This is a genomic window from Cupriavidus sp. FW305-F7 (genome assembly GCF_058782875.1).
Genome location: NZ_JBYSYC010000011.1, coordinates 1 through 54343 on the forward strand (window position 1 = coordinate 1; position 54343 = coordinate 54343).

The window sequence follows — 54343 nt, forward strand, 5'->3', positions numbered from 1 at the left end:
TCGATGCTGCTGTACTGGTATCACTACAGCCACAACGGCCGCCGTATCGAGGTGGAAACCGACGATGACTCCATCGGCGGCCATTTCCTGCACCTGCTGCACGGCGAGAAGCCGTCGGCACTGTGGGAGCGCGCCATGAACACCTCGCTGAACCTGTACGCCGAGCACGAGTTCAACGCCTCGACCTTCGCCGCCCGCGTGATCGCCGGCACGGGTTCGGACATGTATTCGTCGATCAGCGGCGCCATCGGCGCGCTGCGCGGCCCCAAGCACGGCGGCGCCAACGAGGTCGCGTTCGAGATCCAGAAGCGCTACGACAACCCGGATGAGGCCCAGGCCGACATCACCCGCCGCGTCGAGAACAAGGAAGTCGTGATCGGCTTCGGCCACCCGGTGTACACCACCGGCGACCCGCGCAACCAGGTGATCAAGGAAGTGGCGAAGAAGCTGTCGAAGGATGCCGGCTCGATGAAGATGTTCGACATCGCCGAGCGCCTGGAAACGGTGATGTGGGACATCAAGAAGATGTTCCCGAACCTGGACTGGTTCAGCGCGGTGAGCTACCACATGATGGGCGTGCCGACAGCGATGTTCACGCCGCTGTTTGTGATCGCGCGTACCTCGGGCTGGGCCGCGCACATTATCGAGCAGCGCATCGACAACAAGATCATCCGCCCGAGTGCCAACTACACTGGCCCGGAAAACCTGAAGTTTGTGCCGATTGGCAAGCGCAAGTGAAGCCGGGCCAACTAGCCCCCTTCGATAATGTAACCAAAGACCAGAGCACTACGCCGCCCTGGGCAAATCGTAGAGAATAGCGGCGGAATTTGTCCCGGCGCCGCCCGATTTGACGGCGGCGAATGAAACATAAACCGATTTCAGTATCCGAAAGGCACTCACAAAATGAAACATCTTGTCCTTGCCGCCTGCATCGGCGCATTCAGCCTGACCACCGCGACCGCCGTGATGGCACAGGAACCTGCCAAGAAGACCACCACCAAGAAGGCTTCGAGCAAGAAGAAGGCAGCTGCCGGGACCGCCGCGGCGGCCGGCGCTGCTGCCGCGGTCACGCCGAACGGCGAAAAATGGCAGTGTGAACTGGGCAACAACCTGTATATCGCCGGCGACATGCTGCGCGACGAGGTCCTGACCGTGCACTGGCAAGGCCGCGACTACAAGCTGCCGCGCCAGCCCACGGTGACCGGCGCCGACCGCTACTACGACGCCCGCACCGGCCTGGACCTGGTGGTGATCCCGAGCAAGGCCATGCTGTTCAACAAGAACCTGGGCCAGCGCCTGGCCGACGACTGCCAGAGCGCCGCCATGCAGGCCGGCGCCGCAGCCCCGACCCAGGCCGGCGGCCTGCGCGCCCCGGCCACCACCCCGCTGCTGGTCACGCCCCCGGGCGGCCCGACGCAGGTGCCGGAAGGCGTCCAGCAATCCGCAGCGCCCAAGCAGTAAGTCCGTACCGGGGCGCTGGCGGCCGCTGAATTCCGGCCGCCAGCGCCCTTTTTTGCCTTGCCGGGCGGTCAATCCCGGGCGGGCATGCTGTGGGGCCGGTGTCGTTGCGGCCAGCGGGATGCCGAGCCGGGTGGCGCCAAAGCCGCGCGGCGGTTAGAGTATGCAGTTGCAGTGCGCTGCCGGCCTCGGACCGCGGTCAAATGCCGCGGCAGCGCACCGGGGTCTTGATTCAGGTCCGAGCCAAATGCCATCGCATCATCCTTCGATCGGAGTACGGCAATGCCCCACAACCTCAAGAACACGCTAAAAGAATTCAAGATCGGCTCTTCCGGCAAGGGCCAGTATTACTCCCTGCCCCAGTTGGGCGAGGAGCTGGACGTGGCAATCGGGCGCCTGCCGGTGTCGATCCGCGTGGTGCTGGAATCGGTGCTGCGCAACTGCGACGGCAAGAAGGTCACCGAAGAGCACGTCAGGCAACTGGCCAGCTGGAAGCCGAACGCCGAGCGCGTCGACGAGATTCCCTTCGTGGTGGCCCGCGTGGTCTTGCAGGACTTTACCGGCGTGCCGCTGCTGGCCGACCTGGCCGCGATGCGCAACGTCGCCGAGAAGATGGGCAAGAACCCCAAGAAGATCGAGCCGCTGGTGCCGGTGGACCTGGTGGTCGACCACTCGGTGCAGGTCGACCATTTCCGCGAAAAGAAGGCGCTGGACCTGAACATGCAGCTGGAATTCCAACGCAACAACGAGCGCTACCAGTTCATGAAGTGGGGCATGCAGGCGTTCGATACCTTCGGCGTGGTGCAGCCGGGCTTCGGCATCGTGCATCAGGTCAACCTGGAATACCTGGCCCGTGGCGTGCACAAGAAAGACGGCGTCTACTACCCGGACACTCTGGTCGGCACTGACTCGCACACCACTATGATCAACGGCATCGGCGTGGTGGGCTGGGGCGTCGGCGGCATCGAGGCCGAGGCCGGCATGCTGGGCCAGCCGGTCTATTTCCTGACGCCGGACGTGGTTGGCGTGGAACTGAAGGGCCGCCTGCGCGAAGGCGTCACCGCCACCGACCTGGTGCTGACCATCACCGAGATGCTGCGCAAGGAAAAGGTCGTTGGCAAGTTCGTCGAGTTCTTCGGCGAAGGCACCGCTAGCCTGGCCCTGCCCGACCGCGCCACCATCGGCAACATGGCGCCGGAATACGGCGCCACCATGGGCTTCTTCCCGGTGGACGAGAAGACCATCGACTACTTCAAGGGCACCGGCCGCACCGAAGAGGAAATCGCCGCGTTCGAGGGCTATTTCCGCGCACAGAAGATGTTCGGCATTCCCAAGGCCGGCGAGATCGACTACAGCAAGGTGGTGACGCTGGACCTGGGCACGGTGGCGCCGTCGCTGGCGGGCCCGAAGCGCCCGCAGGACCGCATCGAGATCGGCAACGTCAAGAGCACCTTCGCCTCGCTGTTCAGCAAGCCGGTGGCCGAGAACGGCTTCAACAAGGAGGCGGCCGACCTAGACCGCGCCTACACCACCACCGACGGCCTCGAGGTGAAGAACGGCGACGTGCTGATCGCCGCGATCACGTCCTGCACCAACACCTCCAACCCGAGCGTGCTGCTGGGCGCCGGCCTGCTGGCCAAGAAGGCGGTGGAAGCCGGCCTGACAGTGGCGCCGCACATCAAGACCTCGCTGGCCCCGGGCAGCCGCGTGGTGACGGAATACCTGACGGCCGCCGGCCTGCTTCCCTACCTGGAAAAGCTGGGCTTCGGCGTGACCGCCTATGGCTGCACCACCTGCATCGGCAACGCCGGCGACCTGACGCCCGAGCTGAACGAGGCCATCACCAAGAACGACCTCGTGGCCGCTGCCGTGCTGTCGGGCAACCGCAATTTCGAAGCCCGCATCCACCCGAACATCCGCGCCAACTTCCTGGCCTCGCCGCCGCTGGTGGTGGCCTACGCCATCGCCGGCAATGTCACGCGCGACCTGATGACCGAGCCCGTGGGCAAGGGCAAGAAGGGCCGCGACATCTACCTGGGCGATATCTGGCCGACCTCGGAAGAAATCCACGCACTGATGAAGTACGCGATGGATGCCAAGACCTTCAAGGGCAACTACGAACAGGTCAAGAAGCCGAGCAAGCTGTGGGCCGGCATCAAGGGCACCAAGGGCCAGGTGTACGACTGGCCCAAGTCGACGTACATCGCCGAGCCGCCCTTCTTCCAGGACTTCAGCATGCAGCCCGCCGCCACCAGCGCCAGCGTGCGCGGGGCGCGTGCGCTGGGCATCTTCGGGGATTCGGTGACGACCGACCACATCTCTCCGGCCGGTTCGATCAAGGACACCTCGCCCGCGGGCAAATACCTGCTGTCGCACGGCGTGCTGAAGGCCGACTTCAACAGCTACGGTTCGCGCCGCGGCAACCATGAAGTCATGATGCGCGGCACCTTCGCCAACGTGCGCATCAAGAACCTGATGATCCCGCCCAAGGCCGACGGCTCGCGCGTGGAAGGCGGCATCACGCTGCACCAGCCCACTGGCGACGAAATGTCGATCTACGATGCCGCCATGAAGTACGTTGCCGAGGGCACGCCCACGGTGGTGTTTGGCGGCGAAGAGTACGGCACTGGCTCGTCGCGCGACTGGGCCGCCAAGGGCACGCAGCTGCTGGGCGTGAAGGCCGTGGTGGCACGCAGCTTCGAGCGCATCCACCGCTCCAACCTGGTCGGCATGGGCGTGCTGCCGCTGCAGTTCAAGGGCAATGACAGTGCGCAGACGCTGGGCATCACCGGCAACGAGACCTTCGACATTGAAGGGATCGAGGGCGACCTGAAGCCGCAGCAGGACGTGGTGCTGGTGATCCGTCGAGCCAATGGCGACGAGCAGCGCGTGCCGGTGCTGCTGCGCATCGATACGCCGATCGAGGTCGACTACTACAACCACGGCGGCATCCTGCCGTTCGTGTTGCGCCAGCTGCTGGCCGCCTGAGATCCACCTGAGGCGCCCGCAGCCTGCCAAGGCTGACGCCGCCTGCCTGGCCCCGTTGCGAGGCCCAGGCAGGCGGCGTTTTTCATTGGTGTCCTGCGCCCCTTGCATCACCCCGAACGAAGTCGGGCGAGTGTAAGTTCCACGCAAGCCAGTACTGCCACACTGTGTTCCACAAGAACAGCGGTCGCACGACCGGAAGCCGGGTCCGCCCGGCATCATCCAGAATCAGGAGACACCATGGTTAAGATCCTTATCGCATTCGTCGTGGTTGCCGGCGCGGCCCTCTACCTGCTGACCAAGGGCGGCAGCGACGTTTCCATGTCCGGCGAGTCGCACAGCGTCGAGAGCCACGCGCCCGCGGCCCCTGGCGCCGCTCCGGCCCAGAAATAAGCCGCACGCCCGGGCGCGTCCGCACAGGCTGCACGCATATAGCGGCCTGCGTGTCAACGCAACGAGTAGAATACCGTTTTACGCATAAACGGACGGTTTCTTTCTATGGCAGGTTTTCGCCCCAAGGCTTCCCCACGACTCTCCCCTGACGCCGAGCGTCTGGTGGCCGATGCGCTCGCCCTCGACGCTTCGGGCAGCCGCATGGAGGACGCGTACTGGGAACGGCGGCTCTCGCAGCGCCTGGGCCGCCTGCTGAAGAACGGGAGCCAGACCGCGCTCGACGCGGCGCTGGAACACCTGTTCAAGCACAATGCAGACGCCTCCGACGTACTGGCCGAGCAGGCCGAGACGCTCGCCGAATCCGCCACCATCGAGGTCGACGGCCAGCGCTATGACGCGCTGCTGATTGCCGCCCCGATCCTGGCGCACACGCGCTACGCGATTCCCTCCGGCTCGCTCAAGCCGGAGCTGGCGCAGACGCTGGCGGTGCACCTGCAGGCACATGTGCTGGCCACCGGCACCAAGGTCTCGCTGTCGCCCTACCTCTACAGCATCGACCAGCTGCCACGCACGCACAGCGACACCTTTGCGCTCACGCACAAGCTGGCCGCGGCCGCCCTGGCCGGCACGGTACCCAAGGTCGACCTGCGCGACCTGCCCGAGACCGCGCCGATCCTGGCCGATCCGCGCTACCTGCTGGCCGTGGTGGTGGCCCCGCACGAGCAGGCGCTGTTCCGCTGGCAGGAAGACGCCAAGGATCACCACGCCGAGCGCTCGACCTGCCTCGACCAATGGCGCACCCAGGTGCAGCCGTCGGTGGCGCTGCTGCTGCCGGGCTGCGAGTTCGAGCTGCTGCTGCCTGACGCCTTCTTCCTGTCCTGCCGCGAGTCCGACAAGAGCATCCGCCCGCTGACCGTGCGCGCCGCGGTCAACTACCTGTGCGGCACCCTCGACATCTCCGCCGGCCAGCTGGCCGCCGTGGTGGCTGCCTTCGGCGAGGAAGTGGTCGAGGAATACCGCGTGGGCTTCACCATGCGCGGCGAGAAGGATGTGATCTACGGCATTGTGTGGCCGGTCTACGGCCGCGAAGCCGGCGAGGTCGATGCCGACGAAAAGGGCAACCCGCTCGAGCAGATCTGCGAGGAACTGCGCAACGCCGGCGTGGAAGACATCTTCCGCCACGCCGCGCTGTTCGATCCGGAATACTGCGAGGACTGCGGCACGCCGCTGTACGCGGACCGCAACGGCGAGATCGTGCACGCCGAACTGCCCGAGGACGCGCCGACGCAGCAGCCGCTGTTCCACTGACGCATCCGGCTGCGCCAGGCAAAAAGACGGCCCGCATGCGCGGGCCGTTTCTCATTGGCGAGCCGCTCAGGCGGGCTTGCGCTCGCTGACGCAGCGCCACAAGCCATGGCCCGATGCGCCGTACTTGCGCTCGAACGGCGTCATCGGCTGCGCCGGCGCCCACGCCTCTACCTGCGCCGGGCGCCCGACCAGCGCCAGCGCCTGGACAAACTCATCGATATAGATGCGCCAGTTGCTGCGGCACTCCAAGTAGTCGCCGCAGGCAGCCAGCGCCGGGAACACCGCATGGCCCTGCCAGCGCCGCCCCAGGTGGCCGATCTTGGGCCACGGGTTCGGGTACAGCACGTAGTGGCGCGCCACCGGCACGGCCTCGGCCTGCAGCAGGCGCCAGGCATCGACCAGGTCGGCCCGCGCCCAGCAGAAGTTGGCGGGCATCGGCGCCTCGCCCCACCAGTCCTTGCCGGCGGCCAGGCGCTTCTCGGACTGGTCGATGCCGATCACGAAGTGGTCCGGGAACGCCGTCGCCAGCCGCAGCGTGCTTTCGCCCACGCCGCAGCCCGCATCCAGGATCAGCGGCGCGCCGCCGGCCTGCTGCCAGCTTTGCAGCGCCGCGCCGAGCTCGCGCCGGCTGGCTTCGCCGATGGGCTTGCGGAACGGCTCGGCCAGGTGGCGCGCGACGCGCGCGGCCAGGTGTTCGTGGACATCGGACTGGGCCGAGACAATGGTGCGGGAATTGGCAAACATGGGCGCCATTCTAACGGCGCCGCCCCGCATCGGCTTGGCAGCCCGCGCCAAAGGCTGCAACCAAGCCACTTTAGCGGCACAATGCGGGACAAACCCGCCTGAGAACCCGGCCGCGCCCGCGCGGACCCGTACGAGGAGCCAGCCAGATGACACCGACCCACGCCCTGCCGCCGCAACGTCCGCCCCGCCGCCCTGCCCGCCGCGCCGTGCTCCATGCCGCCACCGCGCTGGTGCTGGCCAGCGCCGCCTTCACGCTGCTGCCGGCGGGAGCCGCCCACGCCGAAGACCTGCGCATCGGCCTGGCGGCCGACGTGACCTCGATGGACCCGCACTGGAACAATTCCGGCCCCAACAACGCCATCGCGCTGCATGTGTTCGAGTCGCTGGTGTTCATGGACAAGAATGCGCGCTACATCCCCGGCCTGGCGCTGTCGTGGAAGCCGGTCAACGCCATCACCTGGGAGATCAAGCTGCGCCCCAACGTGAAGTGGCACGACGGCTCGCCCTTTACCAGCGAGGACGTCAAGGCCTCGCTGGAGCGCCCGGAGAAGCTGGTCAACAGCCCGGGCTCGTTCACCAGCTACACCAAGCCGATCGCGCGCATCGACACGCCCGACCCGCTGACGGTGCGCCTGACCATGAGCGTGCCCAATTACGCCAACCTGGCCAACGACCTGAACAGCGTGCCGATCATGCCGAAGAAGGTCGCCGCCACGCTGACGCAGGCGGACTTTGATTCGGGCAAAGTCATGATCGGCACCGGCCCGTTCAAGTTCGTGCGCTTTGCGCGCGGGCAGGAAATCGTGATGGAGCGCAACCCCAACTACTGGGGCCCCAAGCCCGAGTGGGACCGCGCCATCTTCCGCATCATCACTGACAACGGCGCGCGTTCGTCCGCGCTGCTGGCTGGCGATGTCGACGTGATCGAGAGCGTACCGTCGGCCGACGTCGCCAAGCTAAAGCAGAACCCGAAGTTCAAGATCGAGCAGCAGGTGTCGTGGCGCACCATCTTCTGGCAAATGGAGCAGTCGCGCGACAACCCGCCCTTTGTCACCGACAAGGCCGGCAAGCCGCTGGGCAAGAACCCGTTCAAGGATGCGCGCGTGCGCGCCGCAATCAGCAAGTCGCTGAACCGCGACGCCATCGTCAGCCGCATCATGGAAGGGCTGGCGGTGCCGGCCTCGTCGATCGTCTCGCCTCAGATCTTCGGGCATCCCGGCACCAAGCCTGAAGCCTATGACCCGGAAGGCGCGAAAAAGCTGCTGGCCGCCGCAGGCTACCCCGATGGCTTCGGCCTGACGCTGCACGCCACCAACAACCGTTACCTGAACGACGCCGCGGTGGCGCAGGCCACCGCCAGCATGCTGACGCGCATCGGCATCCAGACCAAGGTGGAGACGTTGCCGGTGGCGGCCTACTTCACGCGCGCACGCCAGGGCGAGTTCGCCTTCCAGATGCTGGGCTGGGGTTCGGCCGCGGCTGACGTGGCACTGCGCTCGATTACCGGCACGCCCAACCCCAAGACCGGCTATGGCACCTGGAACTGGGGCAAGTACAGCAACCCCCAACTGGACCAGCTGATCGAGAAGTCGCTGACCACCGTCAGCAGCGACAAGGCCCGCGAAGAGAATGCCCGCATCGCGGCCAAATTTGCGCTGGCCGACCACGCGATCATTCCGTCGCACAGCCAGCTGGCGATGTGGGCGATGAAGAAGGGACTGAAGTACGAGGCGCGCACCGACGAGTGGTCGCTGGCGCAGTTCTTCCACAAGGAGTGAGTGCGGCGCTGCCTGCAGCCGCTCTCCCGCGCAGCGGGAGAGCGGCAGTTCCTCAGATCTTCAACTGCTCTTCCTGCCGCACATTCGCCGCGCGCAGTTTCTGCACCCAGTCGCGCGCCGGCAGGCCGGTGGTCTTTTCCACCACCTCGGCACGCCCCTCCAGCGCTTCCCACGACACATCAATATCCGGCCCGTTGAAGGCCATCGCGATGATGTTGCCGTCATGCACTTCCGGGAACACCAGCACGCGGTTGTCAAAGGCATCGCAGATGCGTTCGATATTCTTCGGAAAGCTGTCGTGGTCGCCGAACAGGTTGATGGTCATCACCCCGGGTGCCTTCAGCGTGCGGCGGCAGGCTCGGTAGAACGCGGTGGTGTCCAGCACCGGGCCGCGCGCGGTGGCGTCGTACAGGTCCACCTGCAGCACGTCGATGGCGCTGGCGTGGGTGCCGTCCATGACGTAGTCCCAGGCATCCTGCTCGCGCACGGTCAGGCGCGCATCGTCCTCGCGCAGGCCGAACATGCTGCGCCCGGCGATGATCACCGCGGGGTTCAGCTCCACCGCAGTCACGCGCGCTTGGCTGAACTGGCGGTGGCAGAACTTGGTCAGCGCCGCGGCTCCCAAGCCAAGCTGGACCACGTGGAATTCTTCAACGGAAGGCGACAGGAACAGCAGCCAGGCCATCATCTGCTGCGCGTATTCCAGCTCGATCGCATCGGGCTTGCGCAGGCGCATCGCGCCCTGCACCCACTCGGTGCCGAAGTGCAGGTAGCGCACCCCTTCCATTTCCGAGAAGGTCACCGGCGCGAAGCGCGGCGTCATGCGCTTTTCTTCGCGTGCCGGCGCCTCGCCACGGCTGCGGGTGCCACGTGCCGGACGGCGCGAGGCCACGGCTTCAATCGATTTGCGTTTCAGTAGGGTCATGTTGTCGAGAAAGGCGTTCAGCACCCGTTCCAGCATGGATGGGGACAAACGCGGATTACTTGCCCAGCGCCGACTGTGCGCGCTGCAGCCATTCGCGGTTGTGTTCGCGGGCGTGGCGCGGCCAGTGGCGGGCGTCGTGGACGATATCGGCATAGAGTTGCTGCGCGCGTTCGCGGTCGGCGGCGTCGGGCTGCGCCGCCAGCCAGTCGGCAAAGAGGCAGCGCGGCGCGGCATCGCTGGCGCTGGTCAGCGCCTGCTCGAACGCGGCCCGCGTGCCGGATGCACCGGTGGCCGCCAGCGCGCGCGCAAACAGCAGGGCCGGATCGGGCTGCTGGCGCGACTGCGGATTGGCGGCGAACAGCTTCTCCAGCGTTGCCAGCGCGCCGGCGGCATCGTTGGTGGCGAACTGCGCCTGTGCCAGTCCCTGCAGTAGCGCCGGATCGGTCGCAAACGGTCCGTTGGCCGCTGCCTGGTAGTGCTGCAGGGCTTCCGACGGCTGCCCGGCCGCCAGCAGCGCGGCGCCCAGGCGCATGCGGTGCGCCACCGTCGGGGCGCGGTCAAAGTCTGAGCGGGCCTCGCGCACCGCGCGGTTCGGATCGACCAGTTGCGTGATGGCACGCGTGGCCGCACGCGCGCCGCGCGACTGGCGCAGCGCGGGCAGGTAGATCGCGAAGAAATACACCACGCTGCCCAGCCCCGGGAACAGGAACAGGATCAGCAGCCAGTACATGTTCTGGTGCGTGCGCACCGCGTGCACCGCAAAGAACAGTGCGACGATGATATGGATGCTGATGCCGAAGATACGCATAGGGAATTCACCTTTGAATCAATGGCCGGCACGCCGGCCGCCGGCATTGTGACAGAAAGGCAGGGCGCCGGGTTTCAGCCGCCCGCCGCAATGCCGGCGCCGGCCGACTGCAGCCCCGCCACCGCCTGCGGCGTCAGCACGGCCTCGCCATTGACCGCACGCGCCACCAGCGCATCGGCCGCCTCGATGGCAATGCCCTGTGCGCTGTACCAGGCATCGTCGTAATAGGTGTTGCCGTAGCGCTCGCCGCTGTCGCACAGCAGGCTGACGATGGCGCCGCCCTCACCCGCCGCGTGCATCTGCTGGGCCAGGTACAGCACGCCGACGAAATTGGTGCCGGTGGACCCGCCCACGCGGCGCCCGAAGCGCCCGGCCAGGTAGCGCATGGCCGCGAACGAGAGCGCATCCGGCACCTTCAGCATGGCGTCGATGCAGGTCGGGATAAACGAATGCTCCACGCGCGGCCGGCCGATGCCTTCGATGCGCGAGCCCTCCGCCAGGGACAGCTCCGGCTGCGGCTTGCCCTCCAGGCAGCTGCGGAAGTAGTCGAAGAACACCGAGTTCTCCGGGTCCGCGCACAACACGCGGGTCTGGTGGCGGCGATAGGCCACATAGCGCCCCAGCGTGGCGATGGTGCCGCCGGTGCCGCCGCTCGATACCAGCCAGGCCGGCACCGCATGCTCTTCCTGCGCCATCTGCTTGAAGATCGACTCGGCGATATTGTTGTTGGCGCGCCAGTCGGTGGCGCGCTCGGCGTAGGTGAACTGGTCCATGAAATGCCCGCCCGTCTCCTGCGCGATGTGGCGCGAGGCGGCGTAGATCTCGGACGGGCTGTCCACTAGGTGGCAGTGCCCGCCGTAGAACTCGATCGCCTCGATCTTGGCGCGCGAGGTGCCCGCCGGGATCACCGCCACGAACGGCAGCCCGAGCAGCCGCGCAAAGTAAGCCTCGGAGATTGCCGTCGAGCCGCTGGATGCCTCCACCACCGTGCTGCCCTCATGCAGCCAGCCGTTGCACAGCGCGTACAGGAACAGCGACCGCGCCAGCCGGTGCTTGAGGCTGCCGGTCGGATGACTGGACTCGTCCTTGAAATAGACGCGGATGTCAGGGTAGCCCGGCAGTTCCAGCGGGATCAGGTGGGTGTCGGCGGAACGGTTGAAATCCGCATCGATCTTGCGGATGGCCTCATGGGTCCAGTCGGAAAGTGGCATGGCAGTGTTCCGGGCAGGCCGGGCATCGGGACAGACCGTCAGGATGCCAGAAGCGCACGCCACAAATCCAGTTTCCGGGATGGGCAGGCGGCCTGGCACAACCCGCAAAGGGCGGTTTCTCCACAACCGCGGGACCAGGCATGGCATTTCCTGTCCGGATGCAGCCACCGGCGCGGGTGCTGGGATATGATAATAGGACTAACATCATATGTGACTGCAACAGATGTCCCCGATGTCCGCGATACCCGGGAGCACCCGCCACCTTGCCCGCCCCAGCCAGCCGACCGGTCCCGCTCCCCGGGTCCTGCATTGCGCAAGGCTGCCGTGATCGAGGCCACCCTCAACATCGCCGCCGGCAAGGGTTTCCAGGGGCGTGGCTCGGCGCGCGTGAGCCTGGTGGCCGGCCGCTATGCCAACCGCATCGTGCTGGTCACGGACTCCGGCTCGGCCGATGCGCATGACGTGATGGCCGTCATGCGCCTGCGCACGCCGCCAGGCACCGTGCTGCGCATCCAGGCCGACGACCCGGACGAAGTCGCCGCGGTCTGGGCCATCGCACGAATATTCGGACCAGGGAACGGCCAGCCATGAGCGAACGCAAACCGGACGCCGGCACTGGCATCGCCGCGGATAGCGGCCGCACGTCCTTTGACTCCTATATGCGGTTCCTGGCCGAAGCCCCGCGTGACGGCACGCCCGTGGTGCTGGAGACCGAGACCGCCCTGTCGCTGCACTTCGACGTGCTGGCCACGCAGAGCTTCATGTCGCGGCGCGATCCCGACCGGCTGGTGCTGGGCTATACGCGCACCATGATGGGATTCCTGCTGCTGCATCCGTCGCCGGCACGGATTTCGGTGATCGGGCTCGGCGGAGGCTCGCTGGTCAAGTATTGCTACCGGCACCTGCCTGCCACGCGGGTGGTTGCTGTCGAGATCGACCCAGCGGTGATCGCACTGCGCGAGCGCTTCCGCATTCCGCCCGACGATGTCCGCCTGCAGGTGGTCTGCGCCGATGGCGCCGAGTACGTCAGGGGCCGGGAAGCGCGCCCCGAGGTCATCCTCGTCGACGGCTTCCTGGCTGACGGCATGCCGCTGCAGCTTGGCTCTGCCGGCTTCTACGCGGCCTGCCACGCGAGGCTGGCCGACGACGGCGTGCTGGTCGCCAACTTCCTGGCAAGCGACCGTGGCATGCCGCACTACCTGGACGCGGTGCGCGCCGTGTTCGGGGTCTCGATGTCGGTCGCGCGCGCCGAGGACAGCTGCAACTACACGTTGTTTGCCTGGAAAGGCCAGCCCCGGCTGCCGTCGCTGCAGACGCTCCTGGCACGCGCACGGGTGCTGGAAGCCGTGCATGCGCTGAAGCTGACACCGACTGCCCGCCGCATGAAGCGCGGCGAGGCAGTTGCCGCCGACCCCGACGCCTGGCACGCCCTTGCCCGGCCGCCCCGGCACGCCCTGTAGCGGCAACGCAGGTCCTCCGCCTCCCTTTCCAATCCGCCAGACGCCGCCCCATCGCCATGCCGATCCTGTACCTGCGCAAACTGACTGGGAAGCGGCGCAGCCCCCACGCCAACCGGCACCTGGCCGGCTACCCTGCTTTGTCGCAGGCGCCATCAATGCCGGCGGCTTCCTGGCCGTGCAGCAATACACCTCGCATATGTCCGGCGTGGTCTCAGCCATGGCCGACAACCTGGCGCTGGGCAGCTTCGCGCTGGTGCTGGACGGGGTCGGGGCGCTGCTGTCGTTTCTCGGCGGCGCTGCGTGCTCGGCGGTGCTGGTCAACTGGGGGCGGCGCGAGCGGCTGCACAGTGAATACGCGCTGCCGCTGGCGCTGGAAGCGGGACTGCTGCTGTGCTTAGGCCTGATCGGCGGCAACCCTGGGGCAGCACCAGTGGCTGTTCGTGCCAGCCACGGTGATGCTGCTGTGCTTCATCATGGGGCTGCAGAATGCCATGATCACCAAGCCCTCGAACGCCGAGATCCGCACCACCCACCTCACTGGCATGGTTACCGATATCGGCATCGAGCTGGGTAAGCTGTGCTACTGGAACGCAGCCGCGCCGGCACGCACGCCATCAAGCACACAAGCGCGCCCCCTGCCCCGCGTGCTCGCCGACCGGTGCAGCGCCTGCTGGTGGTGCTGGTCACGCTGTTCTTTGCCGGCGGCGTCGCCGGCGCGCTGGGGTTCAAGCACCTGGGTTTCAGCGCCACGCTGCCGCTGGCCGTGCTGCTGGCGCTGATCGCAGTGCCGCTGACCGACGACCTGCGCAGCCGCTGGCGCACAGGCTCACTGCCGCGCCTGGCGGCGCGGACGCGGCAACGCGTGCAGGCGGGCGCGCTACACCGGCGGCGCTAGGCGCCGTCTAGCGGTACACCAGCACCGGAATCTTGCTGTGCGTCAGCACCTTCAGGGTTTCGCTGCCGATCAGCATGCCCTGGACCCCGCGCCGCCCGTGCGAAGCCATCACGATCAGGTCGCAGCCCATCTCCTCGGCCGTCTTGATGATGGCCTCGTAGGGATGGTCGTTGACGACGTATGCCGTTTCACAGGGCACGCCTGCGGCGCCGGCTTCGTCGGCCAGTCCGCGCAGGTAGCGGGTTGCTTCTTCCCAGGCTTGCTTCACGTAGGTTTCGCGCGTGCCCTCCAGCATCTCGACCTGGTAGGTCAGCACGTGGTAGTTCGGACAGACCCGCACCGCGGTGGTACGCGCCCCCATTTCCCGCGCCAGGATCAGGGCCTTGCGGAATGCCGATTCAGACAGGTCGGAGCCATCGACCGCCAGCAGGAGATGCTTGAACATGATTGCCTCCTTGCCTGCATAGTTGCCGGCTAAGGCGCTCACTTCCGATGCGTCGTCGCCATGCGTCCGAAAGTGCGAGCCCCGCAAGGCGCACAGGGAGCGACCGATACCTCCGGTTTCGAATGATTCGTCGCTCGACTCCAGTATAGGTGCGCCATGGCCCACGGCAATCCGGCATGCGTCACATGCGCACGGGTGGATTCAATACCAGCGATTTGCGAAGCCGTTGGCTGGCTGCGGGCCGCGTCAGGCCCGACCAGGGTCGCGCCGGATCGTTGCGCAATCCTCCGTCAGCCATGCGGCGACAGCCTCGACCACCGCTTGCGGCGCTTCCATGGTGATCATGTGCCCCGCATCCTCGATCACTTCAAGCCGCGCCGCCGGGATCCGCTCGCGCATGTCCACGTGGCTGTCCAGCGGGTTCCAGTGATCCTGGCGGCCGTCGGGCAGGTAATGGCCGGCAGCAGCGCCGATGCGTCCGGACGCCCGAGCAACGCCCGCACCTGCGCACGCGCGTGGGTCCGGTGGACTTCAGCACCGCGTCCGTGGATGCCTCGCTGGAGTTCGGCGACGGCCAGCGGCCGGGCCTGCATAACGATTTCGTGGTGCCGCTGCGGTTGTCGCCCTATGCGGCGCCGTCATGGGTGGCCGCGCATGGCCAGGCGATCGACGCCGGCACGCCGCGGTCGGCGCTGATCCAGCACCTGACGCTGTCCGACGCATGGGAAGGCTGGTTCGCACGGCAAGGCATCAAAGCCAGCCCCGGGCCACGAAGGGCCGCGCTACGAGGTGATGTCGATGGCGTTGAACGCCACCGTGGCGGGGATGGGCGTGGCGCTGCTGCCCTCCTACATGACCGGGGACCTGCTGGCGGTCGGCAAGCTGGAGCGCCTTTCCGACACAGCCTGGCAACATCCGAAGGGCCTGGTGTATCCGCCGGCGTCGGCACAGATGCGGGCGCTGAAGGTGTTTCGCGACTGGCTGTTGCAGCAGCACGAGGCAGGTGCCGCCGAAGGAAGCCTGAAGGCCTAATGCCGGTCGGCATACGCGCGAGTCTCGCGCCGGGCTAAGCGGATTTCCTGATGTGTGTGGCTGCGCTGACTGAGCTAGCATCCTATGCACCATCCCTCTTCATGCCCCGCCATGCGTGACTTCAAGCGGTTGCTATCGTGCCTGCTGGCTGCATTGTGTGCTGCTTGTGCACAGACGATGCCTCAGCCCTCCGGTCCGCTCGCATTCAACGCGGCGACGGTAGGAAGCCCGGGAAGCCGCGCCACGGCAGAACTGTACCGGCCCGAGGGCGCCGGCCCGTTTCCCGCGGTCGTCGCGCTGCACGGCTGCGATGGCGTCAGCCCGCACTACCGGACCTGGGCACGCCGGCTGGCCTCGTGGGGCTATGTGGTACTGCTGGTGGACAGCTTTGGCCCGCGCAACCTCAGGACGGTATGCAACCATGGCCGGGACGTCCCCCCCGAGCTGCGCGCGCAAGATGCACTGGGCGCCGCCGCTTACCTGCGCGCGCGGCCGGACGTGGTGGGGAGCCGCATCGGCGTCATTGGCTTCTCGCACGGTGGCTGGACTGTGCTCAAGAGCGTGCTCGCCAGCGATGCCGGAGTCGAGGTCACCCACCCCTTCGCCGCCGCCGTGGCGTTCTACCCAGGCTGCGAGATGCCCCGCTCCGTCCTGCTCACCGACACACTAATCCTGATCGGCGACGCCGACGACTGGACGCCCGCCGCGCGCTGCGAACGCTGGCGCGATATCGTTATGAAGCACGACCATACGGTCGAGATGATCGTGTACCGCGGCGCCGTACATGGCTTTGACACGAGCCGTCCGCCCCATGCCTTCGCCGGGCACATCGTCGGTCAGGATCCCGCTGCCGCCGAAGATGCCATCGCGCGGACGCAAACCTTTTTCCGGCAGCGCCTGATGGCGCCGTAGACAGTTGCTCCGGGCGCAACCAGCGTGAGCTATGGCATAGATATTGCGTAGAGGACACACAGGCCAACGGCGGCCTTGAAACAGATTGGCAAGCCGCGATGACATGCTCCGAAAAGGAGCATCCCGGGCAACGACGCCCCGAAGCGAATGGACCACGAACCGGACAACCGGTTCGCAGGCATCGCGCTTCGGGGCGCTTTGGCTTTGCCGGTCAGCGCGGTGCGCGTCTGCGTCGACACTACCTGCAAGGCATGGCATGAACGCTCTCTCTACTCAGTCACCCGAGACCGAGATGTCCGCCGAAACCATCGGCGCATCGGTCAACCTTTCCGGAAGGCAGCGCATGCTGTCGCAACGGATCGTCCTCCAGATGCTGCTCGCTTCGCGGGGGGACACTGCCGCGCTCGATATCGCACGCAAGCGCCCGTCAATGTTCGAGCCGGGGCCAACCAGAGTTTGATGCGGAGACGCCCTTGAAACGTTACCTCTGTTCCTTCTGCCTGATTGTCTGCAGCGTCCTGTCCCTGGCCGGGACCGCTTCCGCCGAAACGCTGACGATCAACGCGGCGATCAACAAGGCGGGCCGCCAGCGCATGCTGTCTCAGCGCATGGCCAAGGCTTACTGCCAGGCAGGCCTCGGCGTTGAAGTCGAACGTTCAAAGAAGATTCTCGAACAGTCCGCGGCGCTCTTCGACAAGCAACTCATGGAGCTGAAGGCGTTCGCGCCCACGCCTGATATCAAGGACACCTACGCCAGGCTCGAGCAGACATGGATTCCCTATAGACAGTTGCTGTCCGGCGGCGATCCGAATCCCGATAGCGCGAAAACCATCGCAAGAATGAGCGAGGACGTGCTGAAGCTTGCGCAACAGGGAACCCTCCTGCTCGAGAAACATTCTGGCACCGCGACGGGCAAGCTGATCAACGTTGCCGGCCGCCAGCGGATGCTCTCGCAGAGAATCGCCAAGATCAGCATGTTCCGCGCCTGGGGAATTACCTCCCCCCAGATGGCGCAGGATCTGGACACGGCTACCAGGGAATTCGCAGCCGCGCAGGAGCTCCTCACCTCGGCGCCGCAAAACACCGAGGCAATCCGTCGCGAACTGCTGCTTGCCGGCTCTCAGTGGCTGTTCTTTGAAGAGGCACTCAACCAGACCGGGGTCAGTCGCGCGGAACAGTTGAGAAACATCGCCACGACCAGCGAGCGTATTCTTCAGGTGATGGATGACGTCACCGGCATGTATGAAGGGATGCCCAGGTAACGTGGGTGCGTGAACGAGCTATGCCAGATGCTGCTTTACAGACAGCCACGCCTGCAATGCCTGCCAGGCGCGCAGCTTTTCCGGGTAGGACAAGGTATGAGCGGGACTACTGGATGGAAGCTTGATGGTCCGGTGATGGTCGTCATGCTGCCCGAGTACCTTCAAACCGATACGCGCAGCAGTGCCGCCATTGAAGGCGATGACAGCCAGCCTGGGTAGTGATTCGATCAGGCTCGCCAGGTCGTTGCCGGCGTGATCCCGGATGTTGCTGTCCAGGCTGCCCTCACGCTTCGCTTGCGCCACCACGTCCCACAGACCGACGTGATGCGCCAGAAGCGTTTGCAGCCGCGCGGCATAGTCCATGTGGACCAGGTCTTCACCCAGAACATCGCCGGTCAGGCGCCAGAACTGATTCTGCCGATGCGCGTAATACTGGCTTTGCGCCAGTGACGCCTCGCCCGGCAGGCTGCCAAGAATGAGGATGCGCGTGCCGGCGTCAACGACAGGCGGGAAGCACCGCTTCAGCGTCATCGGTCACGCGCTCCGTTACAACACATTGAGATGGGAATCCCCCGCCGCCTACGCGGCGAGGGCAGCCGGGGCGTCAGGCCAGCAGCTTGTTGACGCGCTGCACATATGCAGCCGGATCGTCCAGCATGCCGCCTTCGGCCAGCAGCGCCTGGTCGAACAGCACCTGCACGCGGTCGCTGAAGGCATCGCCCTCGGGGAGATCGCGCAGTTTCTGCACCAGCGCGTGTTCCGGGTTCAGTTCCAGGATCGGCTGGGCGTCCGGCGCCTTCTGGCCGGCCTGCTTGAGCAGGCGCTGCAGATAGCCGCTCATGTCGCCTTCGTCAGAGACCAGGCACGAGGCCGACGCGGTCAGGCGCAGCGTCACGCGCACGTCCTTGGCCTTGCCGTCGAGCACGCCCTTGGCGCGTTCGACCACGTCCTTCCAGTCGGCCTCGGCCTTTTCCTGCTCGGCCTTCTCGGCTTCGTCGGCGAGCTTGCCCAGGTCCAGGTCGCCGCGCGCGACCGACACCAGTTCCTTGCCGTCGAACTCGCGCAGGAACGACAGCATCCATTCGTCGACGCGGTCGGTCAGCAGCACCACTTCGATCCCCTTCTTGCGGAACACTTCCAGGTGCGGGCTGTTCTTCGCGGCGGACCAGGTATCGGCCGTGACGTAGTAGATCTTGTCCTGGCCTTCCTTCATGCGGCCGACGTAGGCGGCCAGCGCCACATTCTGCTCGGCGGTGTCGTTGTGCGTGGAGGCAAAGCGCAGCAGCTTCGCCACGCGCTCCAGGTTGGCCTGGTCTTCGCCGATGCCCTCCTTGAGCGCCTGGCCGAACTGCTGCCAGAAGGTGGTGTACTTGGCGCGCTCGGCTTCTTCTTCACTGTCGGCCAGCGTTTCCAGCATCGACAGCACGCGCTTGGTGCAGCCCTCGCGGATGGCCTTGACGTCGCGGCTTTCCTGCAGCAGTTCGCGCGATACGTTCAGCGGCAGGTCGGCGGAATCGACCACGCCCTTGACCCAGCGCAGGTAGCCCGGCAGCAGCTGGTCGGCGTCGTCCATGATGAAGACGCGCTTGACGTACAGCTTCAGGCCGGCCTTGTGGTTGCGGTCCCACAGGTCGAACGGGGCGCGCGCCGGGATATACAGCAGCTGGGTGTATTCGCTGCGGCCTTCCACGCGGTTGTGGGTCCAGGCCAGCGGCGCCTCGTTGTCGTGCGCGATGTGCTGGTAGAAGGCGGTGTACTGCTCGTCGGTGATGTCGGACTTGGCACGCGTCCACAACGCGCTCGCCTGGTTCACGCTTTCCCACTCGGCGGTGCGCTGGTAGGTGCTGGATTCTGCGTCCCACACCTCCTTGGGCATGCGGATCGGCAGCGAGATATGGTCCGAATACTTCTGGATGATGCCCTTCAGGCGCCAGGCCGAGAGGAAGTCGTCCTCGCCCTCGCGCAGGTGCAGCGTGATGGTGGTGCCGCGCTCGGTGCGGGCTATGGCATCGATGGTGAACTCGCCGTCGCCGGTGCTTTCCCAGCGCACTGCGTCTTCGGCGCCCAAGCCGGCGCGGCGCGTTTCCACCGTGACCTTGTCAGCGACGATAAAGGCCGAGTAGAAGCCCACGCCGAACTGGCCGATCAGCGCGGCGTCTTTCTGCTGGTCGCCGGACAATTGCTGGAAGAATTCCTTGGTGCCCGAGCGGGCGATGGTGCCGAGGTTGCGGATGGCCTCGTCGCGGCTCATGCCGATGCCGTTGTCGGTGATCGTCAGCGTGCGCGCCTTGGCGTCGGCCTCGATGCGGATCGCCAGGTCGGCGTCGTTCTCCAGCAGGGACGGGTTCGCGATCGCCTCGAAGCGCAGCTTGTCGGTGGCGTCCGAAGCATTCGAGACCAGCTCGCGCAGGAAAATTTCCTTGTTGCTGTACAGCGAGTGGATCATCAGGTGCAGCAGTTGCTTCACTTCCGCCTGGAAGCTCATCGTCTCGTGCGGTGCGGTCATGGTTCTCCTCTTGGAAACAGGCGAATCTTGAAAGTGGGTGTGACCACGGTCATGTGGCCGGTGCCGCCAGACATAGGGCCGCCCGGGCCATTTTTCAAGGCCCGGGTGCTGCCGGGATGTGACTTACAGGCGTTCGAGCTGGCGCGCCAGGAAGGCCAGCATGTCCGGGTGGCCGCTGCTGGCAACGTTGAAGCGCATCCAGCCCGACGGCATCTGCGACGGCGAGAACAGGCTGCCCGGAGCGAACAGGTAGCCTTCTTCATGCCCCGCGGTGGCGATCGCGTTGGTGTCGCGGCCGGTATCGGCCCACAGGTACATGCCGGCGTGCTGGCCGGGAAAGAGACGCAGGCCCAGCCGCTCCAGCTCGCGCCGGGTCTCGTTGCGGGCGCGGTCCAGCCGGGTGCGCACGCGCTCCACATGCTTGCGGTAGTGGCCCTCCGTCAGCACCTTGTACAGCACGCGCTCGTTGATCTCAGGCGTGGCCAGCCCCGCCAGCAGCTTGCTGTCGGTCAGCGCCGACGCCATCTCCGGGTGCGCGGCGATAAAGCCCACGCGCAGGTTGGCCGCCAGGGTCTTGGAAAAGCTGCCCAGGTAGATCACCCGGCGCAGTTGGTCCAGGCTGGCCAGCCGGGTGGCGGCGTGGCCGGGCGGGCACAGGTCACAGTAGATGTCGTCCTCGACGATCAGGAAGTCGTACTGCTCGGCCAGGCGCAGCAGCTGGAAGGCCTTGGCCGCCGACAGCGAGGTGCCGGTGGGATTGTGCAGCACCGAGTTGATCACGAACAGCTTGGGCCGCCGTGCCTGCACGATGCGCTCCAGCGCCTCCAGGTCCGGCCCCTCGGCGGTGTAGGGCACGCCGATCACCTGGGCGCCCTGCGCGGCAAAGCGGCCGAACATCACGAACCAGGCCGGGTCGCCCACCAGCACCGTGTCGCCGGGCTGCAGGTAGAGCCGCGCAATCAGGTCCAGGGCCTGGGTGATGCCCGAAGTCAGCACGATCTGCTCGGCGCTGGCACCGATCTCCAGTTCTTCCAGCCGGGTGCGCAGCTGCTGGCGCAGCGGCAGGAAGCCCTGCGGCGTGCCGCTGGCCAGGAAATGGTTGCCGGGCTGGCGGCCCAGCCCGCGCAGCGCGCTGGCAATCAGTTCGCCGTCGAGCCAGTCATTGGGCAGGAAGCCCAGCCCGGGCGCTTTGTGCGCCTCGGCGGTATGGAACATGCTGCGCAGCAGCCAGGTCACGTCGATATTGCGCGCCACCGCCACGCCGCCGGACACCGGCGCCGCGGGCGCGGCCGGGGCGCGCTCGCGCACGTAGAAGCCGGAGCCGCGGCGCGATTCCAGGTAGCCCAGCGCCACCAGCCGCTCATAGGCCTCGACCACGGTAAAGCGCGAGATGCCCTTCTCCTGCGCCAGCTGCCGGATCGACGGCATGCGCATGCCGGCGCGGAACACGCGCTCGTCGATGCGCATGCGGGCCCATTCGGTCAGCTGCTCGACCAGCGTCATCTGCGCCGAAGGGATCGGATCCGGGAAGCGCTCGGTGGGCGGCACCACCAGCCGCAGCGCGCGGCCGGAGGCATGCCCCGATGTGCTTTTGGCGTCGCCTCCACTATCCTTCTGACGGGCGACGGTGGCAGTCTCGCTGCCCGCGTCGCCATCCCTGCCGTTGGCATCCATGTGCTGCTCCTGCAACTGTACTGAATACGATCCGCTCAACTGTACCGGTACTGTACCGACTACCTTGTCTACCATCAAGCCACGATGAAGCTCGCCCTCGATCACCTCGTCATCGCCGCGCCCGACCTGGCCGCCGGCACGGACTACATTGCCGGCCTGCTGGGCATTGCGCCCCAGGGCGGCGGTGCGCACGCGGCCATGGCCACGCACAACCGCGTGCTGGGCATGTTCGGCGGCGTCTACCTAGAAGTGATCGCGGTCGATCCGGCCGCCGCCGCGCCGGCACGCCCGCGCTGGTTCGGCCTGGACACCGAGGCCGTGCAGCAGCGCCTGCGCGACGGCCCGTTCCTGCTGCACTGGGCCGCGCGCGCGGAACGCCCCGCCGACCTTGGCCGGTGGCAGGCGCAGTACCCGGAGCGCATCGCCCCGGTCATCCCGATGACCCGCGGCGGCCTGCACTGGCGCATCACCGTGCCCGAGGACGGCAGCCTGCCCGCCTGGCCGGGCGAGGCCGACAGCGCTGGCGACGGCCTGCTGCCCAGCCTGATCCAGTGGGACGTGGCCAGCTACCCCGGCGTCAGCCTGCCGCGGCAGGACCTGGCGCTGCGCAGGCTGTCCGGGCGCCACCCGCGCGCCGAGCTGCTGCGCCAGGGACTGGCCTGGCTGGGCGCCGACCACCTCATCGCCATCGAGCAGGCCGACGGCCCGCCTGAACTGATTGCCGAAATCGAAACCGCGCAGGGCATCCGCATCCTGCGCTAGCCACACCCAGAACAAGCCCACCAGGAGACCCCCGATGTCCGCCACCCGCAAGCGCTTCGACGAAGCCCCCTACCTCGACCACTGCACCGCCACCGTGGTGGCGGCCGGCGCCGAAGGGATCGAACTCGACGAAACCGTGTGCTACGCGCGCAGCGGCGGCCAGGCCGGCGACACCGCCACGCTGGCGCTGGCCGACGGGCGCTCGGTGGCCATCGTCGACACTGTCTACGCCGACGACCGCAGCCGCATCCTGCATGTGCCCGCACCGGATGCGCCGCTGCCGCGCGTGGGCGAGCGCGTCACCGTGACCATCGACTGGGCGCGCCGCCACAAGCTGATGCGGCTGCATACCTGCCTGCACCTGCTGGGCTCGCTGATCCCGGCGCCGGTGACCGGCTGCGGCATCTCGCCGGAGTCGGCGCGCGTCGACTTTGACCTGCCGGAGTCGACCCTGGACAAGGCCGACCTGACCGAGCGCCTGAACGCGCTGATCCACGCCAACACCGCGGTGCGCACCACGCTGATCACGCCGCAGGAACTGGCCGCCCAGCCAGAGCTGGTGCGCACCATCGGCGCCGCGCCGCCGGTGGGCACGGCCAGCATCCGCATCATCGAGATCCCCGGCGTGGACCGCCAGCCCTGCGGCGGCACGCACGTGGCCAACACCAGCGAGATCGGCGCGGTGGTGGTGACCAAGATTGAGAAGAAAAGCCGCACCAACCGGCGCGTGGTGGTCGCGTTCGCGTGATGGCGTCCGGCTTGCTCACCGGCCTGACGGCCGCGCAGTTCCTGGCCCTGCTGACCCTACTGACGGTGGGCCTGTTCACGCCCGGGCCCAACACCGCCATCGCCGCGGTCACTGGCGCCAACTTCGGGCTGCGCGCCACGCTGCCGCACTGCGTGGGCGTGGCCTTCGGCTTTGCCAGCATCCTGGCGCTGTGCGCGCTGGGCGTGGGCGCGCTGGTCCTGGGCCAGCCCGCGCTGGCCGCCAGCGTGCACCTGGCCGGCGTGACCTACCTGCTGTGGCTGGCGTGGAAGATCGCGCGCAGCACGGTGCTGGCGCAGAAGCAGGTGCTGCGCCCGCTGAGCGTGTGGCAGTCGGCGGTGCTGCAGTACGCCAACATCAAGGCGTGGATGCTGGCGCTGGCGGTCGCGGCCTCTTACATGACGGGCGCGCCCTCGCCGGTGCAGCGCGTGCTGCTGGTGTGCGGCGTGTTCGCCGTGCTGGGCTTTGTCAGCAACGGCGTGTACGGCGTGCTGGGCGCATCGCTGCGGCAATGGCTGCAGCAAGGCCAGCGCGTGCGCTGGTTCAACCGCGCCATGGGCGCGGCGCTGGCGCTGACCGCGCTGTGGATTGCGGTCAGTGCCAGCCCGGGCGTGCAGTGACCCCCGGCGATCCGATTCCGAGCCAATGACAACCAAGACCCCGACCATGCCCGCCAGCCGCCCCGCTTCACCGCCACTGACGTCTGCCCCACCGGCCTCCGGCGGCATGCTGCTCGGCTTTGTCGGTGTGGCGATCTTCAGCCAGACGCTGCCGTTCACGCGCATGGCGGTGGCCGAACTGGACCCGATCTTTGTCGCACTGGCGCGCGCCGTCCTGGCCGCGCTGCTGGCGCTGGCGCTGCTGGCCTGGCGCGGCGCGCTGTCCGCCAGCCGCCGCCCGCGCGGCGGCCAGTGGCCGCGGCTGGCCGTGACCGCGCTGGGCGTGGTGGCGGGTTTCCCGCTGTTTTCTTCGCTGGCGATGCGCGAGGTGCCGGCCAGCCACGGCGCCATCGTGACCGGCCTGCTGCCGCTGGCGACCGCGGTATTCGCCGCCTGGTTCGGGCGTGAGCGGCCGTCGCCGGCGTTCTGGCTGTCGGCATTGGCCGGCAGCGCGCTGGTGGTGGGCTTTGCCGTCTGGCAGGGCGCCGGCGGCCTGCAGCATGCGGACTGGTACCTGTTCGCCGCCGTGGTGCTGGGCGCGCTGGGCTATGCCGAGGGCGGCAAGCTGTCGCGCGAACTGGGCGGGCTGGAAACCATCAGCTGGGCGCTGGCGGTGTCGCTGCCGGTGCTGGTGCCGGTGGTGGCCTGGCTGACCCTGCGCGACCTGCCGGCGATTGCCGCGGCGTCGCCGCGCGCCTGGGGCGGCATGGCCTATGTGTCGGTGTTCTCGATGTTTGTCGGCTTCCTTTTCTGGTACGCCGGTCTCGCAAAAGGCGGCGTGGCGCGCGTCGGCCAGATACAATTGCTGCAGCCGTTCCTGACGCTGGCGGGAGGCGCGCTGATCCTGGCCGAGCCGCTTGACGCCCCCACCATCGCCTTCGCGGTGGCGGTGATCGCCGTCGTGGCCCTTGGCCGCCGCGCCGCCGTGCAGCAAAGCGCACCTGCCGCGGAAACACCACCGATCCTCCCTGGACGCATTCACTGACTGGAGCCTACATGTCCCAAACCTCGGTCTACGACACCCTTGCCCGCCTCGGCATCGAACTGCCGGCCGTCAACGCCCCCGCCGCCGCCTATGTGATGGCCGCGCAAACCGGCAACACCGTGTTCCTGTCCGGCCATATCGCCCGCAAGGACGGCAAGGTATGGACCGGCAAGCTGGGCAAGGACATCGATACCGAGTCCGGCAAGGCCGCCGCGCGCGCGATCGCCATCGACCTGCTGGCCACGCTGCACGCGCATGTGGGCGACCTGAACCACGTCACCCGCATCGTCAAGCTGATGAGCCTGGTCAACTCGACCCCCGAATTCACCGAGCAGCACCTGGTCACCAACGGCGCCTCCGAGCTGCTGGCCGAAGTGTTCGGCGACAAGGGCAAGCATGCGCGCAGCGCCTTCGGCGTGGCGCAGGTCCCGCTGGGCGCCTGCGTCGAGATCGAGATGATCGCCGAAGTCAAGGCGGCCTGAGGCCCGCATGCGCATCGACAACCTGCCCTTCGGCACCACCGACTGGTCGGCCATCGCGCCGACCCGCCACCCCGGCGAGCAGGGCGAGGCCACCTGGCGCACGCGCCAGTTCGGCGACATCCGCGTGCGCATGGTCGAATACTCGCCCGGCTACCTGGCCGACCACTGGTGCAGCAAGGGCCATATCCTGTTCGTGCTGGACGGCGAGCTCCATACCGAGCTGGAAGACGGCCGGCAGTTCGTGCTCGGCGCGGGAACCAGCTACCAGGTAGCCGACCAGGCGGAAGCGCACCGTTCGTCCTCGCCGAAGGGCGCACGACTATTTATCGTTGACTGAGCGGCAGGCTTGCCGCTCAGCCCAGAATCCCCCCAGACCACAAGAGACACATCATGAAATGGGCCATCTCCCGCCGGGCACAGCAACTGACCAGCTCGGCCATCCGCGAAATCCTGAAGGTCACCGAGCGTCCGGAAGTCATTTCGTTCGCCGGCGGCCTGCCGTCGCCGGCCTCGTTCCCGGTAGCGGCCATGGAGGCAGCGACGGCCCGCGTATTCGCCGACAACCCGCAGGCGGCGCTGCAATACGCCGCGACCGAAGGCTACCTGCCGCTGCGCGAGTTCGTCGCCAGGCGCCATGGCGCGCCGGTCGAGCGCGTGCTGATCACCACCGGCTCGCAGCAGGCACTGGACCTGATCGCCAAGGTGATGATCGACCCGGGCAGCAAGGTGCTGGTGGAAACCCCCAGCTACCTCGGCGCACTGCAGGCGTTCTCGCTGTTCGAACCTGAGTTCGTCTCGATCCCGAGCGACGACAAGGGCCTCCTGCCCGAGGCGCTGACGCCCGAGCTGACCGCCGGCGCGCGCTTCCTGTACGCCCTGCCCAACTTCCAGAACCCGACCGGGCGCCGCCTGCCGCTGGAGCGCCGCGAGGCGCTGGTGGCCCGCGCAAAGGAACAGGGCGTGCTGCTGGTCGAGGACGATCCCTACGGCGCGCTCAGCTACACCGGCGACCAGCTGCCCAGCCTGCTGTCGATGAACCCGGACGGCGTGATCTACATGGGCTCGTTCTCGAAGATCCTGGCCCCCGGCATGCGCCTGGGCTACGTGATCGCCCCGCCCGAGCTGCACTTCAAGCTGTGCCAGGCCAAGCAGGCGTCTGACCTGCACACACCGACCTTCACCCAGCGCGTGGCCTACGAGACCATCCGCGACGGCCTGCTCGACACGCATATCCCGACCATCCGCGAGCTCTACAGCAAGCAGTGCCAGTACATGCTGGACGCGCTCAAGCGCCATATGCCCGAGGGCGTGACCTGGAACGCGCCCGAAGGCGGCATGTTCATCTGGATGGAGCTGCCCGAGGGCCTGGACAGCATGGTGATCCTGGAAGAAGCCGTGAAGCGCAACGTGGCCTATGTGCCGGGCGCGCCGTTCTACGCCAGCAACCCGAAGCGCAACGCGCTGCGCCTGGCCTTTGTCACGGTATCGGCCGAGCGCATCGAGCAGGGCGTGGCGATCCTTGGCGAGCTGTTCCGCGAAGCCATCGCCGCGGCCGCCGCCAAGCAACCGCGCGCGGCCTGAAGCCCGGGCGCGCATCACCACAGGAGCCGACATGTTGCGTATCTGGGGCCGACTCTCCTCCATCAACGTGCAGAAAGTGGTCTGGTGCGCGCGCGAGCTGCACCTGGACCATGAGCGCGTGGATATCGGCGTGACCAAGGGCGATCTCGACACCGAGGCCTATGTGCGCCTGAACCCGAACCGCCAGATCCCCGTGATCGAGGATTTCCGCGGCACCGATGTCGGCGGCGAGCCCTTCGTGCTGTGGGAATCCAATGCGATCGTGCGGTACCTGTGCGCGCGCTATGGCGAAGGCACACTGTGGCCCGAGGACGTCAAGGCACGCGCCTCGGCCGACCGCTGGATGGACTGGCAGACCACCGCCTTCAGCCCAGCCATGGTGACGGCGTTCCTGAACCTGGTGCGCAAGCCAGAAGCGGAGCGCGACGAGGCCGCCATCAAGGCATCGTGCGAGCGCACCGAGCCGCTGGCGGCGTTGCTGGACAAGGCGCTGGCCGGGCGCGAGTTCATCGGCGGCGACCGCTTCACCATGGCCGACATCTCGCTGGCCTGCGCCGCGCACCGCTGGATGGGGCTGCCGCTCAAGCACCAGCCGCGCCCCGACCTGGAGCGCTGGTTGAGCGCGATGCGCGCCCGCCCCGCCGCGGACGGCATCCTGGAACTGCCGCTGCGCTGAGCCGCGGCAGTTTTTTCTTTCCTGCGGTCCGGCCTTACTTCACGGCGCGCGAGCCCGATGCCGCGGTAAATACCCCCAGCCCGATAAACGCCGCGCCGGTCAGGTAGCGGCCGAACGCGCGCGCCCTGCCGGCGCGGCGCAGTGCCGGCATCACCGCGGCGGCGGCCATCACGTAGCAGGCATCGGTGGTCGCGGCAATCAGCACGAAGGCCACGCCCAGCGCCAGGCTCTGCGTCAGCGCCGAGCCCGCCGGGTTCATGAACTGCGGCAGGAAGGCGGCAAAGAAGATCGCGGTCTTGGGGTTGAGCAACGCCACCACGAAGCCGTCGCGCACCACCTGGCGCAGGCTGCGTGGCGCCACCTCCGGGGTGTCGCCGTTCGCGGCCGCCCCACCCCCGCGCAGCGCGCGGATGCCCAGCCAGATCAGGTAGGCCGCTCCCGCGTACTTGACCACCGAAAACGCCAGCGCCGACACCGAGAACAGCACCGCCAGGCCCAGCGAGGCGCCGATGGCGTTGCCCAGGTTGCCCAGCGCCACCGCGCCGATCGAGGCCAGCCCGGCCCGCCGGCCCTGCGCCAGCGTGCGCGTGACGATATAGACCACGGCCGGGCCGGGCGTGATGGCCAGCGCCAGGCTGGCGAGCACGAATGCGGTGAGCAAAGGCCAAGGGGGAAAGAACTCGGTCATGGGCAGCCTCATTCAATGGTTGGATGCGGGCAGCGCGCCCGCGGCATGACGCCCGCCAGTATGCGCCGACTGCCGGCGCTTGCGCCAGTGCCGGCATGGCTGCCGGGCCAGTCATGCGAGCCGGTGGCAGGCACGCAGACTTTTGCAACAGGCGCCGTTTAGAGTACTCTGGCCGGTGTGCCTGGAAGGCACCACGTGCGCCGCAATGCCCCCCAGGGAAACCCTGATCCCTGAATGTGGCTCATGCCAGGCGTGACGCAATGTACGGCAGCGATCACGGAACCCGTTCCTACAATCGCTGGTTCTTTCCCGCGCGCGGCGGATGCCGCTCGCCGGTGCAAAGCGCATGCACGGCGCCGAGGGCACGCAGATCGTCCCGGCGCCTGAGCCAACCTGAGGAGGACATCGATCGTGTGGAGTCAAGTCTATGACCCGCTAGGCAATATGGCGCTGTCGACCATTGCCGCGGGGATTCCCGTCGCCGTGCTGCTGGCAGCGCTGGCGTTCTTTCATATGCAGGCCCACTTGGCGGCCGGGCTGGCGTTGCTGATCGGCATGGTGGTCGCCTCGACGGTGTTCGGCATGCCGGCGGCGATGGCCGGCAAGGCGGCGGGGCTGGGCATCGTGTCCGGGCTGTTCCCGATCGGCTGGATCGTGCTGAACATCATCTTCCTGCATCGGCTGACAACCCTGAATGGATCCTTCAAGGTCTTGCAGAACTCGATCTCCGGCATCACCGAGGACCGCCGCCTGCAACTGCTGCTGGTGGCGTTCAGCTTCGGCGCCTTCTTCGAGGGCGCGGCTGGCTTCGGCACGCCGGTGGCCGTGACCGGCGCCATCCTGATCGGCCTGGGCTTCTCGCCGCTGGCCGCCTCGGGCCTGGCGCTGATCGCCAACACCGCGCCGGTGGCCTATGGCGCGCTGGGCGCCCCGATCATCGGCCTGGCGTCGGTGACCGGGCTGGACCTGCTCGACCTGTCGGCCATGATCGGCCGCCAGCTGCCGTTCTTCTCGGTGATCGTGCCGTTCTGGCTGATCTGGGCCTTTGCCGGCTTCCGCGGCATGCTGGCGATCTGGCCGGCGATCCTGGTGGCGGGCGTGAGCTTTGCGATCCCGCAGTTCCTGGTGTCGAACTTCCACGGCCCGTGGCTGGTGGACGTAATCGCCGCGCTGGTGTCGATGGGCTCGCTGACGCTGTTCCTGAAGGTCTGGCATCCGAAGGAGATCTGGACCTCGACCAGGATCCTGGGCCGCCACGACGACTCCAAGGTCGACCATCCCGAAGCGCTCGAAGCCGATGCGCGCGCCAGCGCCGCCTCGGTCGGCATCTCGGTGGCCAAGGCCTGGATGCCGTGGGTGATCCTGACGGTGTTCGTCTTCGTCTGGGGCGTGCCCGAGTTCAAGAAGCTGATGGATAGCCTGTGGGCGTGGAAATTCCCGATCCCGGGGCTGGACAAGGCTGTCGTCAAGGTACCGCCGGTCGTGCCCAAGGACGTCATCGAAGGCGCGGTCTTCAACTTCAACGTGCTGTCGATGGCCGGCACCGGCATCTTTGTCTCCGCCATCGCCGGCGGCCTGCTGATGGGCTACTCGGTGCCGCGCCTGTTCAAGGAGTACTGGGAAACCATCAAGCTGGTGCGCTACTCGCTCCTGACCATCTGCGCGATGTTCGGCATCGGCTACCTGACCCGCTACTCGGGCCTGGATGCCACGCTGGGCCTGGCCTTCGCCCACACCGGCGTGTTCTATCCGCTGTTCGGCACCATGCTGGGCTGGTTGGGCGTGGCACTGACCGGTTCGGACACGGCCTCGAACGTGCTGTTCGGCGGCCTGCAGAAGACCACGGCGGAGCAGCTGGGCCTGTCGCCGGTGCTGATGGCCTCGGCCAACAGCTCGGGCGGCGTGATGGGCAAGATGATCGATGCGCAGTCCATCGTGGTGGCGTCGACCGCCACCAAGTGGTACGGCCACGAGGGCGACATCCTGCGCTATGTGTTCTTCCACTCGATCGTGCTGGCGATCCTGGTGGGCCTGTTCGTGACGCTGCAGGCCTACGTGCCGCCGTTCACGCATATGGTGATCCATCACCCCTGACCGTTCAGCAGTTTCCGCACTGCGGTTCAGACAAGGCCCCACCCCTGGCGGTTCCAGCCCTGGCGGGGCTTTTCCATTGTGCAAGGCGCGTATCATGTTGTGTCTGATCCGCCGCACGCGCGCCCCCACCTCCCACGAAGACGCCGGGGCGCGCCGGGCACAACGGGAAACCTACCATGTTGCGTCGCCTGGAAAGACTGATCGACCCCTTCCGGGGCATGCCCGACCACGAGCCACCCGGCCAGGTCTGGCGCTTTTATGCCTGGTACCTGCGCGAAGTCTGGGGCGTGTTCGCGCTGCTGTTGCTGGTGGGCCTTGTCGGCGCGCTGATCGAGGTGGCACTGTTCAGCTTCCTCGGCCGGCTGGTCGACATGGCCCAGACCACGCCCGGCGCGGAGTTCTTCAGCCGGCATCGCAATGAACTGCTGTGGATGGCGGCGGTGGCGCTGCTGCTGCGCCCGATCTTCTTCGGCCTGCACGACGTGCTGGTGCACCAGGTCATCAACCCCGGCCTGGCCAACCTGATCCGCTGGCAGAATCACCGCTACGTGCTCAAGCAGAGCCTGTCGTTCTTCCAGAACGACTTTGCCGGGCGCATCGCGCAGCGCATCATGCAGACCGGCTTCTCGCTGCGCGACTCGGCCGTGCAGGCGGTGGACGCGATCTGGCACGTGGTGATCTATGCGGTCAGCTCGCTGGTGCTGTTCGCGCAGGCCGACTGGCGGCTGATGATCCCGCTGCTGCTGTGGATCGTCTGCTACGTGGCTGCCCTGCTCCATTTCGTGCCGCGCGTGAAGCAGCGCTCGGTGGTGGCCACGGAATCGCGCTCGCGGCTGATGGGGCGCATCGTCGACGGCTACACCAATATCACCACGCTCAAGCTGTTCGCCCATACCCGGCACGAGGAAGACTATGCGCGCGACGCCATGGCCGACCAGACCGACAAGGTGCGCCTGGCCGGACGCATGATCAGCGGCATGGACATCACCATCACCGCCATGAACGGCGCGCTGATCGCCGGCACCACCGGGCTGGCGCTGTGGCTGTGGAGCGAGGGCCATGTCACCACCGGCGCGATTGCGCTCACCACCGGGCTGGTGATCCGCATCAACAATATGTCGGGCTGGATCATGTGGGTGGTCAACGGCATCTTCGAGAACGTCGGGCAGGTGCAGGACGGCATGAAGACGATTGCCGTGCCGCGCGTGGTCACCGACCGCGCCGACGCAAAGCCGTTGCGCGTCACCCATGGCGAGGTCCGCTTCGAGCAGGTGGGATTCCACTACGGCAAGGGCTCAGGCGTCATCGAAGGCGTGGACCTGACGGTGCGCCCTGGCGAGAAGATCGGGCTGGTCGGTCCTTCCGGCGCTGGCAAGTCGACGCTGGTCAACCTGCTGCTGCGTCTCTACGACGTCGAGCGCGGCCGCATCCTGATCGACGGCCAGGACATCGCCGCGGTCACGCAGGAAAGCCTGCGCGCACAGATCGGCATGGTCACGCAGGACACCTCGCTGCTGCACCGGTCGATCCGCGACAACCTGCGCTACGGCAAGCCCGCCAGCACCGAAGCTGAACTGGCCGAAGCCCTGCACCGCGCCCGCGCCGACGAATTCACCCCGCACCTGGTCGACGCCCACGGCAATACCGGGCTGGAGGCGCAGGTCGGCGAGCGCGGCGTGAAATTGTCAGGCGGGCAGCGCCAGCGCATTGCCATCGCGCGCGTGCTGCTCAAGAATGCGCCGATCCTGATCCTGGACGAAGCCACCTCGGCCCTGGATTCGGAAGTGGAAGCGGCGATCCAGGAGAGCCTGGAAACGCTGATGCAGGGCAAGACGGTGATCGCCATCGCGCACCGGCTGTCGACGATCGCGCGCATGGACCGCCTGGTGGTGCTGGACAACGGGCATATCGTCGAGAGTGGCACGCACGCGCAACTGCTGGCGCACGGCGGGCTGTATGCGCGGCTGTGGGCGCACCAGACCGGGGGCTTTGTCGGCGTCGACTGACCGGACGGCGGGGCTAGACCAGCCCCAGCAGGCCGGCCGCGCCGCCGAGCGCCACCAGCACCAGCGGATGCACCCGCGTCTTCAGCATCAGCAGCACCGTGCCGGCGGTGACCAGCATCGCCGCCCAGTGCAGGTCGACGCTGCGCGCCAGCACCCAGCCCGACGCGAACATCAGGCCGATGGTCAGCGCCGCCAGAGCGCGCCGGATCAGCCCCGGCCAGCGTGCGTGCGGCGAGCGCCCGGAGAAATACTCGAAACACAAGGCGATCAGGCTCGATGGCCCGCAGATGCCGAGCATGGATGTCAGCGCTCCGGCCAGCCCCGCCACCTGCCAGCCGAACAGCGATACGAACAGGATGTTCGGCCCCGGCGCCGCCTGCGAGATCGCGTACATCGCCGAGAACTGCGCATCGGTCAGCAAGCCATTGGCCTCCACCAGATAGCGGTGCATGTCGGGCAGCGTGGTGCTGGCGCCACCGATCGCCAGCAGCGACAGCACGCCGAAATGGGCCAGCAGGCTGCCCAGGATTTCGCCCGGACTCATGCCTGCGCGCTCTTGCCGATGCACCACTCCCACACCAGCGCCAGCGGCACCAGCACGGCCATCACCGGCACCAGTGGCCAGCGCAGCAGGCCGATGGTGACAAAGGCGACAGCGCCGATCAGCACATTGCGCACGGTCATCGACAGGCTCTGCGCCAGCCGGAAGCCGGTGGCCAGCATCAGTCCGGCCGACACCGCCGTCATGCCGGTCAGCATGCGCCGCACCGCGGCGACGTCCTGGTAGTGCTGGTACAGCAGCATCAAACCCATCACCACCCCCATCGGCACCATCACCAGCCCGCTGAACGCGGCCAGCGCGCCGCGCCAGCCGGCAAAGCGCAGACCCAGCATCAGCGCCAGGTTGATCACATTGGGGCCGGGCAGCACCTGTCCCAGGCTGAGCAGCTCGACGAAGTCGCGGTCGTCCAGCCAGCGGTTGCGGTCGACCACCGCGCGCCGCACGAAGGGCAGCACGCCGCCGAAGCCGGACAGGCCCATGCGGGCAAACTCGATGAAGAGTTTGCGCGGACCGGGCGCGGGGGCGAGATCGGAAAGCGGGGGGACGGACATGCGGGACGAAGCGAGCGCTGTTTGATTCTTGTTATTTCGGACCGGCTACATTCCCTTATGCCGGGAATTGCAGGCGCAGCACCTGCCAACGGTTTGCTCCCTCTCCCGCAAGCGGGATAGGGAGCAAACCAACAGGGAACTCAGTTGCCGGCCGGCGGCTCCACGCGTACCGGATCGATGCGCGGCTCCTTGAGCTTGGCCTCGATGGACTTGCCCTTGCGCGCGCGCTTGCCCACGTAGGCCTGCAAGGCCACGCCTGCCAGCTTCTGCGAAGTCGGCTTGCCGCCGCGCCCCGCGCCCGAGAGCATCAGTCCCGGCGCGCCGGCGCCCACTGCCTGCAGCAGCTTCTCCTTGGGCTCCAGCTCCATCAGGATCACGCCGCGCCCGCCTGCGGACAGCACCTTCACTTCATCGAGCGCCACCAGCAGCAGGCGGCCGTTGCCGGACAGGCAGGCCGCATGCGTTGCCTCGTCGCCCAGCGGCGCCGGCACCAGCGGCGTGTCGCCGTCATCGAGCGTCAGGAACGACTTGCCGCCCTTCTGCCGGCTGATCATGTCGCCCACCCTGGTCTGGAAGCCATTGCCGCCCGCGGTGGCAATCAGCATGCGCTGCTCGGCAGCGCCCGCGAAGGTATGCGCGACCTGGCTGCCGGACTGCAGCTCGATCAGCGTGGTGATGGGCACCCCGTCGCCGCGCCCGCCAGGCAGGCTGGCGACCGGCACGGAATAGACCCGGCCGTTGGTGCCGAAGGCCAGCAGCACGTCGACGGTGCGGCATTCGAAGGTGCCATAGAGCGCATCGCCGGCCTTGAAGGTGAACTGTTGCGCATCGTGGCCATGGCCCTGGCGCGTGCGCACCCAGCCCTTCTGCGACATCACCACCGTCACCGGTTCGTCGACCACGCGCACTTCGGCCGCGGCGCGGCGTTCTTCCTGGATCAGGGTGCGGCGCGGGTCCTTGTCTTCCGGGCTGTACTGCTTGGCGTCGGTCTCGATCTCCTTGATGATGCGGCGGCGCATCATGGTTTCGGACTTGAGCAGCACGTCCAGATCGGCCTGCTCCTCGCGCAGCTCCTTCAGTTCCTTCTCGATGCGGATCGCTTCCAGGCGCGCCAGCTGGCGCAGCCGGATTTCCAGGATGTCCTCGGCCTGGCGGTCGCTCAGGCCGAAGGCCTCGATCAGCGCCGGTTTGGGCTCGTCGCTCTCGCGGATGATGCGGATCACCTCGTCGATATTGAGCAGCACCAGCATCCGGCCTTCGAGGATATGGATGCGGTCCTCGACCTTGCCCAGGCGGTGGCGCGTGCGGCGCGTGACGGTGTCGAAGCGGAACGCGATCCACTCTGACAGGATCTCGCGCAGGCCCTTCTGGCGCGGACGCCCGTCGGTGCCGATCATGACCAGGTTGATCGGCGCGCCGGATTCCAGGCTGGTATGCGCCAGCAGCGTCTGGATGAACTCCTGCTGGCCAATGTTCTTGCTCTTGGGCTCGAACACCAGCCGCACCGGCGCGTCCTTGCCGGATTCGTCGCGCACCGCGTCCAGCACCGCCAGCATGGCGGCCTTGAGCTGCTGCTGGTCCTGCGTCAGCGCCTTCTTGCCGGTCTTGATCTTGGGGTTGGTGATTTCCTCGATCTCTTCCAGCACCTTCTGCGCCGAGGTGCTCGGCGGCAGCTCGGTCACCACCAGCTGCCACTGGCCGCGCGCCATCTCCTCGATGGTCCAGCGCGCGCGCACCTTCAGGCTGCCGCGGCCGCCTTCGTAGATCTGGGCGATATCGGACGCCGGCGAGATGATCTGGCCGCCGCCCGGGTAGTCCGGCCCCGGCATCAGCGCCAGCAGCTCGGCCAGCGTGATATTGGGATTGCGGATCATCGCCACGGTGGCCGCGGCGACCTCACGCAGGTTGTGCGGCGGGATCTCGGTCGCCATGCCCACCGCGATGCCCGAGGCGCCGTTGAGCAGCACGAACGGCAACCGTGCCGGCAACAGCTTGGGCTCCTGCATCGAGCCGTCGTAGTTGGGGGCGAAATCGACCGTGCCTTCGTCGATCTCATCGAGCAGCAGCCGCGAGATCGGCGTCAGGCGCGCTTCGGTGTAGCGCATCGCCGCCGCGCCGTCGCCATCGCGCGAGCCGAAGTTGCCCTGGCCGTCGATCAGCGGGTAGCGCAGCGAGAAGTCCTGCGCCAGGCGCACCAGCGCGTCATAGGCGGACTGGTCGCCGTGCGGGTGGAACTTGCCCAGCACGTCGCCGACCACGCGCGCGGACTTGACCGGCTTGGCGTCGGCGCGCAGGCCCATCTCGTGCATCGAGAACAGGATGCGCCGCTGCACCGGCTTCTGGCCGTCGGCCACCTCGGGCAGCGCGCGGCCCTTGACCACGCTGACGGCGTAGTCAAGGTAGGCGCGCTCGGCGTAGCGCGCCAGCGTCAGCGAATCGGCCGGCTCTTCAGGTTGAAACGTGATGTCTTGTTGTTCCATGGGTAGGCAAGAATTCGGCGCGCCACGTTGAACTGCCGGCGCGCCGGGTTGCTTGTTGTTCGGGTATGCCGGTCAGGGCATGGGGCGGCGCCCGCCGATGACCATCTTCACGCGCGGGCCGTCCGCGCTTGCGCTGGCGCGCTTGAGCACCGCGCCCTGCTGCGGCTGGTACAGCCGGTAAAACTGCAGCACGGTGCTGACATACTGCCGGGTCTCCGGGTAAGGCGGAATGCGGTTGTTGTAGCGCTGCACCGCGCCCTCGCCGGCGTTATAGGCAGCCAGCACCAGCTCCAGGTTGTTCGGGAACAGCTGCATCAGCCAGCTCAGGTAGCGCACGCCCGCGGTGATATTGGTGCGTGGATCGGCCAGCTTCTGCTCGACGGTGCGGCGCGCATCGGCGCTCACGCCGAAGCGCGCGCCGGTGTCGGGGATCACCTGCATCAGGCCGATCGCGCCCTTGGGCGACACCGCGCCCGGGTTGAAACCCGACTCCACCGCCATCACCGCCTTGACCAGCGCCGGGTCGACGTCCTGCTTGCCGGCGATCTGGTGGATCAGCGGCTCGACGGTCTTGATATTGGAATGGTTGACGACGTAGCGGTACAGCTTGTGCTGCTCCAGGTCGATGTCCGCGCCAGCGGCCGCCTGCGACTGCCGCGCCGCCAGGCGCCCGGTATCCAGCTTGCCGCCGTCCTTCATGAACAGCTTGTAGCGCGCATCGAGCTTCTGGTCGGCAAAGTGCGCCACGCCGTCGGCATCGATAAAGCCCCACAGCTCGGCATGCGCCGCCGGCACGAAGGCGAGCCCGGCCAGCGCCACGACGGCCGCCGCCGCCTTGCGCCATGGTTTGCCGGGAGTTCTCTTCGTCATCGTGCGTTCCGGATTGCTGTCAGTTGGCGACCATCGGGAATGACGGCCAGGGAAACTGGGGATTATCTACCCAATCCCCGGCCGACGCTTACCGTCCAGGTGCCGCTCACTTCCCTCAGATATCGGCCTCGACCTCGTTGCCCTTCTCTTCCAGCCAGCTGCGGCGTTGCGCGGCCTCGCCCTTGCCCATCAGCATATTCATCATCTCGACGGTCTGCGGCAGGTCGAATTCGCCCAGCGACACGGGCAGCAAGCGCCGCGTGTCGGGGTTCATGGTGGTTTCCCAGAGCTGCTCGGCGCTCATTTCGCCCAGGCCCTTGAAGCGGGAAATCTGCCACGAGTTTTCCTTGACGCCGTCCTTGAGCAGCTTGTCCTGAATCGCCAGCAGCTCGCCTTCGTCCAGCGCGTACAGCTTCTGCGCCGGCTTCTTGCCACGCGCGGGCGCGTCGACGCGGAACAGCGGCGGACGCGCCACACAGACGTTGCCGGTATCGATCAGCTTGGGGAAGTGCCGGAAGAACAATGTCAGCAGCAGCACCTGGATATGCGCGCCGTCCACGTCCGCGTCGGACAGGATGCAGATCTTGCCGTAGCGCAGGTTGGACAGGTCGGGCTCGTCGTTGGCGCCGTGCGGGTCCACGCCGATCGCCACCGCGATGTCGTGCACTTCGTTGTTGGCAAAGAGGCGGTCGCGCTCGGTCTCCCAGGTATTGAGCACCTTGCCGCGCAGCGGCAGGATGGCCTGGAATTCCTTGTCGCGGCCCATCTTGGCCGAGCCGCCGGCGGAGTCGCCCTCGACCAGGAACAGTTCGTTGCGGGTCACGTCGGTGGACTCGCAGTCGGTCAGCTTGCCGGGCAGCACGGCCACGCCGGAGCCCTTTTTCTTCTCGACCTTCTGCGCGGCGCGCGTGCGCGCCTGCGCCTGGCGGATCACCAGCTCGGCCAGCTTCTTGCCGTACTCGACATGGTGGTTCAGCCACAGCTCCAGCGCCGGGCGGCTGAAGGTGGACACGAGCCGCACCGCGTCGCGGCTGTTCAGGCGCTCCTTGATCTGGCCCTGGAACTGCGGATCCAGCACCTTGGCCGAGAGCACGAACGAGGCGCGCGCAAACACGTCTTCGCTCATCAGCTTGACGCCCTTGGGCTGCAGCGCGTGCATCTCGATAAAGCTCTTGACCGCCTGGAACAGGCCTTCGCGCAGGCCGGATTCATGCGTGCCGCCGGCCGGCGTGGGGATCAGGTTGACGTAGGACTCGCGCACCGGCGCGCCGTCTTCGGTCCAGGCCACCACCCAGGAGGCGCCTTCGCCGTCGGCAAAGCCTTCTTCGCCGGGATTGGCGTCGGGGTCAGCGAAATGCTCGCCCTCGAACATCGGGATCACCAGCTCGGCGCCACTGCCCTGCGCCAGCGCCTCGACCAGGTAGCCCTTCAGCCCCTGGTCGTATTGCCAGGTCTGGCGCTCGCCGGTCTTCTCGGTCACCAGCGTGACCTTGACGCCCGGCAGCAGCACGGCCTTGCTGCGCAGCAGGCGCTGCAGCTCGGCCAGCGGGATCGCGGCCGAGTCGAAATACTTGGCATCCGGCCACACCTGCACGCGGGTGCCGCTTTTCTTCTCGCCACGCTCGATCTTGCGCGAGGCCAGCGGCACGGTCACGTCGCCGCCGGAGAAGGTCAGCGTCGAGCACATGCTGTCGCGCCACACGGTCACGTCCATCTGCGTCGACAAGGCATTGGTCACCGACACGCCCACGCCGTGCAGGCCGCCCGAGAAGGCATAGGCGCCGCCCTTGCCCTTGTCGAACTTGCCGCCGGCGTGCAGCCGGGTGAAGACGATCTCGACCACCGGCACGCCTTCTTCCGGATGGATGCCCACCGGGATGCCGCGGCCGTCGTCCTCCACGCTGAGGCTGCCGTCGCGATGCAGGGTCACCAGGATCTCGGAGCCGTGGCCGCCGAGGGCCTCGTCCGAGGCGTTGTCGATCACCTCCTGCACGATGTGCAGGGGGTTGTCGGTCCGGGTGTACATGCCGGGACGCTGCTTGACCGGCTCCAGGCCCTTCAGGACCCGGATGGAAGATTCGCTGTACTGACTGGTTTTGCTCGCCATGGAGTCGCTACGAAAGTGATGGTCCCGGCTGCCACGAGGCGCACAACTGTGCACGCGCCGGGGCACCGGGCACTGCATTGTAATGGAAGCGGGCGACGGCAATCCCGCCAAAAAGGCGCTCGCCCTGCCAGCCCGCGCCGGCGCCGCTTTGCCGGGCCGCCGCCACTTTTTGCCAGGGCGCCCCAACCCGGCCGGCCTCGCGGGCGGCGCAGTACGCGTTTTCCCGAGCCGGAGTAAACTCGCCACCACCCGGCCCCGGCAAGCCTGATTGCCGTCCCGGCACGGACAACAACAAGCACACACAATCCCTGTCGGCGCCGCCCTACCCGGCGGGACTGCCGCACACCGAGCCAAGACATGCAGAACCGACAACTCTCCCTGACCACCGTCCTCGTGTGCGGTGGGCTGCTCGTCACGCTTTCAATGGGCATCCGGCACGGCTTCGGCCTGTTCAACCTGCCGATCACGCAGGCCCATGGCTGGAACCGCGAGACCTTCGCCTTTGCCCTGGCGCTGCAGAACCTGATGTGGGGCGCCAGCCAGCCCTTTGCCGGGGCGCTGGCCGACAAGTTCGGCGCGCTGCGCATCATGCTGGTCGGCGTGGCGCTGTACGTGGCCGGGCTGGCGGTGATGGCACTGGCCACCAGCGGCACCGCCTTTGCCACCGGCGCCGGCGTGATGATCGGCATCGCCCAGTCCGGCACCACCTACAGCATCGTCTACGGCGTGATCGGCCGCGTGGCCAGCCCCGAGAAGCGGGTCTGGGCCATGGGCATCGCCGCCGCCGCGGGCTCGTTCGGCCAGTTCCTGATGATCCCGGTAGAACAGGGCCTGATCTCCGGCCTGGGCTGGCAGAACGCGCTGTACGTGATGGCGCTGATGGCCTGCGTGATGCTGCCGCTGGCGCTGACACTGCGCGAGCCGCGCGAAGCGGCCCACACCGGCGGCCACCACCAGACCATCGGCCAGGCCGTGCACGAAGCCTTCGGCAACCGCAACTTCCAGCTGCTGACGCTGGGCTACTTCGTGTGCGGCTTCCAGGTGGTGTTTATCGGCGTGCACCTGGCGCCGTACCTGAAGGACCAGGGCCTGACCGACCCGAAAGTCGCCGTCGTGGCGCTGGCGCTGATCGGGCTGTTCAATGTATTCGGCACCTATACCGCCGGCGCGCTGGGCCAGCGCCTGCCCAAGCGCTACCTGCTGTCCGCCATCTATGTGACGCGCTCGGTGGTGATCGCCGGCTACCTGCTGCTGCCGCTGACGGTGGCCAGCACCTGGGTGTTCGCGGCGCTGATGGGCTTCCTGTGGCTGTCCACGGTGCCGCTGACCAACGGCATCATCGCCCAGGTGTTCGGCGTGAAATACCTGTCAATGCTGTCGGGCGTGGTGTTCTTCTCGCACCAGATCGGCAGCTTCCTGGGGGCCTGGCTGGGCGGCTACCTCTATGACCGCACCGGCGGCTACAACACGGTGTGGCTGATCTCGATCGCGCTGGGCGTGGTGGCCGCGCTGGTGAACCTGCCGATCCGCGAGCAGGCGCTGGTGCGCGCGCAGCCGGCGGCGGCATGATGACAGCGGCCCGCGTCCGCGTGGCGAAGGCAGCCGGGCTGGCGGTGCTGGCCGGGCTGCTGGCGCTGGGGTTCGTGGGCTACCTGCGGCCGGGTTTTATGGTCGATCTGACCAATATGGTGTTGGCGTGGTGCGGGTGACGCAGCCAGGCGCTCACACGCCCTCGCCCTTCGACTTCGCTTCCAGCACTTCCCAGCGCTCCAGCGCTTCCAGCAGTTCCATCTCGATCTCGTCGTGCCGGGTGCCCAGCTGCACGGCCTTGGGCGCATCGCTGACATAGAGCGAACCGTCTTCCAGCTGCACCGAGATCGCCTTCTGCTCCGTTTCCAGCGCCGCAATGCGCTCCGGCAGGCCGTCCAGCTCGCGCTGTTCCTTGTACGACAGCTTGACGGTCCGGTTGGCGCCGCGCGCCTCGCGCGAGTCCTTGCCCTTTGCCGGCTCCGCCGCCTTCTGCTCCGGCTTGCGCGCGGCCTGCAGCGCCACGCTGCGGGCCGACTGCTCGACCCAGTCGGAATATCCGCCCACCGACTCGCGCCACACGCCATCGCCCTCGGCGGCCAGGGTCGAGGTCACCACGTTGTCCAGGAAGGCGCGGTCGTGCGAAACCAGGAACACGGTGCCGCTGTAGTCCTGCAGCAGTTCTTCCAGCAGTTCCAGCGTGTCAATATCAAGATCGTTGGTGGGCTCGTCCAGCACCAGCACATTGGCCGGGCGCGCAAACAGGCGCGCCAGCAGCAGCCGGTTGCGCTCGCCGCCAGACAGCGACTTGACCGGCGAGCGCGCACGTTCCGGCGCGAACAGGAAGTCGCCCAGGTAGCTCATCACATGCTTGCGCTGGCCATTGACCTCGACCCAGTCGCTGCCCGGGCTGATGGTGTCGGCCAGCGAGCGCTCCAGGTCCAGCGCGGTGCGCATCTGGTCGAAGTACGCTACCTGCAGGTTGCTGCCATTGCGCACGGTGCCGCTGTCCGGCGCCAGTTCGCCCAGGATCAGCCGCAGCAGCGTGGTCTTGCCGGCGCCGTTGGGGCCGATCAGGCCGACCTTGTCGCCGCGCATGATGGTGGCGGTGAAGTCGCGCACCACCACCTTGTCGCCATAGGCCTTGCTGACGCCGGTCAGCTCCGACACGATCTTGCCGGAGCGGTCGGCCTGTGACACCTCCAGCTTGACGTTACCCTGGACTTCACGGCGCGCGGCGCGCTCGTTGCGCATCGCCACCAGCCGCTGGATGCGCGACACGCTGCGCGTGCGGCGCGCCTCCACCCCCTTGCGGATCCACACTTCCTCCTGCGCCAGCAGCTTGTCGAACTTGGCCTGCTCGACCTGCTCGGCCGCCAGCATCTCTTCCTTGCGCGCCTGGTAGGCGGCGAAGTTGCCGGGGAAGGACACCAGCCGGCCGCGGTCCAGTTCGATGATGCGCGTGGCCACGCGGTCGAGGAAGGCGCGGTCGTGAGTGATCAGCAGCACGCTGCCGCGAAAGCCCAGCAGCAGGTCTTCCAGCCAGCGGATCGCTTCCACGTCGAGGTGGTTGGTAGGTTCATCCAGCAGCAGGATGTCGGGCTCGGCCACCAGCGCCTGCGCCAGCGCCACGCGTTTCTGCAGGCCGCCGGACAGTGCCTCGACGCGCGTGTGCGAATCCAGCCCCAGCCGTGCCAGCGTAGTTTCGACGCGGGTGCGCAACTGCCAGGCGCCGGCGGCGTCCAACTCGGACTGCAGCCGATGCAATTCGGCCAGCGCGGCTTCGTCGTCGTGGCTCTCGGCCACACGGTCGGCGGCGGCCTCGTAGCGCACCAGCAGGTCGTGCGCATCGCCCATGCCCTGGGAGACGGCGTCGAACACGGTGATGCCCGCCTCGAACTGCGGCTCCTGCGGCACGTAGGCGCTGGTCACGCCGCTCTGGCGCGCGATCAGCCCGTCGTCCGGCGCCGACAGCCCCGCCACGATCTTCAGCAGCGAGGACTTGCCCGAGCCGTTGCGCCCGATCAAACCCACGCGCTCGCCGGCCTCCAGCGAAAAGTCGGTGTGATCGAGCAGGGCCACGTGCCCGAAGGCAAGCTGGGCGTCGGTAATGGAAAACAGGGCCATGGGAGAAAGACGAGACGACGAGAGAAAGGAGGGACGGCCTGGCAGCCAGGGCTGGCGTGGCACGGCAGCCCGCATTGTAGACGACCGGGGCCGGGCCAAGGCTGGCCCCAAAAAAGAAGGGCCCGCGCACTGCGGGCCCAAGAGTCTCTCCTCGGTGCCCTGCTCGCAAGGCACGAAACCAGCATAACAACGCCCCCCTGCCCGCTCCAGTCGGAAAAGTCCGTAAGGGAAAGCCCCGTCAACCGCGATTTCCGGACGCCGCCGCGGCAAATTGGTACGGCCAAGGCACTCATGCGAAGATGTCGGCCGTGCCAATGGCCTGCCGCCAACCTCATGACCACCGCTTCACTGAAATTGTCCGACCTGTCCGTGTCTGCGCTCGTCGCCGGGCTGGTCGCCACACTCACCGGCTATACCAGTTCGCTGGTGCTGATGATCCAGGCCGGCCACGCCGCCCACCTGACCGATGCCCAGATCTCCTCCTGGATCTGGGCGCTGTCGATGGGCATGGGGATCACCACCATCGGCCTGTCGCTGGCGCTGCGCGTGCCGATCGTGGTGGCCTGGTCCACGCCCGGCGCCGCGCTGCTGATCGCCAGCCTGCCCGGCGTGCCCTACGCGGAAGCCATCGGCGCCTTCCTGCTGGCCGGGCTGATGATGGCCGCGGCCGGCATGACCGGCTGGTTCGACAAGCTGATGCGCGCCCTGCCGGCCAGCATCGCCTCTGCCCTGCTGGCCGGCATCCTGTTCCGCATCAGCGTGGATGTGTTCGTGCAGGCGCAGCACCAGATCGTGCTGCTGCTGGCGATGTTCGCCGCCTACCTGCTCGGGCGGCGGCTGTGGCCGGCCTATGCGGTGCCAGGGGTGCTGCTGACGGGAGCGGTGATCGCCGGCGTGCTCGGCCAGCTCGATTTCTCGGGCGTGCGGCTGGCGTTGGCGGTGCCGGTGTGGACCACGCCGGCGTTCTCGCTGTCGGCCTTGGTCAGCATGGCGGTTCCGCTGTTCATCGTGGCGCTGGCCTCGCAGAACATCCCCGGGCTGGCCGTGCTGCAAGCCGACGGCTACCACGTGCCGGCCTCGCGCCTGATCTCGATCACCGGCCTGACCTCGGCCGTGCTGGCGCCGTTCGGCTCGCACGGCGTCAACCTAGCGGCGATCACCGCCGCCATCTGCACCGGCCCGCAGGCCGACCCCGACCGCAACCGCCGGTATACCGCGGCCGTGGTCTGCGGCGTGGGCTACCTGGTCGCGGGCACGCTGGCCGCCAGCATCGCGGCGCTGTTTACCGCCTTTCCGCAAGCGCTGGTGGTGGGTGTGACCGCGTTCGCGCTGATGGGCTCAATCGCCAACGGCCTGACCGTGGCCATGCAAATTCCGGCTGAGCGCGAAGCCGCGCTGCTGACCTTCATGATCACGGCGTCCGGCATGACCCTGGCGGGTGTCGGCTCTGCGTTCTGGGGCGTGGTGGGCGGCATGCTGGCGTTCCACGTGCTGCGCCAGCGCGCCGCCTGAGCATCGCGCTTGAGGCGCTAGAGCATCAGGAAAGCCACGTCCGCGTAGCTGATATGGTCGGGCGACACGCCCCTGCGGCGCTGGAACAAGACATGCTGCAGCACGCGGTCGCGGTGGGCCGCGAAGGTTTCCGGATCCAGGTTCAAGGCCACGCGCGCGTAGTGCTCGGCCATCAGCTTGTAGACGCGATGGCGCACCTGCAGCATCTCGCTCGCCGCCTGGAGCCGGCTCATTTCCCCCATATGGTCGTCGTCCAGCTGGCGCATGCTGACCACCACCCGGGCATGCATGCCCCGATAGCGATCGACCTCCGCATGGGCCTTGCGCAACTCCTCGCGCAGCGACCGCACTTCCTGCAACAGCTTCAGGTTGTGCTGCACGCCGCGTTGGATGCGCGAGGCCTCTTCCAGTGCGTGGTCCGCCGCGGCGATGGTGTCCTGCCACGGATTCGCGTCCGGTGCGGGCTCCCCGTCCCCGGACTGCGAAGACGTCCAGGCGGACGTGCCGTCGATGCCATTGTGATGCATACCGCTCCCCTTACCCCATGCCCGCCGCCGGCATCGTGAGGTTCGTGCCGGCTTGGTCGGGCTGACTACCGCGACTGCCTTGTAGGACTTTCTTGTGCCGCGGGCCGGCCATGCGCCCGCTTGTTTTCGCCTTTATAGCCACATTCAATCCCCCATTGCCGCTTTGCACAACCACCGCAAGGGAGGGACGCGGCTTTGGCGCAACATGCGGGGGCGCTAAGATGCCGGCTTCGGCCCATTTCGGCCCACCCATTTGTGCGCTCTCATGAACGGATACCTGCTCCTCGCCCTCGCCATCGTCGCCGAAGTCATCGCCACCAGCAGCCTGAAGGCGTCACAAGGCTTTACGCGGCTGGTCCCCAGCGTGCTGGTCGTGACCGGCTATGTGGCGGCGTTCTATTTGCTGATGCTGGTGATGCGGACAGTGCCGGTGGGGATTGCCTATGCGATCTGGAGCGGGGCCGGGATCGTGCTGGTGTCGCTGATCGCGGTGGTGCTGTACCGGCAGGTGCCGGACCTGGCGGCTTGCGCTGGGATTGGTCTGATTATTGCCGGCGTCGCCGTCATTCAGCTGTTTTCGAAGACGAGCGCGCATTGATCGTGGGCGACATGCAACCCTACCTGGGTAACCTAAACCGCGTATATGCAGTTGAAGTGCTCAATGGCAAGCGCGCCCTGAGTCTGGCCATGATTCGGCGGCTGCACCGTGACCTGAAGATTCCTGCCAACGTACTGATCGCCGAGCGCAGTGAGGCGTGAGCACCGGCGCAGCGGCTGGTGCGCGTGCTAGCCAAAGCGCGCATCGATCTGCGTCCTGGCCCAGTCCGAGGCATGCTGCCATGCCTCGCCTTCGCTGAAGAACTGGCCCGGAACAAGATGGTGATCGAAGACCTTGAGCGGCGCTCCATCTGCCGCTTTCGCGCAGATGGTCACCTCACCTTGCCAGGGCCCGCCAACGCCAAGGGACGTTGCCGATGCTTCATACCAGTGGTCGCGGTAATACGTGAACCCTTGGAGATCCATGTCTTTCTCCACCAGTGAGAGCTCAGGAAATACTAGTCGTTGGCGTCGCCTGAAGTGGCCTGGTCAATCTCCCGTTTCGCGGACGCATAGGCGTTATCGATCGCGACCGATTCCGAAGGAGCAAGCGCCCCAGTGTTGTGCCGGTGTCCGTGACCGCGGATGCCATATGACCAGTCCCACTGGCCGCTCGCGTCCTTTTTGGCCTGGATTGAGATCTCTCGGCCCTTGTATTTCAGTTCCATGGCGAGCTCTCCGGAGATTGGAGGATTGTTGGGCAACGGCATGTTGTCCCGGCAGATCAGTCGCCCCGCCGCTTGTCCTCATGCCGCGTCAGGCATTTCTGCAGGAAGCGGAACAGGTTAGTGCCGCAATGCACATGGACACGCGGCAGGCCGAAAGGGTTGTCATCGGCACGCGCCAGCCCGCGCTGCGTCAGCGTGGCGTTGTTGTAGCCGGCCTCGCGCACCATTTCCCGGTGCACCGCCTGCTGTTCGCCATAAGGGTAGCAAAACGCCGTGACCGGCATCGCCACCAAGGCCTCCAGCGCTGCCTTGGAGGTTTCAATCTGCCGGCGGGCTTCCGCCAGCGGCAATGCCGGCAGGTGCACGTGGTCGACCGTATGGGCGCCAACCTCCTGGCCGAGGCGGGCCCATTCCCGCACCTCTTCGGCGTTCATCAGCGGAGCAGGCGGCACGCCTTGGCTGGCGTCCCAGACATTGCTGCCGTCGATCTGGCCGGACACAAAGTAATTGGTGGCACTAAAGCCGAACTCCGCCAGGACGGGCAGCGCATGCCGGTGGACATTGCGGAATCCGTCGTCAAACGTGATCCCGAACACTTTGCCGGTAGACTCGCCCCGAACATAGGGCATGAGTTCGCGCATCGACAGGCCGCGATAGCCCAGCCGGCGCATCCAGGCGATCTGCTGGCGGAACTGCGCGGGACTGACGGTCAGGCCACGAAACGGCGCGCCGTGGGGCGGCACGATATCAATCTGGTGATAGGTCAGGATCGGGATCGACATGACGGGCGAAGCGCGCGGTTACTGGCTGGGGCTCTGGGTCAGCGCGGCTGGCAGGGGTTGAGGCCGCGCTCCCGGCTCGAGAACCGCGTGGTACACGGCGAGTGTGCCGGCGACGAAGGTATCCATGCCAAAGTACGCCCGACTCTTTGACCGGGCAGCCTCACCCATCTCGGCCAGCCGCTCAGGCGCCGACAGGATTTGCTCCAGCCGCGCCCGTAGTGCCGCGATGTTGGCGCATGGCACCACCCAGCCGTCCTGCCCGTCGGTCACGTTCTCAGGCAGGCCGCCGGCATCGGAAACCAGTGCCGGCAGGCCCATCGCCATGGCTTCGCGGCAGGCAAACGACAACGTCTCGCTCCGCGACAGCACAAAGGCGGTATGCCCTGCCGCCAGGGTGGGGCGAACATCGTCCAGCAAGCCCGTAAAAACGACCTGATCGCCGAGTCCCAGCGCCGCGACCTTCCCCGTCATGCATGGCAAGGGCGCTTCGCCAGCCAGGATCACACGCACACCACTACGCAAGTGGGCGGGCAATTGTGCAACGGCTTCCAGCAGGTCCGTCCAGCCCTTCTCGTAGCGGGTACCCGCGGTACTGACGAAGACCGTGCATGCCGAGCCGGCACCGAAGTATCGCGCCCGCAGCGCATCGGCCTCCGCCGGCGCCGGCGGTGCAAAGTGCCCCATGTCGATGCCATGGGACACGGTGGTCACCGGCACACGGCTGTACGGGGAGGTACGCAGCTTCCGGGCGACATAGTCGCTGACCGCAATCACATGGTGGGTACCAAGGCACGCGCGCAGCCAGTTGCCGACACTGTTGCTGCGGTGATCGTTGTGCTTTGTATAGACAACGCGCGGCCGGCGCAAGGCAACCAGGCGCACGAGCATGACCAGCTTGTGATCGGCTGAACCGTTGACATGGATGATATCGAAGCGCCCAAGGGTGATGATCCGCCAGAGCGCCCACAACTCGCGCAGCCAGCGCAGGCCTCTCGGCGCAAAATCAACCGCCGCCACCTCGACGTCTGCGTGCCCACTGGCAAGCCGGAACAGACGGCTGGTCCGGGGAGCCGCCACGGTCACTTCATGTGCCGGCGCCAGCCCTGCCAGCAGGTTGATGACATAGGTGTCATGCCCTCCACCGTTTCCCCGGTGAAAGTTCGTGAACAGCACTCGCAATTCTTTCTCCACCGCCGGCATTCCTTTGTTGCCAGACTAGCATTCAATCATTACAGCAAATTACAGAACCACCCATGAGGGTTCGCCCGAAGCCCCAGCGGGCGGGTCCGCTTTGATCCACATTTTCCGCCTTCTTCGGCAAAAATCGCCAAAACAGCGGCGGGATAGCCATCACATTGCCTCGGGATTGGCAGCTACCAGCATCGCACAGCTATCGATCGTGCCACTGTCGTAACATTCCGTAACGTGTTGAGAATGCTTCTCGTTGACAGCATCTGTCAAGGCAGCAAGCTGCCGATACCGGCCGTGAAGGGGGAGCGTTGCCAACTTGCGCCTCGCGCAGGGCGGCCGCCAAATCTTGTATGGCGGTATGTCGCGGGAGAAAAAAATGGAACCGCCTGGCAAAGATCGGGAGCTTGCGCCGACGTGTTTGAGGGGGGTTTTGGGGGAAAGCCCTGGCTGTGGTCCCGCCGACAGGATTCATAAATCCGCAGGAAACCGTTTATGGGCGCGGGATTATAGGATTGTGATATTCCCAGTGCCCTTTACGGTGCCCCGAAAATAATTTGCTGCCCGATTTGGCGGTTGGGTACACTGTATATCCATACAGTACTCAAGCGAACCGCTATGGACATCATACTCGCCGCGCGTTCGGTGTTCCTGGAGGCGCGGTTCTTTGCCGACGACCTGGTCGAAGAGCGGCTGGCCTGCGAAGGTGTCAGCGAGGCGCGAGACGGGATCACCGTCCATGGCCTCGATGTGCGCCATGTGCGCGCGCTGCGCTGGACGCCTGACTACCTATCTTTTCACGCCGATGGCCGAGTGCAGCGGCACCCGGTAGCTCCATGGATAGAACTCGGGCCGAGCACGGCGATGTTCGCGCGCCGCCAGCGGCCATAGCGAGAGGATAAAAATCCGTGTGATCCGGGAGATTCCTGAGTTACCGGCACCAATCCGTCAGACCACAAAGATTTTACGTCCATGCCAGCCAAAGAATTGCCCCGGGATCTGCCAGCGCTGTCGGAAGACGAGTTGCGCGACATCGGCCTGCGGCATCGCAACCCGGATGTTCGGGACTTGCTTTTGGGAAATTGCGCGGTTGCGCGTAATAGTGCAGCAGGCCCACTACATCGCAGAGCTGCTGTACGGGGCAGGCGGGGTAATGGCCGATAGCTGGCTGCGCACCTTAACGGATGAACCCTGCATCGTCGAAAAGCTGGAGGCAGACTATGCCAGTGGCACTCCAGGCTCGCGAGGGTGGCGCGGGGAAGTCAGGACGCCAGAGCAAGAAGTCCGGCTGGCAACGATGAAGGCGGAAGCGCTACGGCGCATTGCTGTGCGCAGGGCACGCTGGCGCAAATAGCGCAGGGCGTCGTCGCCTTGTCCGGCGGCGCCATCATCCGCGCGCTGGACGGCACCTGGCACCGGCCGTTCACCACGCTGGAGTTGGCGGCCATCCACTCGCTGATCGAGCCGGTGGAATACCTCGAGCTGGACTGGCTGAGCGACCAGGCCTGGCGCGAGCGCATCGGAAATGCAGTGCCGCCGGACGCTGCTCAGGCAATCGCGGAGGTGATGGGCACGACGCTGTTGCTCGCAGAGACCGGCGAGACGTTCAAGCTGTCGGCCACGCCGGTGTGGGTGAGGCCTGTCGCAGTGGCCTTGGCAGTGGCTCAGCCGGCGGAGGCGATGTAATGGGCTATTTTCCGGATAACAAGGCCGCCACCGCCACAGATGCGGAAACGATAGCAATACCGAGAGCCCATTTCGAAATGCGGAGCGCTTGTCGCGCAGTCTCGGCTTGGTCCTGCGCCGCCCCCGCTGCCTGCTCCGTCGCCAGAAGCGCTCGTTCCTCGCGCAACTCCGCGCGCTGGCTGTCGATCCGATCGAGATATGCACGAGCGTTCTCTAAACGCCTATCGCCGAACGTGTGGCGCTCTACGTGCTGCCGGAATTCGTCTTCGCTGTGTTTAGCAATCCACTCGAGTATTTCGGCATCGGTTTCGAAGTTCGCCATGGCTTGCCCCCTATCGCTCCAAAAAAGCGTAGCACGCTAAGGTAGCAAGGCGGATAGGGATGGCGGCGTAAGCCTATTCCTCCACGCCAAGAATTACATCCACCGCGGCTCTGCCGGCAAGTTCGGCGACCAGGTATGCCCAACGCTGCGAGTACGGCCCGCCGAAGACCTTGATGCGCTTTCCAATGGCAGCGACTCCAGGCGGGCTCATAGGTCCTTCAATCTCGAACCAGACGTTGAACATGTCCTCGGACACTTTTTGTACATCGACATGGATGTCGAATCCACGGTACTCGGTCACGCGCTCCATGGCGGCCTCCAATCCATTCAAGGCATCCTAGCATGACGAAAGAACGCCCCATCCTCTTTAGCGGCGCCATGGTGCGCGCCATCCTGGGCCGCCGGAAGACCCAGACCAGGCGCGTTTTTAAACTGCCGTGGGCCGAGTGGTATGTCAGCGGTGCAACGCAGGGCGAGAAGACTGGCGACCTTGTCCCGAAAGACCCTCGCAAGCGCGGCCGGTACTGCATCGAGGAATTGCCCTGCCCTTACGGTCAGCTCTTCGACCGCCTCTGGGTGAAGGAGGTCTGGGCTGCCGGCGCATGCGCGGACGGGCTGCGGCCGGCCATGCGGCATCCCGGCACCTGGAAGGTCGACAACGGCGGCCTCTGGTATCCGGCCGACGCCACCGAGCCGAAGCACCCGATCTCGCCACGCGGCAAAACCCGCGTGAGCATCCATATGCCCCGCTGGGCGTCGCGCATCACGCTGGAGATCACCGGCGTGCGCGTCGAACGGCTGAACGACTGCAGCGAGGCGGACGCAATCGCCGAGGGCATCGCACCGGAACTGGATGGATGGACCGACTACAGCAACCCGAGCTGCCAGATGTGCCTGAACCCGGTGGACTCATATCGCACGCTGTGGGACAGCATCAAGGCGCCGGCGCGTGGGAAGCCAATCCTTGGGTGTGGGTGGTGGAGTTCCGGAGGGTTCAGCGTTGACCCTCGATCCATGCTTTCGCCCATGCGATGCCTGCCGCGACGGCAAGGTTGAACGTTGCATAGGAGCCCAGAGGCTCAGACGCCTCCAGAATGAGATGGTCCTTTTGCACGGTGCCAAAGGCTTCGAACGAACCATCAGCCAGTTGCTTCGCAAAGCCACGAACTGTGTAGTCCTGGTAGCTCTCGATTGTCATGACGACCTCCGATCTGGAAGGGAAATCCTAGCATGCCCCGACACCGCCATTCCTGGCCGGAGGCTGACGGCTCGACCGTCCACACCGAGCTAGGCATCATGTGGGCCTTCAAGCTGATCAACATACCTCTGAGCCCACGTGATGCCTTCGCTCTGGGCACGTTCCTTCCATTCGTGAAGTCCCAGCACGTCGGACTCCTTGATGATATGGCGGCCTCTGCTCACGCGCCCCAGGGATGCGAACACTCCGTTGCCGGCGGGTTTTGCGAACCCATCGACTATGTAACCACGATACCTTGCGATAGACATCGTAAGCCCCCTCATACCGACAACCGAGGATCCGTCGCAATCAATTCAACGGCCATTTAATACACCCTAGCACGCGGCGCGCAGCTGCACATCCTGGTCACCCCTCGCCTTGAGGGTGGCGCTTAAGGAGATTGGGGTATGAAGCGCTTGATCGAACCCACCCTCGACGGCGAGGCCGGTTGCATCCTCTCCGACTGCGAGCAGTACCGGTACCGGCTCTGGCGACAGTGGGACGAAAGCCGGCCGGCGCTCGGCTTCATCATGCTCAACCCGTCTACCGCCGACCACCAGGTCAACGATCCGACCATCACCAGGTGCATGCAGCGGGCACTGGCCGGCAAGTACGGCCGGCTGGAGGCGGTGAACCTGTTCCCGCTGCGCTCAACCGACCCGGAGGGCCTGCTGACGCACTCTGCGCCGCTCGGGCGCGAGGACACGGCGAACTGCTCGATCATGGACGCGCTGGATCGCTGCTCGCTGGTGATTTGCGCCTGGGGAGCGCACAAGGCGGCGCCGGCGCGCGCGGCCGAGGTGCTGCGGATCATCAGGATGTCCGGGCACGGCACCCTGCTGCACCATCTGGGCCTGAACAAGGACGGCAGCCCGAAGCACCCCCTCTACATCGCAGCCAGGACCCGCCCGCAGCCGTTCAGCTTTTGAGGCTAGTCCTTTTTGAAATTGGACAAGCCATCGACGAAGGCAATCGACTTTCCATATGTCCTCGACAGCTCGAGTATCAAGTCATAGTTCATAGAGGTCGGAACAGTGATCTTCGAACCGGACCGCTACGAAAGCTCCACCAACTCGCGAATCACATTCGTAGGAAATAGAAGAAGCCAGCGTCAGGTCGCTACCATTGCGGACGATCTCCCTTAGCACATCGTACGAAGCCATAATTTCTCCTGTCTTCTCTTCCTGCTTCACGGCACCAGAGTCGCGACCATCCGCAACGATGGCCCGGGCGGCATCGCGCTGCGCGCGCGCCTGGGCTAGGGACACTTCCGGATAGGTGCCGAAGCCCAGCCGGTTTTCCGACCCGGATGGTCTGAAGTACCGGAAGCGCCAAAGCTTGCGGCCATCCGTCATTACCTCGAGAAACAGGCGCCACCACCGTCGGCGAGCTTGTACGCCTTCTCCCTCGGCTTGGCGTTGCGGAGTTTTGTATCGGATAGCGGCTCGACGCGGATGGGCCGCGAACGTCGACTGCCCGGAATGCCTTGATTTACTTGGGGAAAGAGAACTTCAGAGAACCACAGCGAACCATTCTGTGGTCCCGCCGACAGGAATCGAACCTGTATCTAGCGCTTAGGAGGCGCTCGTTCTATCCATTGAACTACGGCGAGGGACAGGACCGTCAGGATCGGGAACCGCGGGCGCGGTGATCCTGGAGACGGCCCGGAGTATATCAAAATCCGCAACTGCCCGGCTCGCCCGCGATGGTGGACCCGTCCCGGCGGCCTCGCCCGGCAAGGCGGCCGGACGATGGCAGGCGCGTCGGCCGGCCGGCATGGCGCAGGGCGCGGCGCCCCGGCCGGTGGCGGCCGCGGGCGCAACTGGCGGCGGCAGTGGCGCAACTGCGGTGGCAGGCTTGTCCGCGCAGGTTGCAACGCAGTTCCCAGTCGATCAGTCCGGACATGGCAGTCTCCTTGATTCGGTGATGGCCGCGCGCTTCAGGCGAGGCTCAGGCCCAGGTTCAGGCCGCCCAGTTGGGCTTGCAGCAGCGCGCCCAGCAGCAGCCAGCCGATGTGCAGCGCGGCGCGCGGGCGGCGCATGCATGTTTCCACTTGCTCGCTGCGGCTTTCGCCGGACAGGCACCAGGAGCAGAAATGCTCACAGTTGTTGGTCAGCAAGTGGTAGGCGTTTTCGCCCACGCGGGAACGGGCGCGTTCGACGGCCTGGCGGCCGGCGAAGCGGGCGCAGGGTTCCGGCCTGACGGCGATGCCGAAACCGGCGGCGAAGGCTTCAAGGGTAGTTTCTTCAACCGGCGCGGCTTGCAGGGAGCGGGCGAAACCGGCGTAGTGGATGACGCGGCCGGCGCCGGCATAGATCCCATGATGGGCGTAGCCGTGGCGATCGGTGACCAGGTGGGCGCCGAGCGGCAGCGGGTCGGCGAAGCGATCGTCGCCGCCGGTAGCGCGTTCTTGTTGTTCCTGGATGTTCATGGCTGGCCTCGGTCTGTCTGGTTGCTGCAGGCATTGCTGCTCTATGCCAGACCAACCGCATCAACCATGCCAACACCAGGGAGCGACGGCAGGGCAATGGTTTGGCGGGAATCCGAGGGTTTTGGAGGGGATGGACTGTCGGATGGCAGCCAACTGCATGGCGGCCGATCTGTTGGCTGGCTGGCACCATTCGCCGCGCGCGGCGAGGCCTGCCGCGCCATGCTGTGGCACGCGCCTTGCTCAATACCGGTACCGCACCCGCCCATGGCCGGTGTGCGCGGCGCCGGCGGGCAGCCGGTATTCGGGTGGATCCGCCCGTTCGTGCCCTCGTCTGCGCTGCCGCTCGGGACAGTGATCATCTTTTACGAGATCAACTACAGCTTCTATGCTGATCAGATGAACAACCAGTTCCAGAACATCGATATCCGCAACAACGCGCCAAACGCCAATATCAATGTCCTGGGCGACCAGGGCGCGAGGAACGACGGCCGGCTGATCTGATGCTGATCTGAGGGCCAGCGCCGCCGTGGCAGCGCCCCGGCTAGTCCGGGGCTTCACGCGGACCGGAGACAAGATTGGGTTTCGACTCGCACTTCCAGTGGACCTCGGCCGCATGCACGGACGTCGGGCGCGTGCGCGAACGCAACGAGGACGCTTGCCTGGACCTGCCCAGC

57 protein-coding genes, 1 tRNA gene and 4 pseudogenes (1 of these 62 cut by a window edge) are annotated in these 54343 nt (G+C 66.6%); 34 read left to right on the top strand and 28 right to left on the bottom strand.

The window, feature by feature from the left end:
• From AC3WL8_RS12370 to AC3WL8_RS12390, 5 genes are all read left to right on the top strand, one after another.
• Positions 1–738, top strand: a 738-nt coding sequence (locus tag AC3WL8_RS12370) for a citrate/2-methylcitrate synthase (protein WP_492378321.1), incomplete at its 5' end; no start/stop codon positions are given.
• A 165-nt stretch (positions 739–903) separates the two neighbouring features.
• Positions 904–1461, top strand: a complete 558-nt coding sequence (locus tag AC3WL8_RS12375) for a hypothetical protein (protein WP_211979981.1) — start codon at positions 904–906, stop codon at positions 1459–1461.
• A 279-nt stretch (positions 1462–1740) separates the two neighbouring features.
• Complete coding sequence (gene acnA / locus AC3WL8_RS12380; protein ID WP_211979982.1) at positions 1741–4446, top strand: aconitate hydratase AcnA; 2706 nt, start codon at positions 1741–1743, stop codon at positions 4444–4446.
• Between the two features lie 237 nt (positions 4447–4683).
• Positions 4684–4836: a hypothetical protein gene (locus tag AC3WL8_RS12385; RefSeq protein ID WP_013957430.1), complete on the top strand. Its 153-nt coding sequence runs from the start codon at positions 4684–4686 to the stop codon at positions 4834–4836.
• A 105-nt stretch (positions 4837–4941) separates the two neighbouring features.
• Complete coding sequence (locus tag AC3WL8_RS12390) at positions 4942–6144, top strand: DUF2863 family protein (protein ID WP_013957431.1); 1203 nt, start codon at positions 4942–4944, stop codon at positions 6142–6144.
• Between the two features lie 66 nt (positions 6145–6210).
• Here AC3WL8_RS12390 and trmB read toward each other — a convergent pair whose 3' ends face one another.
• Positions 6211–6897, bottom strand: coding sequence for a tRNA (guanine(46)-N(7))-methyltransferase TrmB (gene trmB, locus AC3WL8_RS12395; RefSeq protein WP_211979983.1), 687 nt, complete (start codon positions 6895–6897; stop codon positions 6211–6213).
• A 137-nt stretch (positions 6898–7034) separates the two neighbouring features.
• On the opposite strand from trmB, the gene AC3WL8_RS12400 reads away from it, so the two are divergent.
• On the top strand, positions 7035–8666 hold the full coding sequence (locus tag AC3WL8_RS12400; RefSeq protein WP_211979984.1) for an ABC transporter substrate-binding protein: 1632 nt from the start codon (positions 7035–7037) through the stop codon (positions 8664–8666).
• A gap of 52 nt (positions 8667–8718) precedes the next feature.
• On the opposite strand, the gene AC3WL8_RS12405 is transcribed toward AC3WL8_RS12400, so the two are convergent.
• The 3 genes from AC3WL8_RS12405 to AC3WL8_RS12415 form a co-directional block, all read right to left on the bottom strand.
• Positions 8719–9591: a class I SAM-dependent methyltransferase gene (locus AC3WL8_RS12405; RefSeq protein ID WP_211982292.1), complete on the bottom strand. Its 873-nt coding sequence runs from the start codon at positions 9589–9591 to the stop codon at positions 8719–8721.
• A 55-nt stretch (positions 9592–9646) separates the two neighbouring features.
• Positions 9647–10399, bottom strand: a complete 753-nt coding sequence (locus tag AC3WL8_RS12410; protein WP_211979985.1) for a tetratricopeptide repeat protein — start codon at positions 10397–10399, stop codon at positions 9647–9649.
• A gap of 74 nt (positions 10400–10473) precedes the next feature.
• Positions 10474–11610 (bottom strand): PLP-dependent cysteine synthase family protein, encoded by a 1137-nt coding sequence (locus AC3WL8_RS12415; protein ID WP_211979986.1) that lies wholly within the window; start codon positions 11608–11610, stop codon positions 10474–10476.
• Positions 11611–11934: 324 nt separating this feature from the next.
• On the opposite strand from AC3WL8_RS12415, the gene AC3WL8_RS12420 reads away from it, so the two are divergent.
• The 3 genes and pseudogenes from AC3WL8_RS12420 to AC3WL8_RS12430 form a co-directional block, all read left to right on the top strand.
• Positions 11935–12201 (top strand): HPr family phosphocarrier protein, encoded by a 267-nt coding sequence (locus tag AC3WL8_RS12420; RefSeq protein ID WP_249221186.1) that lies wholly within the window; start codon positions 11935–11937, stop codon positions 12199–12201.
• Positions 12198–13070, top strand: coding sequence for a spermine/spermidine synthase domain-containing protein (locus AC3WL8_RS12425; protein WP_211979988.1), 873 nt, complete (start codon positions 12198–12200; stop codon positions 13068–13070). The genes AC3WL8_RS12420 and AC3WL8_RS12425 overlap by 4 nt, the downstream gene beginning before the upstream one ends.
• Before the next feature lie 56 nt (positions 13071–13126).
• Positions 13127–13929, top strand: a pseudogene (locus AC3WL8_RS12430) (YoaK family protein); the annotation flags it as partial.
• Positions 13930–13972: 43 nt separating this feature from the next.
• Here AC3WL8_RS12430 and AC3WL8_RS12435 read toward each other — a convergent pair.
• Both AC3WL8_RS12435 and AC3WL8_RS12440 read right to left on the bottom strand, forming a co-directional pair.
• The gene (locus AC3WL8_RS12435) at positions 13973–14410 is read right to left on the bottom strand and encodes a universal stress protein (RefSeq protein WP_211979989.1); all 438 of its coding nucleotides are present in this window, start codon (positions 14408–14410) and stop codon (positions 13973–13975) included.
• Between the two features lie 246 nt (positions 14411–14656).
• Entirely contained in the window at positions 14657–14815 is a 159-nt protein-coding gene (locus tag AC3WL8_RS12440; protein WP_211979990.1) for an alpha/beta fold hydrolase, read from the bottom strand.
• A gap of 393 nt (positions 14816–15208) precedes the next feature.
• On the opposite strand from AC3WL8_RS12440, the gene AC3WL8_RS12445 reads away from it, so the two are divergent.
• From AC3WL8_RS12445 to AC3WL8_RS12460, 4 genes and pseudogenes are all read left to right on the top strand, one after another.
• Positions 15209–15442 carry a LysR substrate-binding domain-containing protein gene (locus tag AC3WL8_RS12445; protein WP_211979991.1) on the top strand — a complete coding sequence of 78 codons (234 nt, stop codon included), beginning with the start codon at positions 15209–15211 and terminating at the stop codon, positions 15440–15442.
• Positions 15443–15553: 111 nt separating this feature from the next.
• Complete coding sequence (locus AC3WL8_RS12450; RefSeq protein ID WP_249221187.1) at positions 15554–16354, top strand: dienelactone hydrolase family protein; 801 nt, start codon at positions 15554–15556, stop codon at positions 16352–16354.
• A 103-nt stretch (positions 16355–16457) separates the two neighbouring features.
• Positions 16458–16793: pseudogene (locus AC3WL8_RS12455) on the top strand (chemotaxis protein); the annotation flags it as partial.
• 34 nt (positions 16794–16827) lie between these two features.
• The gene (locus AC3WL8_RS12460; protein WP_013957446.1) at positions 16828–17616 is read left to right on the top strand and encodes a type IV pili methyl-accepting chemotaxis transducer N-terminal domain-containing protein; all 789 of its coding nucleotides are present in this window, start codon (positions 16828–16830) and stop codon (positions 17614–17616) included.
• An 18-nt stretch (positions 17617–17634) separates the two neighbouring features.
• On the opposite strand, the gene AC3WL8_RS12465 is transcribed toward AC3WL8_RS12460, so the two are convergent.
• The 3 genes from AC3WL8_RS12465 to AC3WL8_RS12475 form a co-directional block, all read right to left on the bottom strand.
• Positions 17635–18147, bottom strand: coding sequence for a DNA-deoxyinosine glycosylase (locus tag AC3WL8_RS12465; protein WP_153953657.1), 513 nt, complete (start codon positions 18145–18147; stop codon positions 17635–17637).
• 73 nt (positions 18148–18220) lie between these two features.
• On the bottom strand, positions 18221–20122 hold the full coding sequence (gene htpG, locus AC3WL8_RS12470) for a molecular chaperone HtpG (protein ID WP_013957450.1): 1902 nt from the start codon (positions 20120–20122) through the stop codon (positions 18221–18223).
• A gap of 123 nt (positions 20123–20245) precedes the next feature.
• Complete coding sequence (locus AC3WL8_RS12475; RefSeq protein ID WP_211979993.1) at positions 20246–21796, bottom strand: aminotransferase-like domain-containing protein; 1551 nt, start codon at positions 21794–21796, stop codon at positions 20246–20248.
• A gap of 84 nt (positions 21797–21880) precedes the next feature.
• Between AC3WL8_RS12475 and AC3WL8_RS12480 the strand changes: the two genes are divergently transcribed.
• The 8 genes from AC3WL8_RS12480 to AC3WL8_RS12515 are packed head-to-tail and all read left to right on the top strand — an operon-like array spanning position 21881 to position 27707.
• Positions 21881–22558, top strand: a complete 678-nt coding sequence (locus AC3WL8_RS12480) for a VOC family protein (protein ID WP_013957452.1) — start codon at positions 21881–21883, stop codon at positions 22556–22558.
• Positions 22559–22592: 34 nt separating this feature from the next.
• Positions 22593–23306 (top strand): alanyl-tRNA editing protein, encoded by a 714-nt coding sequence (locus AC3WL8_RS12485; RefSeq protein WP_211979994.1) that lies wholly within the window; start codon positions 22593–22595, stop codon positions 23304–23306.
• Entirely contained in the window at positions 23306–23944 is a 639-nt protein-coding gene (locus AC3WL8_RS12490) for a LysE family translocator (protein ID WP_211979995.1), read from the top strand. Before AC3WL8_RS12485 ends, AC3WL8_RS12490 begins: the two co-directional genes overlap by 1 nt.
• A 46-nt stretch (positions 23945–23990) precedes the next feature.
• Entirely contained in the window at positions 23991–24968 is a 978-nt protein-coding gene (locus AC3WL8_RS12495) for a DMT family transporter (RefSeq protein ID WP_041228431.1), read from the top strand.
• 11 nt (positions 24969–24979) lie between these two features.
• A complete protein-coding gene (locus AC3WL8_RS12500) occupies positions 24980–25450 on the top strand; it encodes a RidA family protein (protein WP_492378322.1) in 471 nt (156 codons plus the stop codon).
• Positions 25451–25457: 7 nt separating this feature from the next.
• A complete protein-coding gene (locus AC3WL8_RS12505; RefSeq protein WP_010813560.1) occupies positions 25458–25787 on the top strand; it encodes a DHCW motif cupin fold protein in 330 nt (109 codons plus the stop codon).
• Between the two features lie 53 nt (positions 25788–25840).
• Positions 25841–27031, top strand: coding sequence for an aminotransferase-like domain-containing protein (locus AC3WL8_RS12510; protein ID WP_492378323.1), 1191 nt, complete (start codon positions 25841–25843; stop codon positions 27029–27031).
• A 31-nt stretch (positions 27032–27062) separates the two neighbouring features.
• Positions 27063–27707 carry a glutathione S-transferase family protein gene (locus tag AC3WL8_RS12515; RefSeq protein ID WP_211979997.1) on the top strand — a complete coding sequence of 215 codons (645 nt, stop codon included), beginning with the start codon at positions 27063–27065 and terminating at the stop codon, positions 27705–27707.
• 34 nt (positions 27708–27741) lie between these two features.
• Here AC3WL8_RS12515 and AC3WL8_RS12520 read toward each other — a convergent pair whose 3' ends face one another.
• Positions 27742–28395 carry a LysE family translocator gene (locus AC3WL8_RS12520; RefSeq protein ID WP_114131766.1) on the bottom strand — a complete coding sequence of 218 codons (654 nt, stop codon included), beginning with the start codon at positions 28393–28395 and terminating at the stop codon, positions 27742–27744.
• Between the two features lie 411 nt (positions 28396–28806).
• Between AC3WL8_RS12520 and AC3WL8_RS12525 the strand changes: the two genes are divergently transcribed.
• Both AC3WL8_RS12525 and AC3WL8_RS12530 read left to right on the top strand, forming a co-directional pair.
• The gene (locus AC3WL8_RS12525) at positions 28807–30489 is read left to right on the top strand and encodes an L-lactate permease (protein ID WP_013957460.1); all 1683 of its coding nucleotides are present in this window, start codon (positions 28807–28809) and stop codon (positions 30487–30489) included.
• 176 nt (positions 30490–30665) lie between these two features.
• Positions 30666–32495 carry an ABC transporter ATP-binding protein gene (locus AC3WL8_RS12530; protein ID WP_492378324.1) on the top strand — a complete coding sequence of 610 codons (1830 nt, stop codon included), beginning with the start codon at positions 30666–30668 and terminating at the stop codon, positions 32493–32495.
• Positions 32496–32508: 13 nt separating this feature from the next.
• Here AC3WL8_RS12530 and AC3WL8_RS12535 read toward each other — a convergent pair whose 3' ends face one another.
• From AC3WL8_RS12535 to AC3WL8_RS12555, 5 genes are all read right to left on the bottom strand, one after another.
• Positions 32509–33039, bottom strand: coding sequence for a chromate transporter (locus AC3WL8_RS12535; RefSeq protein ID WP_013957462.1), 531 nt, complete (start codon positions 33037–33039; stop codon positions 32509–32511).
• Positions 33036–33608, bottom strand: a complete 573-nt coding sequence (locus AC3WL8_RS12540; RefSeq protein ID WP_492378325.1) for a chromate transporter — start codon at positions 33606–33608, stop codon at positions 33036–33038. Before AC3WL8_RS12540 ends, AC3WL8_RS12535 begins: the two co-directional genes overlap by 4 nt.
• 140 nt (positions 33609–33748) lie before the next feature.
• The gene (gene parC, locus AC3WL8_RS12545) at positions 33749–36088 is read right to left on the bottom strand and encodes a DNA topoisomerase IV subunit A (protein WP_492378326.1); all 2340 of its coding nucleotides are present in this window, start codon (positions 36086–36088) and stop codon (positions 33749–33751) included.
• Between the two features lie 72 nt (positions 36089–36160).
• Complete coding sequence (locus tag AC3WL8_RS12550) at positions 36161–36958, bottom strand: lytic transglycosylase domain-containing protein (RefSeq protein ID WP_492378327.1); 798 nt, start codon at positions 36956–36958, stop codon at positions 36161–36163.
• Positions 36959–37073: 115 nt separating this feature from the next.
• Positions 37074–39065: a DNA topoisomerase IV subunit B gene (locus tag AC3WL8_RS12555; protein ID WP_013957466.1), complete on the bottom strand. Its 1992-nt coding sequence runs from the start codon at positions 39063–39065 to the stop codon at positions 37074–37076.
• 357 nt (positions 39066–39422) lie between these two features.
• On the opposite strand from AC3WL8_RS12555, the gene AC3WL8_RS12560 reads away from it, so the two are divergent.
• Together AC3WL8_RS12560 and AC3WL8_RS12565 are read left to right on the top strand one after the other, a co-directional pair.
• Positions 39423–40634: an MFS transporter gene (locus AC3WL8_RS12560; protein ID WP_492378328.1), complete on the top strand. Its 1212-nt coding sequence runs from the start codon at positions 39423–39425 to the stop codon at positions 40632–40634.
• A complete protein-coding gene (locus AC3WL8_RS12565) occupies positions 40631–40774 on the top strand; it encodes a hypothetical protein (protein WP_153953659.1) in 144 nt (47 codons plus the stop codon). The genes AC3WL8_RS12560 and AC3WL8_RS12565 overlap by 4 nt, the downstream gene beginning before the upstream one ends.
• A gap of 13 nt (positions 40775–40787) precedes the next feature.
• Here AC3WL8_RS12565 and AC3WL8_RS12570 read toward each other — a convergent pair whose 3' ends face one another.
• The gene (locus AC3WL8_RS12570) at positions 40788–42719 is read right to left on the bottom strand and encodes an ATP-binding cassette domain-containing protein (protein WP_492378329.1); all 1932 of its coding nucleotides are present in this window, start codon (positions 42717–42719) and stop codon (positions 40788–40790) included.
• Positions 42720–43052: 333 nt separating this feature from the next.
• Between AC3WL8_RS12570 and AC3WL8_RS12575 the strand changes: the two genes are divergently transcribed.
• The gene (locus AC3WL8_RS12575) at positions 43053–44231 is read left to right on the top strand and encodes a benzoate/H(+) symporter BenE family transporter (protein ID WP_492378330.1); all 1179 of its coding nucleotides are present in this window, start codon (positions 43053–43055) and stop codon (positions 44229–44231) included.
• A 17-nt stretch (positions 44232–44248) separates the two neighbouring features.
• On the opposite strand, the gene AC3WL8_RS12580 is transcribed toward AC3WL8_RS12575, so the two are convergent.
• The gene (locus AC3WL8_RS12580) at positions 44249–44758 is read right to left on the bottom strand and encodes a hypothetical protein (protein WP_211980004.1); all 510 of its coding nucleotides are present in this window, start codon (positions 44756–44758) and stop codon (positions 44249–44251) included.
• A gap of 265 nt (positions 44759–45023) precedes the next feature.
• On the opposite strand from AC3WL8_RS12580, the gene AC3WL8_RS12585 reads away from it, so the two are divergent.
• Both AC3WL8_RS12585 and AC3WL8_RS12590 read left to right on the top strand, forming a co-directional pair.
• On the top strand, positions 45024–45356 hold the full coding sequence (locus AC3WL8_RS12585) for a DMT family transporter (RefSeq protein ID WP_010813574.1): 333 nt from the start codon (positions 45024–45026) through the stop codon (positions 45354–45356).
• Positions 45357–45358: 2 nt separating this feature from the next.
• Positions 45359–45517 (top strand): annotated as a pseudogene (locus AC3WL8_RS12590) (transcriptional regulator); the annotation flags it as partial.
• Positions 45518–45544: 27 nt separating this feature from the next.
• On the opposite strand, the gene AC3WL8_RS12595 reads toward AC3WL8_RS12590, so the two are convergent.
• From AC3WL8_RS12595 to AC3WL8_RS12610, 4 genes are read right to left on the bottom strand one after another with little or no spacing between them, the layout of a single operon-like run.
• A complete protein-coding gene (locus AC3WL8_RS12595; protein WP_041228032.1) occupies positions 45545–45781 on the bottom strand; it encodes a hypothetical protein in 237 nt (78 codons plus the stop codon).
• A 32-nt stretch (positions 45782–45813) separates the two neighbouring features.
• A complete protein-coding gene (locus tag AC3WL8_RS12600; RefSeq protein WP_018313432.1) occupies positions 45814–46023 on the bottom strand; it encodes a hypothetical protein in 210 nt (69 codons plus the stop codon).
• Positions 46024–46079: 56 nt separating this feature from the next.
• Complete coding sequence (locus tag AC3WL8_RS12605; RefSeq protein ID WP_211980006.1) at positions 46080–46805, bottom strand: polysaccharide deacetylase family protein; 726 nt, start codon at positions 46803–46805, stop codon at positions 46080–46082.
• Between the two features lie 18 nt (positions 46806–46823).
• Entirely contained in the window at positions 46824–48005 is a 1182-nt protein-coding gene (locus AC3WL8_RS12610) for a glycosyltransferase family 4 protein (protein ID WP_211980007.1), read from the bottom strand.
• Positions 48006–48611: 606 nt separating this feature from the next.
• On the opposite strand from AC3WL8_RS12610, the gene AC3WL8_RS12615 reads away from it, so the two are divergent.
• Positions 48612–48884, top strand: a complete 273-nt coding sequence (locus AC3WL8_RS12615) for a hypothetical protein (protein ID WP_492378331.1) — start codon at positions 48612–48614, stop codon at positions 48882–48884.
• A gap of 492 nt (positions 48885–49376) precedes the next feature.
• Positions 49377–49679: pseudogene (locus AC3WL8_RS12620) on the top strand (DNA cytosine methyltransferase); the annotation flags it as partial.
• Between the two features lie 4 nt (positions 49680–49683).
• Here the strand turns inward: AC3WL8_RS12620 and AC3WL8_RS12625 are convergent.
• Both AC3WL8_RS12625 and AC3WL8_RS12630 read right to left on the bottom strand, forming a co-directional pair.
• The gene (locus AC3WL8_RS12625; RefSeq protein ID WP_041228034.1) at positions 49684–50001 is read right to left on the bottom strand and encodes a hypothetical protein; all 318 of its coding nucleotides are present in this window, start codon (positions 49999–50001) and stop codon (positions 49684–49686) included.
• Between the two features lie 73 nt (positions 50002–50074).
• Positions 50075–50311: a hypothetical protein gene (locus AC3WL8_RS12630; protein WP_492378332.1), complete on the bottom strand. Its 237-nt coding sequence runs from the start codon at positions 50309–50311 to the stop codon at positions 50075–50077.
• Between the two features lie 32 nt (positions 50312–50343).
• Between AC3WL8_RS12630 and AC3WL8_RS12635 the strand changes: the two genes are divergently transcribed.
• On the top strand, positions 50344–51057 hold the full coding sequence (locus AC3WL8_RS12635) for a hypothetical protein (RefSeq protein ID WP_492378333.1): 714 nt from the start codon (positions 50344–50346) through the stop codon (positions 51055–51057).
• On the opposite strand, the gene AC3WL8_RS12640 is transcribed toward AC3WL8_RS12635, so the two are convergent.
• Positions 50996–51199: a hypothetical protein gene (locus AC3WL8_RS12640; protein ID WP_492378334.1), complete on the bottom strand. Its 204-nt coding sequence runs from the start codon at positions 51197–51199 to the stop codon at positions 50996–50998. The genes AC3WL8_RS12635 and AC3WL8_RS12640 overlap by 62 nt on opposite strands.
• 446 nt (positions 51200–51645) lie before the next feature.
• Here AC3WL8_RS12640 and AC3WL8_RS12645 point away from each other — a divergent pair, with 446 nt between their 5' ends.
• Complete coding sequence (locus AC3WL8_RS12645; RefSeq protein ID WP_492378335.1) at positions 51646–52167, top strand: DUF1643 domain-containing protein; 522 nt, start codon at positions 51646–51648, stop codon at positions 52165–52167.
• Positions 52168–52248: 81 nt separating this feature from the next.
• Here AC3WL8_RS12645 and AC3WL8_RS12650 read toward each other — a convergent pair whose 3' ends face one another.
• The 4 genes from AC3WL8_RS12650 to AC3WL8_RS12665 all read right to left on the bottom strand — a co-directional run bounded on the left by AC3WL8_RS12650 (position 52249) and on the right by AC3WL8_RS12665 (position 53669).
• Positions 52249–52593, bottom strand: a complete 345-nt coding sequence (locus AC3WL8_RS12650) for an Arm DNA-binding domain-containing protein (RefSeq protein WP_492378336.1) — start codon at positions 52591–52593, stop codon at positions 52249–52251.
• A 182-nt stretch (positions 52594–52775) separates the two neighbouring features.
• Positions 52776–52850 (bottom strand) — tRNA-Arg (locus tag AC3WL8_RS12655).
• A gap of 62 nt (positions 52851–52912) precedes the next feature.
• Positions 52913–53143: a hypothetical protein gene (locus AC3WL8_RS12660; protein ID WP_013957486.1), complete on the bottom strand. Its 231-nt coding sequence runs from the start codon at positions 53141–53143 to the stop codon at positions 52913–52915.
• 34 nt (positions 53144–53177) lie between these two features.
• Positions 53178–53669: a lecithin retinol acyltransferase family protein gene (locus tag AC3WL8_RS12665; RefSeq protein ID WP_013957487.1), complete on the bottom strand. Its 492-nt coding sequence runs from the start codon at positions 53667–53669 to the stop codon at positions 53178–53180.
• On the opposite strand from AC3WL8_RS12665, the gene AC3WL8_RS12670 reads away from it, so the two are divergent.
• A complete protein-coding gene (locus AC3WL8_RS12670; protein ID WP_492378337.1) occupies positions 53649–54170 on the top strand; it encodes a hypothetical protein in 522 nt (173 codons plus the stop codon). The two genes, AC3WL8_RS12665 and AC3WL8_RS12670, sit on opposite strands and share 21 nt — an antisense overlap.
• Positions 54171–54244: 74 nt before the next feature.
• A protein-coding gene (locus AC3WL8_RS12675) for a PP2C family protein-serine/threonine phosphatase (protein ID WP_013957489.1) crosses the window boundary here: on the top strand, positions 54245–54343 show its 5' portion. The gene runs 678 nt beyond the window's last position; 99 of the gene's 777 nt are visible here — the first part of the coding sequence; the start codon lies at positions 54245–54247; the stop codon falls past the right edge of the window.

Bases quoted from the DNA above. Each gene is read 5' to 3' on its own strand.
- AC3WL8_RS12375 (WP_211979981.1), top strand. From the start codon at position 904: ATGAAACATCTTGTCCTTGCCGCCTGCATCGGCGCATTCAGCCTGACC.
- acnA (WP_211979982.1), top strand. From the start codon at position 1,741: ATGCCCCACAACCTCAAGAACACGCTAAAAGAATTCAAGATCGGCTCT.
- AC3WL8_RS12385 (WP_013957430.1), top strand. From the start codon at position 4,684: ATGGTTAAGATCCTTATCGCATTCGTCGTGGTTGCCGGCGCGGCCCTC.
- AC3WL8_RS12390 (WP_013957431.1), top strand. From the start codon at position 4,942: ATGGCAGGTTTTCGCCCCAAGGCTTCCCCACGACTCTCCCCTGACGCC.
- trmB (WP_211979983.1), bottom strand. From the start codon at position 6,897: ATGGCGCCCATGTTTGCCAATTCCCGCACCATTGTCTCGGCCCAGTCC.
- AC3WL8_RS12400 (WP_211979984.1), top strand. From the start codon at position 7,035: ATGACACCGACCCACGCCCTGCCGCCGCAACGTCCGCCCCGCCGCCCT.
- AC3WL8_RS12405 (WP_211982292.1), bottom strand. From the start codon at position 9,591: ATGACCCTACTGAAACGCAAATCGATTGAAGCCGTGGCCTCGCGCCGT.
- AC3WL8_RS12410 (WP_211979985.1), bottom strand. From the start codon at position 10,399: ATGCGTATCTTCGGCATCAGCATCCATATCATCGTCGCACTGTTCTTT.
- AC3WL8_RS12415 (WP_211979986.1), bottom strand. From the start codon at position 11,610: ATGCCACTTTCCGACTGGACCCATGAGGCCATCCGCAAGATCGATGCG.
- AC3WL8_RS12425 (WP_211979988.1), top strand. From the start codon at position 12,198: ATGAGCGAACGCAAACCGGACGCCGGCACTGGCATCGCCGCGGATAGC.
- AC3WL8_RS12435 (WP_211979989.1), bottom strand. From the start codon at position 14,410: ATGTTCAAGCATCTCCTGCTGGCGGTCGATGGCTCCGACCTGTCTGAA.
- AC3WL8_RS12445 (WP_211979991.1), top strand. From the start codon at position 15,209: ATGGCGTTGAACGCCACCGTGGCGGGGATGGGCGTGGCGCTGCTGCCC.
- AC3WL8_RS12450 (WP_249221187.1), top strand. From the start codon at position 15,554: ATGCGTGACTTCAAGCGGTTGCTATCGTGCCTGCTGGCTGCATTGTGT.
- AC3WL8_RS12465 (WP_153953657.1), bottom strand. From the start codon at position 18,147: ATGACGCTGAAGCGGTGCTTCCCGCCTGTCGTTGACGCCGGCACGCGC.
- htpG (WP_013957450.1), bottom strand. From the start codon at position 20,122: ATGACCGCACCGCACGAGACGATGAGCTTCCAGGCGGAAGTGAAGCAA.
- AC3WL8_RS12475 (WP_211979993.1), bottom strand. From the start codon at position 21,796: ATGGATGCCAACGGCAGGGATGGCGACGCGGGCAGCGAGACTGCCACC.
- AC3WL8_RS12480 (WP_013957452.1), top strand. From the start codon at position 21,881: ATGAAGCTCGCCCTCGATCACCTCGTCATCGCCGCGCCCGACCTGGCC.
- AC3WL8_RS12485 (WP_211979994.1), top strand. From the start codon at position 22,593: ATGTCCGCCACCCGCAAGCGCTTCGACGAAGCCCCCTACCTCGACCAC.
- AC3WL8_RS12490 (WP_211979995.1), top strand. From the start codon at position 23,306: ATGGCGTCCGGCTTGCTCACCGGCCTGACGGCCGCGCAGTTCCTGGCC.
- AC3WL8_RS12495 (WP_041228431.1), top strand. From the start codon at position 23,991: ATGCCCGCCAGCCGCCCCGCTTCACCGCCACTGACGTCTGCCCCACCG.
- AC3WL8_RS12500 (WP_492378322.1), top strand. From the start codon at position 24,980: ATGTCCCAAACCTCGGTCTACGACACCCTTGCCCGCCTCGGCATCGAA.
- AC3WL8_RS12505 (WP_010813560.1), top strand. From the start codon at position 25,458: ATGCGCATCGACAACCTGCCCTTCGGCACCACCGACTGGTCGGCCATC.
- AC3WL8_RS12510 (WP_492378323.1), top strand. From the start codon at position 25,841: ATGAAATGGGCCATCTCCCGCCGGGCACAGCAACTGACCAGCTCGGCC.
- AC3WL8_RS12515 (WP_211979997.1), top strand. From the start codon at position 27,063: ATGTTGCGTATCTGGGGCCGACTCTCCTCCATCAACGTGCAGAAAGTG.
- AC3WL8_RS12520 (WP_114131766.1), bottom strand. From the start codon at position 28,395: ATGACCGAGTTCTTTCCCCCTTGGCCTTTGCTCACCGCATTCGTGCTC.
- AC3WL8_RS12530 (WP_492378324.1), top strand. From the start codon at position 30,666: ATGTTGCGTCGCCTGGAAAGACTGATCGACCCCTTCCGGGGCATGCCC.
- AC3WL8_RS12535 (WP_013957462.1), bottom strand. From the start codon at position 33,039: ATGAGTCCGGGCGAAATCCTGGGCAGCCTGCTGGCCCATTTCGGCGTG.
- AC3WL8_RS12540 (WP_492378325.1), bottom strand. From the start codon at position 33,608: ATGTCCGTCCCCCCGCTTTCCGATCTCGCCCCCGCGCCCGGTCCGCGC.
- parC (WP_492378326.1), bottom strand. From the start codon at position 36,088: ATGGAACAACAAGACATCACGTTTCAACCTGAAGAGCCGGCCGATTCG.
- AC3WL8_RS12550 (WP_492378327.1), bottom strand. From the start codon at position 36,958: ATGACGAAGAGAACTCCCGGCAAACCATGGCGCAAGGCGGCGGCGGCC.
- AC3WL8_RS12555 (WP_013957466.1), bottom strand. From the start codon at position 39,065: ATGGCGAGCAAAACCAGTCAGTACAGCGAATCTTCCATCCGGGTCCTG.
- AC3WL8_RS12560 (WP_492378328.1), top strand. From the start codon at position 39,423: ATGCAGAACCGACAACTCTCCCTGACCACCGTCCTCGTGTGCGGTGGG.
- AC3WL8_RS12565 (WP_153953659.1), top strand. From the start codon at position 40,631: ATGATGACAGCGGCCCGCGTCCGCGTGGCGAAGGCAGCCGGGCTGGCG.
- AC3WL8_RS12570 (WP_492378329.1), bottom strand. From the start codon at position 42,719: ATGGCCCTGTTTTCCATTACCGACGCCCAGCTTGCCTTCGGGCACGTG.
- AC3WL8_RS12575 (WP_492378330.1), top strand. From the start codon at position 43,053: ATGACCACCGCTTCACTGAAATTGTCCGACCTGTCCGTGTCTGCGCTC.
- AC3WL8_RS12580 (WP_211980004.1), bottom strand. From the start codon at position 44,758: ATGCATCACAATGGCATCGACGGCACGTCCGCCTGGACGTCTTCGCAG.
- AC3WL8_RS12585 (WP_010813574.1), top strand. From the start codon at position 45,024: ATGAACGGATACCTGCTCCTCGCCCTCGCCATCGTCGCCGAAGTCATC.
- AC3WL8_RS12595 (WP_041228032.1), bottom strand. From the start codon at position 45,781: ATGGATCTCCAAGGGTTCACGTATTACCGCGACCACTGGTATGAAGCA.
- AC3WL8_RS12600 (WP_018313432.1), bottom strand. From the start codon at position 46,023: ATGGAACTGAAATACAAGGGCCGAGAGATCTCAATCCAGGCCAAAAAG.
- AC3WL8_RS12605 (WP_211980006.1), bottom strand. From the start codon at position 46,805: ATGTCGATCCCGATCCTGACCTATCACCAGATTGATATCGTGCCGCCC.
- AC3WL8_RS12610 (WP_211980007.1), bottom strand. From the start codon at position 48,005: ATGCCGGCGGTGGAGAAAGAATTGCGAGTGCTGTTCACGAACTTTCAC.
- AC3WL8_RS12615 (WP_492378331.1), top strand. From the start codon at position 48,612: ATGGACATCATACTCGCCGCGCGTTCGGTGTTCCTGGAGGCGCGGTTC.
- AC3WL8_RS12625 (WP_041228034.1), bottom strand. From the start codon at position 50,001: ATGGCGAACTTCGAAACCGATGCCGAAATACTCGAGTGGATTGCTAAA.
- AC3WL8_RS12630 (WP_492378332.1), bottom strand. From the start codon at position 50,311: ATGGAGCGCGTGACCGAGTACCGTGGATTCGACATCCATGTCGATGTA.
- AC3WL8_RS12635 (WP_492378333.1), top strand. From the start codon at position 50,344: ATGACGAAAGAACGCCCCATCCTCTTTAGCGGCGCCATGGTGCGCGCC.
- AC3WL8_RS12640 (WP_492378334.1), bottom strand. From the start codon at position 51,199: ATGACAATCGAGAGCTACCAGGACTACACAGTTCGTGGCTTTGCGAAG.
- AC3WL8_RS12645 (WP_492378335.1), top strand. From the start codon at position 51,646: ATGAAGCGCTTGATCGAACCCACCCTCGACGGCGAGGCCGGTTGCATC.
- AC3WL8_RS12650 (WP_492378336.1), bottom strand. From the start codon at position 52,593: ATGACGGATGGCCGCAAGCTTTGGCGCTTCCGGTACTTCAGACCATCC.
- AC3WL8_RS12660 (WP_013957486.1), bottom strand. From the start codon at position 53,143: ATGTCCGGACTGATCGACTGGGAACTGCGTTGCAACCTGCGCGGACAA.
- AC3WL8_RS12665 (WP_013957487.1), bottom strand. From the start codon at position 53,669: ATGAACATCCAGGAACAACAAGAACGCGCTACCGGCGGCGACGATCGC.